Raw genomic sequence first — 57,671 nt, 5'->3', positions numbered from 1 at the left:
CCCCGCTTCCTACTTCCACCGCTATGCATCGCTGAGCGACGAGGAAGCCAGGGAAACCGCGCACGGAATCTGGAAACGGATTAACGAGCCGAACCTGAGGGAAAACGTCATTCCCACGCGTGGCCGCGCACAGCTGGTGTTGAGCAAATCGGCGGACCATTCGATCCGCAGGATGCTGCTTCGCAAGATCTGATACCCGAATTTTTTGGGTGAACGTATCGATAATTTCCCATAAAATTTCCGCGCCGTGCCTTTTGACCACTGCGATTGTGTGTAAAGCTGGGCACATGCTCAAGGGATTCAAAGAATTTATCATGAAGGGCAATGTCGTTGACCTTGCCGTAGCCGTTGTCATCGGTGCTGCTTTTGGCGCCGTAGTCACAGCATTGGTTGAGTTCATTCTCATGCCATTGATCGCAGCATTGGTCGGTTCGCCGAACTTCGATAACTTCCTGGTTATCACGCTCGGTGCCGGTGTGGCCATCAAGATCGGTGCGTTCCTGACCGTTCTGGTGAACTTCATCCTCATTGCTGCAGCCATTTACTTCTTTGTCGTGGTGCCGATGAAGCACCTCGAGGAACGGCGCCAGGCCCGCCTTGGCGTTGAAGAACCCGCCGAAGAGCTCGATCCGCAGCTTGCGCTGCTGGCCGAGATCCGCGACGAGCTCCGCACCAACCGAACCCTGTAAATCCACTGCGGACCCTTTCGGGTCCGTCCATTACGAAGCACCGGTGACCCGATCCCATGATCAGGTCACCGGTGCTTCGTCTTTTCCGGCACAGTACTGCAGGAGCGGTGGCGTGGGTGGCGTGGCCTTGAGCGGGCGCCAAGGGGAAAGTGGGATGATGGATGGGTGAGTGCACAATCAACCGAACAGACCGAAAAGCCGACCCACACCCAGGATGAGACAACGACGTCCACCTGGGAACGGCGGGCCATCATCGATCTGGCCAATATTCGTGAAAACGTAAAGCGCGTCGCCGAGCTCGTGGCCCCTGCCGAGGTCATGGCAGTCGTCAAGGCAGACGGCTACGGACATGGAGCGGTGGCCGTGGGACGTGCGGCCGTGCAGGCCGGGGCGACATGGCTGGGTTGTGCCCATGTCACCGAGGCCCTGAAATTGCGCGAGGCGGGGCTGGACTCCCAGTTGATGGCTTGGCTGCACACCGAGGGAACCCCGTTCGAAGCGGCCATTGCGGCAAATCTCGACTTGGCCGTATCCGGCTGGGAACTGGAGCATGTGGCCCGCGCGGCACAGGCCGCCGCGCAGCCCGCACGCGTGCACCTAAAGATCGATACCGGGCTTGGCCGCAACGGCTGCACGCCCGACCAATGGGAGCAGCTGTTGGGGCGGGCCGCCAGCTTCCAGGATGAAGGCCTGATGCGCGTGGTGGGTGTCTTCTCCCACCTGGCGGTGGCCGACGAACCCGAACGCCCGGAAACCGACGAACAATTGGAAGCATTCAACCAGGCGGTGGCCCTGGCCGAGGATGCCGGGTTTGACCTTGAGGTGCGGCACATTGCCAACACACCGGCAATCCTGACGCGTCCCGACGCGCATTACGACATGGTCAGGCTTGGACTGGGCCTGTACGGGCTAAGCCCCTTCGCCGGCGAAGAACCGGCACGGTACGGGCTGCGCCCGGCAATGACGTTGGTCAGCCGGATCGCGAACGTGAAGAAGGTGCCGGCCGGGCAGGGCGTGGGCTATGGATTGCGGTACCACACGGACAGGGAAACCTACCTGGGCCTGGTCCCGATGGGCTACGCGGACGGCATTCCGCGTTCTGCCTCCAACGCACCGGTGAGCATCAACGGCAAGACCTACCTGGTGCGCGGCACCATTGCCATGGACCAATTCGTGGTGGACCTGGGCCCGGATATAGACGTGGCCGAAATCCTGGGTTCCGAGGTCATCCTCTTTGGCGAGGGCGGCCCCAGCGCGACCGATTGGGCAGATGCTGCGGGGACCATCAACTATGAAATCGTCACCCGTATCTCACCCCGCGTTCCGCGCCGACTGGTGGAGGGCACTTGGGGAGAGTCCGGTGAATGATGCATCGATTGCCGCCGAGCTTGAGGTAGGCGATATTGCCGAGACCCGCGACTTCGCTCACCGGCTCGGAGAGATCATGCGCGCCGGGGATCTGGTGATCCTCACCGGCGAGCTCGGTGCAGGAAAGACCACTTTCACCCAGGGACTAGGTCTGGGAATGGGGGTACGTGAGGGAATCATCTCGCCAACCTTCGTGATTTCCCGCATCCACCCCGCCCTGGGTCACGGCCCGGATCTGGTGCATGTTGATGCCTATCGGTTGGACAGTGCCGCTGAACTCGATGACTTGGATCTGGAAGCGAGCATGGGCCAATCCGTCACAGTGGTGGAGTGGGGTGCGGGCAAGGTGGAGCAGCTCAGCGATTCCAGGCTTGAAATCGTCCTGCTGCGTCCTGGATCTGCCGAAGTCCACGAAGACCTGGTCTTCGACTTCAATGAGGGCGAGGATGACGAGCCGCGCACCATCCGGATCGCAGCATATGGCCCGCGCTGGGAGAACGATCCCGGGCTTGCCACGTTACTGACCGACTTCGACCGCTAGAACAACAGGGGAACCGCACACATGCTTCTATTGGCCATTGACACTTCGGCGAACGCCTCCGCAGCCTTGCTGGAATCCGAGGGCGACACCGTAGAGGTGTTGGGCTCCTTCACCTCAAACGTGGGCAACGACCACTCCGAGGTATTGGCCCCCGCCATCGAGTCCCTGCTCGATCAGGCCGGCGGCCGAACACCGGAAGCTATTGCCGTAGGTGTTGGACCCGGACCCTTCACCGGGCTGCGCGTGGGGCTGGCCACCGCCCGGACGCTGGGCTTTGTATGGGGGATCCCTGTCCACGGAGTGATGAGTCTGGACGCCATTGCCCTGGATGCCGTGGCGCAGGAGCCGTCAGACAACTTCACCGTTGCCATTGATGCTCGGCGCAAGGAACTGTACTGGGCGCGCTATGACAAGACCGGGGTCCTGCTTGAGGGACCGCACGTGAGCGTCGCCGAGGAACTTCCTGCTAGTCCGGTGTACGGGGCCGGCGCAGGACTTTATGCCGAGCGCCTGGCAACCGTGGGAGCGGATGTCGTCCCCGGATTCGAGCACGCCCACCCCGGTGCAGTGCCACTGGGCACCCGTGCCCTTCGCATCCTGTCCGCCGGAGAAACGCTTCTGGGGACCGAACCGCTTTACCTGCGCGAGTCCGATGCAAAGGTCCCCGCGGTCATGAAGGGGAAACTGCTGTGAACCCGAAAGAAGCATTCCCCACTCCGGCGGGCTTGGAGACCCGGGCCATGGTCATGGCTGATGTGGCCGAGGTCTGGGAAATGGAGAAGGCACTTTTCCCGATAGACGCCTGGCCGCAGGACATGTTTGTCGGCGAGCTGGAGCAGACAGCAACCCGGAATTATTGGGTGGTGCAGGATGCAGGGAAGATCGTTGCCTATTGCGGACTGATGTGCGTCCTGCCACTGGCCGATGTGCAGACCATTGCCGTGGCCCCGGATTACGAGGGCCGGGGGATCGGCACGTACCTTTTGCGTCTGATGATCGATACGGCGATCGAGCGCAGCGCCACAGACCTCTTGTTGGAGGTCCGCGCGGACAACCCCCGAGCCCGTGGTCTCTACGAGCGACACGGCTTCGACGCCATCCACCGCAGGCCCCGTTACTACCGCGACGGCGTCGATGCGGTGATCATGCGCAAGGTGCTGATCCTGGCTAATTGAGCGAATCTTAAGGGGGAACTGCGGGTAAGCCCGCCGGTCTTCCAGCCATCCAATTGACCCGCTTCGCCCAAACCGGGGTGAGACACCTAAAATTGGTCTTATGTCCCTTTCTGCACCGCTTGTTATTGGCATTGAATCCTCCTGTGATGAAACCGGGGTGGGTATCGTGCGTGGAACCGACCTCTTGGTCAATGCAGTGGCCTCCTCCATGGAGGAACACGTGCGCTTCGGTGGTGTCATTCCGGAAATTGCTTCCCGGGCGCACCTTGATGCCTTTGTCCCGACGCTCGATTCCGCGCTGAAGGAAGCCGGTGTGACCCTGGACGAGATCGACGCGATAGCGGTGACCAGCGGCCCGGGATTATCCGGAGCATTGATGGTAGGAGTCTCGGCGGCCAAGGCACTGGCCCTGGCCACGGGCAAACCCCTCTATGGAATCAACCACCTGGTCGCGCATGTGGGAGTCGGCATTCTTGATGGGGGGAAGCTGCCCGAAAACCTCGGTGCGCTGCTGGTGTCCGGCGGCCACACCGAAATCCTGCAGGTCAATTCACTGACTTCTGACGTGCGCCTGCTGGGTGCAACCATCGACGACGCAGCAGGGGAGGCCTACGACAAGGTCGCCCGACTGCTGGGACTGGGATACCCGGGCGGACCGGTCATTGAGCGGATTGCCAAGGAAGGCGACCCGAAGGCCATCCGCTTTCCGCGCGGTCTGACGTTGCCCAAGTTCATTGGAACGGAAGAAGAGCCGGGAAAGCACCGCCATGACTTTTCCTTCTCCGGACTGAAGACAGCCGTTGCACGCTGCGTCGAGCAGTACCAAAAGCGCGGCGAGGAGGTTCCGGTCGCCGACATTGCCGCGAGCTTCCAGGAAGCCGTGGTGGACGTGATCACGTCCAAGGCGGTTCGTGCCTGTCAGGAACACGGATTGACGAACCTTTTACTGGGCGGCGGGGTGGCTGCCAATTCGCGATTGCGCGAGCTGCTGGCTGTGCGCTGTGCCTCGGCTGGGATCGCCCTGCGTGTGCCACCGCGTAACCTGTGCACCGACAACGGCGCCATGGTCGCGGCCCTAGGCGCCCAGCTGGTTGCGGACCAGGTCCTGCCGACCGGGCTGGGATTCTCCACGGACTCCGGGCAACCGGTGAGTTTGATTTCATTGGCCAACTAGAAACGGCCGGGAATGCGAAAGGGTGGATGGGAATGGTCCCATCCACCCTTTCGCTTAGGTGCCCTATTGCTTTGCCTTAGGCCAGGTGCATACGGCGTACGTTGTCCTTGACGACTTCACGCAGGTTGCCGTTGTGGGCGGAGGCGATCTTGTGCTGCCACTGGTAGCCGGCTCCGCCCTTGATGATGCGTTCAACATCCGCCAGCTCGGCACTGCAGCCAAGCTTTTCCGCTACGGGCGCCAGCCGGACGAGCTCCAGGAGCAAATGCTCGGTGACGAGCATTTCATCCCCGGCGGCGTTGAGGATGATGATGGCCTCCATGCCGTAGCGGGCGGCGCGCCACTTGTTTTCAACCCGGTACCAAGGAGGCATGACGGGGATGGTGCCACCGTTGTCCAGCGTGGTGGACATGTCATCCACGAGGCATTGCGTGAGCGCGGCTATGGCACCGATGTCCTGCAGCGAGGAGAGCCCGTCGGAGATGCGCATTTCGACAGTCCCGAAGCGCGGGACCGGGCGCACATCCCAGCGGATTTCCGAGATGTCGTCAATGACGCCGGTGTGCAACATGTCGGCGACGTATGACTCGTATTGGTCCCAGCTCGGGAAGTGGTACGGGATGCCGGCGGTGGGAAGCTGCTGGAACATCAAGGCGCGGTGCGAGGCATAGCCGGTGTCTTCCCCACCCCAGAAGGGGCTGGAAGCAGACAATGCCTGGAAGTGCGCCTGGTAGTTGATGAGCCCGTCAACGATCGGCAGGGCCTTGGCCCGGGAGTCAAGGCCGACATGCACGTGAACCCCGTAGATCACCATCTGCTGGCCCCACCACTGGGTGCGGTCGATCATCTTGGCGTAGCGGTCCTTGTCGGTGACCGGCTGCAGCTTCGGAGGTGCGAACGGGTGGGAACCTGCGCAGTACAGGTCGACATCCATCGGATCGGTGACCTCGCGGACCGCCACCAGGTTCTCGTGTAGTTGGGCCTTGGCCTGTGCCACGGTTTCGCAAACACCGGTAACGATCTCCACGGTGTTCAGGAGCAGCTCCTGCTTCACATGGGGATGTTCCTCGTCGATGGCAAGCGAACCGTGGCGGAGGTTCAATTCGGCCAGCACTTCCTCGGCTACCGACCGCAGATCGGAGGTATGCCGATCCACCAATGCAACTTCCCATTCCACACCAAGGGTGGACTGGCGTGATGATGCGAAATCTATCTGCATCGGGCCTCCATGTCTTATGCGGCGAATCACGCCAATATGTTGTTACTGCACAGTCTATCGAGCGTAATGGCGCGTTTGATGCGACCGTCGGGGCTCGCCGGTAGTTTTGTGGATCAAGGGGTGCTCGTGCGCACACACCTCCTACACGGGCTCGACCTCAATGGCGTAACGCTGATCGCCGACCCGGGTGAGGATCAGGGTCGCCTTGTTCTTGGCATCGCGCCCTGTCCCTGCCAGCAGGATCTTGCGCAGTTCCTCCGGCGTGACATCCATGCCGCGTTTCTTGATGTCCAGCACGCCGATCTTTTCGGCCTTGACCCAAGCTCGGAGGTTCTTCACGTGGTAGGGCCGGACGGCAAGAACCTTGTAGGCCTTGGCCAGCGGGGTTTCAACGGGCTCCGCGGTGCTGAAATAAGCGATGCGCGGATCGATCAGGTGCCCACCGCTGGTCTTGAGTAATTCGTCAATGAGTCCGGCGCGGATCACGGCGCCGTCAGGTTCATAAATGTAAGAATCGATTTCGCCCACGGGCACGTCGCCGCGCAGGGCCGCATCCGGATCGAAGTCCACCGGACTGGTCAGCTCGGTGGCACCGTGCGCGGCGATGATCAGGGCAGCGCGGCGGATCCCGGGGCGGGCGAGCGGGCCGAACCAGAGTGCGGCCTCCGTGACGTCCCCGTTTATCGAAACCCATTGGACCTCGCAATTGGCCGGCACCGCGTCGTGTGGCAGTCCTGGGCCCATCTTCACGCCTACGGCCAGACCGCGGTCGGCCAGCGATTCGACGAACGACAGGGGCGGGCTGAAGGCCTCCGGATCGAAGATCCGCGAGGTGCCGGATGTATCGGTGGTGCGCCGCGCCGGGTCGAGCCACACCCCGTCAAAACCCGTCAGATCGAAGGTGGTCGCGTCGGCATTGACGACGGTGGCGGTAGGCCACGGCATGAGATTCAGGGTGGCAGCGGCCGCGGTGGTTTCGTCCATCTCCACGGCGGTCACCTCGAGTTCGGCGCTGGCAAGCGCGAGCGAATCGGCGCCGATGCCGCAACCCAGGTCGGCTACCTTCTTGATCCCGGCGCGGGTGAAGCGCTGGGCATGGAGTCCTGCGAGCTTGAGCCGCGTTGCCTGTTCCAGGCCGGCCGGGGTGAAGACCATGCGGTCGGCGAAGGGGCCGAACTTGGTTCGGGCCTTGGAACGAAGCTGGGCCTGCTGGACCACCGCCGTCACCAATTCCACTGGATGTCCGTCCTTGCGCAGAGACAGATTGAGATTCAGTGCCGCTTCCTTCGTTCCGGCGGCGGACGGGTCAACTGAGTTCAGAAGGTCCCACCCCTGGGGTGTCAATAGGATTGCCAGTTGGGATGCTGCGGCTTCAGAGCTTTGATTTGCCATGGGATCAAGCCTAGCGGGAGGAATCTGAGGTGCTCTGTATATGTTGGCCCATGCGGAGAATCGGCCTCCCCACATTACGTCCAAGAGCTCTGTCCTGCCATATATCGATTCGTAATATTGGTGATGTCTGTCACGCGCACGCAAAGGAGAATGCCTATACTTACTCTGGCAGAGTTTCGCGAAATGACAGGCAAATTCGTTGTCCACTCTGGTGAGTGGTCTTAAGGCGGCCGGTAGATGCAACGACAATCGGGTGGTCGTGGGAATGATTAAAACTAGTTTCAGGGAGGCAATATTTATGGGTCGGCGTTCGAGGTTGATATTGTCAGCATGTTCACGGGATTAATTCTCTCGACGAATAAGCCTGCCTTTCTGGGCCATACAACTTTTTTCTGGGGGAAATAGATGGATTCTTATGCAGCGCGCGCGAAAGAGACTGAAGCTTCGGACGCGCCGCGTTGGAACCCACCGAAGCCCAACGGTCATTGGATTCGTGATCGACACGTGGCCATGGACATAGCGGCATGGATCGTTGCCCTATGTCTAGCAACGATTTTCCGTTTTGAATTCAGAATGACTGAATTCAATTTCGTTCCGGTCCTGTTGGCCGGACTCGGTGCAGCCGCTCTACACCTCTTCCTGGGTTGGTTGCTTGCTCTGTACACCAGGCGATTCACTTACGGAACTTTTGAAGAAATCCGAGTGCTCGTATATGCAGTGGCGTTAGTTGGATCCGCCGCGAGCATGGTGCTGCTCGCATTTGGAACAGACTGGGATATACCACGCAGCATCGGGCTCATTGGTGCTCCGATAGCACTCTTGTTAATGTGTGGTGTCAGATACATGGAGCGCGTAGCGAGTGAACGGCACCTGCGTCCAGGCGATGCTGCGTTGCCGACCATTATCTACGGTGCCGGCTACTTGGGGGAAACCTTGGTGCGACGCATGCTCACGGACCCAAACACCACCTATCGCCCCGTCGCCTTAATTGACGACGACCCTGCGAAATCAAATCTTCAGATTCGCGGTGTTCAGGTAATGGGAAGTCTTGAGTCCATGGCTGAAGTGGCCGCTAGGACAGGTGCAGTTGAACTCGTCATAGCAATCAACTATGTGGATGCTCCACAAGTTCGATTGATCTCAGACACAGCCGCTGAAGCTGGCCTGAATGTCATGGTATTGCCGCCACTGAATGATGTTCTGGCTGGGAAGACCAGGCTCTCGGACTTGAGAGACTTATCCATTGAGGATCTTATTGGCCGGCACCCGGTCGATACCGAAATTGAATCCATTGCGGGCTACCTTGCCGGAAAACGAGTTCTCGTCACCGGCGCAGGAGGGTCCATCGGATCGGAACTATGTCTGCAGATCAGCAAATTCGCGCCTTCAGAGCTGATCATGCTTGATCGCGATGAGACTGGCCTTCAAGGGGCTCAAATTAGAATCGCTGGACACGGGCTACTACATACAAGAGACGTCGTCCTAGCGGATATTCGAGATACAGAAGCACTACAGAAAATATTTGAGGAACGGCGCCCAGACGTCGTCTTCCATGCTGCCGCATTGAAGCATCTGCCAATGCTGGAGCAGTACCCGGATGAGGCTTGGAAGACCAATGTTCTGGGCACACTAAATGTCTTGCGTGCCGCGCAATCCACGAATGTGGCGACCTTTGTAAACATCTCTACAGACAAGGCGGCCAACCCGAGCAGTGTTCTCGGTCATTCCAAGAGAGTGGCCGAAAAACTTACTGCATGGATGGCGATTGAAACGGGCAAACCCTATCTTTCGGTCAGATTCGGGAACGTGATCGGGAGCCGCGGTTCAATGTTGCCCACGTTCCGTTCACTCATAGAAGCAGGCGGACCACTGACTGTTACGCATCCCGATATCACTCGGTATTTCATGACGATCCCGGAGGCTTGCCAGTTGGTAGTACAAGCTGGCGGTATCGGAGGGGCAGGCGAGGTGCTCATCCTGGACATGGGTGAACCAGTGAAGATCCTCGACGTTGCCCAACGCATGATTGAGATGTCCGGAAAAGACATTGAAATTGTGTTCACAGGGATGCGTGAAGGTGAGAAGCTCCATGAGGAGCTTGTCGGACATGGAGAATCTGACAGTCGCCCTTTCCACCCACAGATCTCGCATGCCGACGTCAATCCGATCTCGCCGGAGCGAGTCACCAAGTCCTCTTGGGAAGCACGTCTCCAAACGGACTATTCCTCGGCTAGAGTGCCATCCGCCCCGAATCATCATGCCGAAATAGATGCCAGTGATTAGTATTCGTCGGAGTCACAATTACTCCGGATCATCCTCGGTTGATCACGGAATATTAAACGAACAATTTGACTCCGGGTTGCGCCGCGCTGCGACACGTGGCTTCCCTTGAAGTCAACTCGCTCACCACTCTGTTTGTCGTCAATAGGCTCCGTGACGGCCAGACGATGCACTCGAATTTCGTTGATGACGACACGAGTGGCTCTTCCACCGTTCAAATAAATCGAATTAAGTTTCTCGCGAAGAGATCAAAGCAGTCGCGGGCGCAGGCAAGCCCTGAGAGGGACAGTTGATGCAGGAAAGAATTTACATGTCATCGCCGGATGTTGGCGAGCTTGAGGAAGAATATATCCTCAATGCAGTTCGCTCGGGATGGATCGCTCCACTTGGACCGGACGTCGATGCATTCGAGTCGGAGCTTAAAGACAGGGTAGGAGTGAATCACGCTGTTGCCTTGAGTTCTGGAACAGCCGCGCTGCACCTGGCTCTATTGACTCTCGGTGCCAAGACAGGCGAGGTAGTCGTTACCTCGACGATGACATTTGCCGCGACTACAAACGCGATTATGTATACAGGTGCCGAACCATACTTCATCGACTGCTTGCCAGAGACTGGCAACATGGATCCGGAATTGTTGCGTCGGGCTTTGATTAGTTTGCGTGACGCGGGCACTCACGTGGCAGCAATTGTGCCCGTTGATCTTCTGGGTAAGGCGATCGACTACACGAGTATCCTCGGCATTGCTGCTGAATTCGAAGTACCAGTCCTTGCCGATGCAGCGGAATCACTCGGCGCAACACACGCTGGCAAGGCCGCAGGCAGTTTCGGCGCGGCTTCCGTGTTCTCGTTCAACGGAAACAAAATCATGACGACTTCCGGTGGCGGCATGCTGATGACCAACGACGAAGACCTCGCGAGCAACGTGCGCTACCTTGCAACACAGGCCCGGCAGCCGGTGGTCCACTACGAACATCACGACGTTGGCTATAACTACCGCTTGAGCAACCTGCTTGCTGCGCTGGGTCGCGCGCAACTTTCGCGTCTAGACCAGATGATAGCGAAGCGTCGCAGGATGCGCGACCAGTATAAGGATCTGTTCTCAGGAATAAACGGGGTCGAGATATTCGGTGCCAAGGGCGATGAGGAAGACAACGTGTGGTTGACCTCGATCTCGATAGACGAATCGGTGACGGGATGGAGTCCGGATGATCTTGCGGCGACCCTGGCACAGCATAATATCGAAAGTCGGCCGATTTGGAAGCCGATGCACCTGCAACCGGTGTTCTCAAGGTATCGAGGTGAGATTAGCGGAGTTGCCGAGAATCTGTTCAAGACGCATCTCACACTCCCGAGCGGTTCCTCGTTGAAGAAGTCTCAGCGCCAATTCGTGCTCGATATAATTTCGGAGTTTGCGCAGGCACGGGCATGAGCACTAAACGAAAGTACGACGCGGTCAAACGTGTTATCGACATTGTCGGAGCGGGAACCGGGCTCGTTCTACTTTCGCCGGTGATCGGTGCAACAGCACTAATCGTGCGGGCGAAGCTCGGCTTACCCGTCATATTCGAACAGGACCGGCCTGGTCGCGACGGCAAGATATTCAAGCTCTACAAGTTCCGCAGCATGCTGAACGCGGATGAGACGACGGGTCTGGTGAGCGACGCAGACAGGCTCACTAGTTTCGGAAAGGCGCTGCGCTCGACTAGTCTCGATGAGTTGCCATCCCTGCTGAACGTGCTGCGCGGCGACATGAGCTTGGTTGGCCCAAGACCCTTATTAGTAGCATATCTCGACCGTTACACGCCGGAGCAGACCCGTCGTCACGAGGTGCGCCCTGGTGTGACCGGTCTCGCCCAGGTCAGCGGACGCAACTTGATCAGCTGGGATGAAAAGTTCGCTATGGATATCGAATACGTCGATCGGCGCAGCTTCTTACTTGATGTCAAGGTTTTATGGCGAACGATTCGTGCTGTGTTTGTCCGTGAAGGCGTTAGCCACGACGGGCACGCGACGATGGAAGAATTCGTGGGGAGTTCTCGTGCCAATTGAGGCCGTACTCATTGGAGCTGGTGGCTTCGGACGCGAGGTTCTTGATGTGGTGGAAGCGTGTAATGCCTCCCAACGTCACGGTACGGATAAGTACATTCGCCTTTTGGGGGTCGTAGATGATTCACCCTCTGACGTGAATCTGAACCGACTTAAAGATCGGGGATACGATCACCTCGGTGGCGTGGAAGATATCCTGGCGCAGAAAACTGCTGGCAATTTTGTTCTCGGTATCGGTGATCCAAAGGTCAAACGAGGGGTCGCTGAACGACTTGAAAACGCCGGGTGGCATCCTATGACGGTTGTACATCCGAGCGCGGTTGTCGGTTCAGTACGTGCAATCGGCGCAGGAGCAATTATCTGTGGCGGGGTGCAACTCTCCACGAACACGCGTCTGGGTCGACACGTTCACCTGAATCCGAACTCGACGATCGGGCACGACACTGTGCTCGAAGATTTTGTTTCGGTGAACCCAGGGGCAATCGTGTCTGGGGATGTACTTGTCCAAAGCCGGACACTCATAGGTGCTGGAGCAATTATTCTGCAGCAGTTGTCGATCGGAGAAGACGCGTTGGTCGGTGCCGGTGCGTGTGTGACTCGATCGGTAGCTGCCGACACGGTTGTAATAGGTGTCCCCGCACGCCCCGTCGATCACAGTATCCTAACAGCGGCGAACACTAGTCGAGAGGTTCAAGAGATTGATGAGTGAAGGGCCGGGCCACGAAAGCGGCGATGCATACCTCGCAAGAACGGACAATCAAGATGTTTCGCGGCGTGTCGTGTACGGAGTCACCGTAGGTGTAAGCGCGCTCAAACTTTTGCGAGGCCAACTTCAATGGCTCGGCGCGCAAGGGTGGGACGTCAAGCTCGTGACTACACCCGATGAGGACGCTCATGCTGCTGCTCTGAGAGAGGGCACGGAGCTGTACCCCCTTCCGATGTCGCGCAGAATTTCCCCGGTGGCCGATTGCGTTGCGCTGTGGCGTTGGGTGCGGCTCCTTTCCTGTCTCAAACCTGCAGTGGTAAATGTAAGCACACCGAAGGCTGGCTTACTTGGGGGGATCGCAGCGTGGCTCACGCGAATTCCACGGCGCGTCTATGTGGTGCGAGGACTCCGCTTGGAAGGAGCTAAAGGCCCGTTGAGCTCTATCCTTTGGCTCACGGAATGGCTCTCCATGAAGGTGGCTACTGACGTATTGTTTGTGAGCCAGTCTCTTGCACGGGAAGCAGACAGTCGACGATTGCTGAGCCGTCGCAAGTCCTGGGTGATTGGCGCCGGCAGCAGCAATGGAGTGGACGCCCGGGCAGTGGAGGTGCGAGTTGAGTCAGTGAATCGTGACGAAATCAGGGTCAGCCTAGATCTTAATCGGGATGACTTTGTTGTTGGTTTTATTGGCCGGATTGCAAGAGACAAGGGCCTGGAGACGCTCGTCCATGCCTTCTCTGAAGAACTCTTGGACAGTAGAGTACGGCTGCTATGTATAGGTGCCGCGGAAGACGAGAACCTTACTAATATGGTGCGGGCACTTGGCGACAAGGTTAGATTCGTTCCGTGGACGAATGACGTGTGGGGATATTTACCGGCTCTGGACGTACTTTGTCTGCCGACGCTGCGAGAAGGATTCCCCAACGTAGTGCTCGAGGCCGCGGCTGCCGGAATCCCTGCGATCACAACCCGCGCTACAGGTGCCATCGACTCAGTCGTCGATGATCAAACAGGTTTTCTTATAGACGTCGGTGACGCTGATGCCCTTGTCGAGAAGATCAACCTACTCGCAGGTTCGCAGGAGACTGCGAAACGACTGGGATCGGCCGCGAAACAACGGGTTCTAAGCGAATTCCAACAAGAGAGAATCTGGCAAGGTATCGCCGAGATTTTGTCAGGAACTACGAATACATGCAGTGCAAATCGAATTATTGGCCTGACAACTGATGGAGAAAACAAGTGAAGGTACTCATTACCGGTGGGGCAGGTTTCATTGGATCGAATCTGAGCCGAATACTCCTGGACTTTGGAACAGCGGATGAAGTGCGGGTGTTTGATGATTTGAGCACTGGTTCCTTGGATAATCTTGAGGGCATTGATGTTCAATTTATCAAGGGAACCCTCCTTGACTTCGAGGCTCTTTCTGCGGCGGCCGAAGGCATGGACTCCATCGTTCATCTGGGGGCAATCCCTAGTGTTCCCAGATCTGTCGCGAATCCGCGCGCGTCGCATGACGCCAACACGACGGGAACGCTAAACGTTTTGGAGGCGGCCCGCGCTAGAGGTGTCGATCACGTAGTGGTTGCTTCATCCAGTTCCGTGTACGGGTCGAATCCTAAACTGCCCAAGAACGAGGACGACTACACCAGGCCGATGAGCCCGTATGCAGTGTCCAAGCTCGCTACCGAAAGTTATGCGCTTGCGTACCAGTCGTCCTATGGTCTCAAGACCCTAGCATTCCGGTTCTTCAACGTTTACGGTCCGGGGCAAGCCGCGGGCCATGCTTATGCTGCCGTTGTTCCGAAATTCATTGACGCAGCTCTCGCGGGTCGTCCGCTCGAGGTGCACGGCGACGGAACCCAGTCCCGCGACTTCACCTATGTTGACACAGTTTGCGAAGTGATTAGGAAAGCAATAACCAACAAGGTGTCTAGCCCGAGACCAATAAACCTCGCCTTCAACACCAACACCAGCCTGCTAGAGCTAATGGAAAAACTCGAGGGCTTACTCGAGCATGACCTCGAACGAGTCCACACAGATCCCCGGATTGGTGATGTGAAGGCGTCTCAGGCTGATTCTTCAAGGGTGCTCGAACTCTTCCCTGACATTGAACCAGTAGAACTAACGGTGGGCCTGAAAGCAACTCTAGCGTGGTATCGAAAGAATGGAATTGAAGCGTGAGCGATCTGACTAACGCACGTATCGCAGTGATTGGCCTAGGCTATGTCGGGTTGCCCCTGGCCATCGAATTCGCCAAGAAATTCGATGTAGTCGGTTTCGACATCAACTCTGAGCGCGTTGAGGAACTGAACCAAGGACATGACCGGACACTGGAAGTGGATGACGATGAGCTCCGCACCTCCTCCATGGTTTTCACGGATGATCCGGAAGCGCTTCGGGCCTCAACGGTTTATATCGTCACAACTCCTACTCCGATTAACGAGCATAAACAGCCCAATCTTCGTCCGGTTCTTTTGGCAGCTGAAACGATTGGAGGGGTACTCAATCCTGACGACATCGTAATCTTCGAGTCGACGGTCTACCCTGGAGCAACTGAGGAAGAATGTGTCCCAGTTCTGGAGGCTGTTTCAGGCTTGACATTCAACGTCGACTTCACCGTGGGCTATAGTCCCGAGCGTATCAATCCTGGCGATAAAGAGCATCGTGTAAGTAACATCATAAAAGTGACCTCAGGCTCCACGCCGGAAACCGCTGACTTTGTGGACGATCTCTATTCGTCAATCATTACCGTCGGAACGCATCGTGCCCCATCGATTAAAGTGGCGGAGGCTGCGAAAGTAATCGAGAACACTCAACGGGACGTCAACATTGCGCTGATCAACGAGTTGGCGATCCTCTTCAACAAACTCGATATCGATACCGAAGAAGTTCTACTTGCTGCGGGTTCGAAGTGGAACTTTTTGCCTTTCCGTCCGGGATTGGTGGGTGGCCATTGCATCGGAGTCGATCCGTACTATCTGACGCATAAGGCCCAGTCGGTTGGGTACCATCCGGAAATCATTTTGGCAGGTCGACGTCTGAACGACTCCATGGGTCAATATGTCGCGTCAGAACTCGTTAAGCGTATGGCAAAGAAGGGACTCCCTCTCCGAGGCGCCAAGGTTCTTATCCTTGGATTGACTTTCAAAGAGAATACTCCGGACTTACGGAATACTCGAGTGCTGGACATAGTCCACGAACTCCGGGATTTTGACATAGATGTCGACGTCCATGATCCTTGGGCCGATTCTGCGGAAGCGTTCGCACTTTACGGTATGAGGATCATGCCAGAGCTACTTAGGAACACCTATGATGCCGTGATTCTTGCAGTCGCACATGCTCAGTATAGGGAGCTAACTGGAGAGGAAGTTCGCGGATTCCTGCGAAATGAATCCGGCATTGTCTACGACCTCAAATCAGTACTGCGTCCTGATATCGTCGACATTCGCCTATAGATAATAAAGTATAGGAATATTGAATGGATTTTCAATATTCATTTTAAGAAATATAGTTCAAATCTTGTTCCTATGCATCGTTGAAGAAGCTTGTGGCAGATGCTTCGAGTACGGCGACCAGATCGCATGATCTGTGGGAAATATCGAGCCAGGATCGGTAGCCGACGTGCATGTGCATGAATTAGAGTACGTTTGAAGCTCTCGTCCTTCAACGGCAGCAACCTCAAGTTGCGGCGCGTCCAAAGGTCGTGAATTTGAAAGTGGCTTTGTCGTGCTGTTGTGCATTTGGTGGTTGTTCGGGGACATGAGTAGGTTGGGGTCGGGGCTGACTGATTCACATATTCCGGTTTACGGCGTTGGAGCCGGCGTATGAAGGAAGCCACTTAGAATAGATTCGGCCTTACCGCGGTTCAGGCCGTGTGATTCTGTGATTGGCAAGAGTTGTGAGAACTCAGTGCCAACGAGAGCTACGACGGTTAGCTGCGCAAAAGTTTGACCAACGACATTGGCTTCTCCACCTGTCCACTATAGGAATGTCAACGTAACGTCGTGAGGATCATCGTCCACGCATGCCGATCCATTGATTGGACTACCAGGTGGACGAGCCTCGTGACTTTGCCATTCGAGGCCCACATGGAAACTTGCAGGATGCCTAGGACTCAAGATAACTCGATCGACCAATTTGCATATGAGGGCATACGAAATTAATCAGAACGCATTCATGCGCTCATGTGTACGACTACTCATACGTCTTAAGCGATGAGTCTTGCAGGAAGGAACATATTGTCAAAGCATATAACGGCTATTGCATCGTATGGTCGGCGCGCGGGAAGTTCGAGAGTCAGGCTTTATGATTGGATTGATTTTAACAATCTTAAAGCAAGCGAAGAAGTTTACATAAACGCTTCAAGCAATTCTTTTCGTAAACTGCTTTCTAATCCTCGTAGAGTTTTGGCAGCGGAAATGAGTTTGAGGGAAATAGCAAATTCCCATAAAAATGGAAATCTGATCATTTCAAGGCGCGCTACTCCCTTCAGTAATGGCGCACTCGAGTCGAAGTTACTAAGTTCGGCCACTAGGGGTGTCTACGATTTTGACGACTCACTGTCAGCGGTGCAACAAGTTGGTGTCCAGCGACTATGGTCCCTATCGAAAACTTGGAAGCGAGCCGTGGCGACGGCGGATATTGTCATAGCGGGTAACGATTATCTCGCCGAGGAGGCGGGGAAATTTAATGATGAAGTCGTTATTATTCCAAGTTGTGTTAATCCGAATGAGTACAGAGCGAAGACGTCTTACGAATCCGTATTTCCAAGGGCTGTTTGGATAGGTTCACCCTCAACTGAATCCTATCTTTCATTGGTTGCAGAACCGCTCCTCAGACTTCATTCTAAAATTGGTCTCCGTTTAACGGTGATTAGTTCGGGCGATACGGCGTTGGGGGGGCTGGAGCCGATGGTGGATCGCATTGAATGGTCTCCAGATAACTACAAGGACGAATTGGCTAAGGCTGACATAGGAATCATGCCTCTCGTCGATAACAAATGGGCACGCGGTAAATGTGCCTATAAGTTGTTGCAGTACGGTGCTGCAGGCTTGCCGATGATTGGTAGTCCCGTTGGGTCCAATCAGACGGTCCTTGGGCGGTCAAGGAACCTTATTTCGAATAGCGCCGACGATTGGTTTGATCAGTTGGATGACTTCTTTAATCAGCCAGATTCCTATCGAGAAGCACTCGGAGGTCGTGCCCGCGAACTGGTCCAGAACGAGTATAGTTTTCAGGCTTGGCAACAGACGTGGATGAAAGCGGTGGGTCTTGAAGTGTAGAAATGGTATCTATTTCGCCTAATTTGGTTCGAGTATGCTCAGTGATAAAGAGTGCGACCTGGTTCGAGGTAACCTTCACTCTCTCCAGTAAGTGTCAACCAAGACTCTAACGAACCATTCTTCTAATAAGAATTTGAGATTTTATGACTATGAAGCGGTGCCCAATCGTGAATATAGAACAGTGTTGCTATGGCATTTCTGACACTTTTTTTATGGCCGAAGAATTCGAGCAAACCGCAAGCAGTTCGTGTGATCTCAACGGTGTTCTGAGATGAGCCCGCTAAAGGGGTCGGGCCGGCTCGCACTTGGTACAGCGACGATTGTCAATTCCATCCTGACTCTCAGCCCACAGCTGTTAGCTTTATTTGTTTTGATTCCAAGTTTATTTGGAATGTTTTCGATAGTGTATCTCGTTTATGCCTTTGCTGTATCTCTTACGCTATCTTTCGTTTCTGAACCGCTTATTAGGTCAAGAGTGGAACCTGACAAGCCCAGAGTTTGGCAAGGCTACATCTCCGCATTACTTAGTTTGGCTTTTGTGGCGGGCGTCGTTTCGGCGCTTTCAGCCCTAATGCTCGGCATGCAGCTTGGCCTGGCATTAGTAGCAAGTGTGGCGGTTGCGAGTAGTGCTGTACGAAGTGGAGTTCGATTCTGGCAGTTGCACGTTAACGACTGGCGTAAGGTCATGCTCGGTGACGCGCATGGGGTTGTTGGATTCTGGTTAGCCGCTTCTATCTGTCTGGCAACCGACGCGAGCGCCTTGTTCACCGTGATTGCTTCTTGGATGATCGCCGGTGTGGCGTCCTTGATTTCTAGTTTTCATTCCTTTGTCTGGTCACCGCGATTCACAAGCGAGTGGGTCAGGCGGCATTCGACAGATATCGGCCTCCTTCTAAGGGATTCCATACTTATGGATATCGGAGCAATATTTACCCCACTCTTGCTCGCGTCGTCATTAAGTCTGAGTTCATTTGGAACCTATCGTGCCGTCTCTAACGTGGCGTCGCCCGTTCGACTGTTGCTAAATCCGTTGCGCCCTTATATCGGTGCGTCGGCACGGTCAGGCGGCATCCGGCTAAGTAGAGTGCGTTGGCTGACGTGCACTGCCGGTATTTTGGTGGGCACATTGGCGTCGTTGGCATTGTGGTCCATTGATTTTCTGGGATTTAAGATGGGCGTAATTTCTTCTCTTGCTACATTTATTATTCCGGTTGGTATATTTGTAGGGGGGAATTTTGTTGGTCATTTTTTCTATATTCGTTCCCGCATTTCTTCCAACGGAAAGTTACTTTTCGTTGGACGAATAATTCAAACTACATTGATGACAATTGGTCCTATTCTGGGTGTGCTATTTGGGGGTCTTTCGGGAGCTATATGGTCTCTAGGATTAGTGACGATTATTTCGGCCTGCGCTTGGATGCTAATCGATGGCGCCAGTGTCAAGGCCTTTCGAACTCAGGAAGATACGATTTGACCCCTGATTGCAGTCGTGTGTTTAATGGCCAAGTGTAAAGACTTGCCACCGTCCTGGGTCATGTCGACCGCCTTGCCGCACGGGAGCGAGGCTGAATAGTCATCTGTGCCATCTTCCCACCTGCCCGGCCAAAGATAGTTTCTGTACATTGCCAAATAGCTGTGAGGGTCACGCTGCCCGTAAGGGTGGACATTCTTCTAATGAAGCTACGGTGGTGGGCCGGACGGGTACCGGCTGCCCACCGCATAAACGGACAAGACGTCTAAATGACACCGTGAGGGTCAGCTATTTGGTGAGTCACACTCCAGCGGGGAACGGCCGGCAGCTATCCTGCCAGCCAGTCCCACAGTTATTTGGCACGCCGGGATTATCGGTCCTTCACCCTATGCTAGATAGCGTCTGAAGGTACTTCTGTTCTGACGACTTGGTCCGCTCCCTCTGCCTAGATGGTGTGTAGGTGGTACTGGCATTTCCGGCGAATCGAAGAAGACCTAAGATCGGTTGTCAACGAAGTGACGAGATTCAGTGTCCACGATGTTGCGAGATTACACACCGACTCGTCGGAACAACAGTTCCAGCAAGCGCTATTTGGCACCCTACTAATTTCTCGGAAATATCACGCGGTTCCGACTCATTGAGTATTCGCCGCATCGGGGGCCACCCATTATTGTGCTTGGGTGCCAGCGATATTGCCGTTGGGGGCACCAGCTGCCCCAACGAATCCCACCATGCCCGACGGTGCCGGTCTTCTCCCGCATGTCGCAGCTTCCGGCATCGATCCAAATGGTGTCGTGGATGCCCCGGTCCATGACCGCGTCGTGGCGGACGCCGGGGCCGGGCGCCGGCTCGCCCTTAAGGCGCTGTTTGCGGAACACCGTCCGGCCACGGGGGCGTGACATGCGCCCACCCAGCGTGCGCAGGTGGCAAATATGCCCTGATGGTACGCCTATTCCGCCTACGTGGTACGTCGATTCCGCGTAGGTGGTACCGCTTGGGCGTCTTCCGTGTTTCGCTGGACGGATTCGCTGCGCACCAGGCGCGGTGAATCCGAGACAGGAGAAACGCAATGGTGGACCACAGGGCGATCATGTCGCTGCTGCTCAAGCACCGCAGCTACACGGAGATCACCGCATCGGCGAAATGCTTGAGTATTCGACGGTTTGGGGACCACCCATTATTGCCGTTGGGGGCCAGTGATATTGCCGTTGGGGGCCAGTACCTCCCTGGGCGGGAGCCACCGGTCCCCAACGGGCCTGGCTATGCCTGGACGGCGCCGGTCTTCTCTCTCATGTTGTAGCTACCGGTCTCGATCCAAATGGTGTTGTGGATGATCCGGTCCATGATCGCGTCGGCGTGGACGCCGGAGCCGAGGCGCTGGTGCCAGTCCTTCTGCTGGTACTGGGTGCAGAACACCGTCGACGTCGACCCGTAGCGCCGTTCCATGAGTTCCAGGAGCATGCGGAGGAAGTCGCCGCTGGGGCGGTCCAACAACCACTCGTCTACGACCAGCAGCGTGAAGGCCCCGTACTTTTTCAGGAACTTCGCGGCGCCCAGCGGCTTGTCCTGGGCCTGGACCCATTCCTCCTCGAGGTCCGGCATGCGCACGTAGTGGGTGCGGATCCGGTTGCGGCAGGCCTGCTTGGCCAGGGCGCAGCCCAGGTACGACTTTCCGGAACCGGTGAATCCCTGGAAGACCACGTTCTGGTTCTGCTCGATGAAGGCGCAACTGCCCAAGGCGGTGAGCATACTGCGGTTCAGCCCGCGTTCCTCGACCAGGTCCACCTGCCGCAAATCGGCGTTGGGGTAGCGCAGCTTGGCGCGGCTGATCAGGCCGCCGACCTTGGAAGTGGTGAACGTCGAATGCGCCTCGTCGACGATGAGCCGCACCCGCTCATCGAAGCTCAACGCCATGCTCAGGATTTCGTCCTGTGCCTCGAAGGCCTGGAGCATCTCGATGGCGTTCATCTCGCGCAGCTTCCGCTTGGTCTCGATATCCAGTGAGCTCATCGGGTGCCTCCCGCGTAGTAGTCGCCGCCGCGGACATAGCCGCCGTCGTTGTGGAAGAGCTCGGGCTGTGTGGCCAGGTTCTGGTCCTGGCCTGTTTCCAGCAGCGGGCGCAGGTGGGCGTAGCGTGGGGAGCGGACCTGACTCTGCAGCGCGATCCGGCAGACCGCCTCCAGCCGTGCCGGGCCATAGCGCCGGCTCAGGCGCAGCACCGCCAGCGCGGCGTTGAGGCCCTGCTCTTGGACCTGTACGGCTTCAAAGATCCGTTCCACCACGTTCAGCGTGCACGGCCCGGTGCGCGAGGCCCACTCCTTGACCCGGGCGGTGTCCCAGTGCTGCCACTGGCGCTCGGGCGGGATGTCGGCGTCGTTGGTGCGGTACTGGTTCAGGGCCTCGGCCGGCAGCAGCCGGTGGCTGGTGAGCCGCTCGTGGTTCCGATAGACCTCCAGTACGGACTCGGTCAGCCGCAGGTCCACGGTGGCGCCGATGCTGGACATCGGCACCGAGTAGAAGTTCTTCCGCCACGAGACGTAGCTGTTCCGGGCGACCTTCCGCCCGTAGACCCAGGTGCTGATCTCGTAGGCGGCCGCCGGCAACGGGTTCATCAGGGGCTGCTCCTCGGCCAGGAACACCGATTTGCGGGACCCTGCACGTTTCTGGAAGGGCTCCTGGTTGTAGGCCTCGACGCGCTCACGGATGGCGGCCCGCAACTGCCCCAGCGACCCGAACGTGGTCTTCCGCAGCCCGGCGATCACCCACGTGGCCACGTGGCTCACGGTGTTTTCCACGCTGGCCTTGTCCTTCGGGGCCCGGACACGGCCCGGCAGCACCGCCGCCCCGTAGTGGGCGGCCAGGTGGCGGTAGGAATCGTTGAGCACGATCTCGCCCTCGGCGGGGTGCTTGATCACCCCGGTCTTCAGGTTGTCCGGCACAATGCGTGGCACAGAACCGCCGAAGGCCTCGAACATCGCCACGTGCGCACGCAGCCAGCTGTCCTGCTTCATGTCCAAGGTCGCCTCCACGAAGGCGTACCGGCTGAACGGCAGGCACGCGACGAACAGGTAGACCCTGCTCCGCGTCCCGGTGACCGGATCGACCAATTCCATGGTGGGGCCCGACCAGTCCACCTCGATGCTCATCCCGGCCTTGTGCTGCACCCGGGATGTTGCGTGGGACTCCAGGACGAACCGCTGATATGTCTTGCAGAAGCGGTCGTAGCCCATGACCGCCTGCCCGGAGCCGGCCTGGGAATCGAGGTATTCGCCATGCAGGAGCTTCAGCGTCACCCCGACCTTGGCCAGTTCACGGTGGATGGCGCCCCAGTCCGGCTGGGCGAACACGCTCTGGTGGTCGCCGCGGCCCGGGAACAGCAGGGCGTACACCTCGCCCTCGGACTTTTCCCGCACCTCGTCCCAGCCGACGCATTGTTGCTCGGCCGCCTCGAGAACGGTCGTGATGCTTTTCCTCGAGGCCCCGACCGAGGTCGAGATCGCCCGGCCCGAAAGCCCGTCTGCGCGGAGCTTGAGAATAAGCTTCGCCTTGATCCTACGTACCATTGAAACTGTTCCTTCCACCATGTGGCCGTCACATGGTGGAAGGAGCCTATTTGGTGGCTCCCAAGAACACTACGGGTGGCCCCCAAGGACAATAATCCCGTTTTCCCGCGGTGGCCCCCAAGCGCAATATTGCTGGCCCCCAAAGAGTCAAATATTCAATGCTCGCGCCGCGACGTGTCGGCGGTGAAGAAGGCGATCGAATCCGCCGGCATCACCGCCGAGCGGTTCGCGACCATGAGCGCGGCGGATATTGCCGCGTTGTTCCCCGACGGGCGCAGCAGCGTGTCCGCGGAGTACGTCCAACCCGACTTCGGACGGGTTGTCGCCGCGATCAAGTCGAACCGGCACTTCACCATCCAGCAGGCCTGGACCCGGTACATGGACGCCCCGGCCGGCACCGGGAAGAAATACCGGTACTCGCAGTTCGCCGAGCTGTTCGGCCGTTTCGCCGAGGCGAACGACGTCGTGGCGACGCTGCGCCACGAGCCGGGAAAGTCTATGTTCGTCGACTGGGTCGGGGACACCCTGGAGGTGCGCGACGCGGTCACCGGCCAGGTGCACAAGGCCTACCTGTTCGTGGCCTCGCTGCCGTATTCGGGGCTGGTCTTCTGCGAGGCGTTTGCGAACATGAAGCAGGACGCCTGGAACCAGGCCCACGTGGACGCCCTGGCCTTCATCAACGGCGTCACCCAGATCATCGTGCCCGACAACGCCGCGACCGCGGTGCACCGGCGCCAGCGCGGGGACGCCGAGCGGGTGGTGACCGCCAGGTACCGGGAACTGGCCGAGCACTACGGCACCGCGATCGTCCCGGCCGCTCCCTACCGCCCGCGCCACAAGGCCCACGTCGAGTCGATGGTGAACACCGTCGAGAAGCGCGTCATCGGCTACCTCGCCGAGGAAACCTGGACCACGTTCGACGAGCTGAACGAGGCCATCGCCGAACGCCTGGTGGACATCAACGAAAGAATCCACCGCCCCGACGGAACCACGCGGCAGGAACGCTTCGACGCTGAGGAAGCCCCCTTCCTGATGCCGCTGCCGGAGCTGGCGTACGAGTCGGTGCAATGGAAGGAACTCAAGGTCGGCAGGAACTACCATGTCGGCGCGGACTACCAGCAATATTCCGTTCCCCACCAGTTGGCGGGCAGGACGCTGCGGGTGCGGCTCACCGGCAGCACCGTCACGATCTTCGACGGGCAGCAGGTCGTTTGCGAGCATGCCCGCAAGCACGGCCGCAAGGGCCAGTACTCCACGGTTCCGGAACATGCCCCGAAAGAACACCGGAACATCGACGGGCTCTGGTCGCGGCAGTGGTTCTTGGATGTTGCCCGCGGCTTCGGCCCGGCCACCGTGCAGGTGATCACCCAGGTCCTGGACCGGTTCCCGATCGAGGCGCAGGGCTACCTGCCCTGCCAGAACATCCTCGCCGGGCTGGGCAAGAAGAACAAGGCACGGCTGGAGGCGGCGTGCCAGCAGTCGCTGAACCTGGGCGGGCATCCCACCTACAGCATGCTCAAGAGGATCATGGCCGCCATTGCCAGTGATGCACAGGCCGGCGGCCCGCCGGTGCCGGCGGCCAGCAACGAGAAGAACACCACCCCGGACCCGGGCCAGCCCGGTGTCATGGTGCGCGGCGCGGACCACTACAAGATCGGGGGCCAGCGCAATGTTTAGCCCCGAGGCCCACGAAAAGTTCAAGGCCCTGCGCATCACCCGCCTGGCCTCGAAGTTCGAGGCACTGGCCAACGACGAGGCCAACCACCAGCTCACCGCCGAGGAGCTGTTCCACGAGGCGGCCGACGACATGCTCACCGAGCGGAGGTCCGAAAGCATCGCCAAGCGCTCGCGCCAAGCGGGGTTCCCCATCCCCGGCGCCTCGCTGGCCGAGATCGACTACCTCGAGGGCCGGTCCATCAACGAGCGGAGCATGAACAAATACGCCACCCACCAGTGGAGCGCCGACCCAATGAACCTGATCGTCATCTCGCCCTCCGGCGGCGGAAAGACCTACCTGGTTTGCGCGATCGGGAACGCGGCCTGCCAATCGGGGCACACCGTGTCCTATTCCAGGATGGACGACCTGGCCCGCCAGCTCGTGGCCACCCGCAGCGATGCCATCGCGCACCAGGACCTGCTCAACAAGCTCACCGAGGTTGACCTGCTGGTCATCGACGACTTTCTCACCGTCGGCATCGACCAGAACGCGGCCAGCGACCTGTTCGCGATCCTCGCCGACCGCGAGCACCGATTGCCGACCATCATCGCGGCCCAAACCGACCCGAGCTATTGGGTCCAGGCCCTGCCCGACCGGGTGGCGGCCGACTCCATCGTCAACCGGCTGGCGAACAACACCCGCTGGATCCTGATGGGCGAACGCGACATGCGCCGGACCAAACACGACCAGGCACGCGCCAGCGAGGATTTCTGGGAGTAGGCACCATTCCTCACCCACGGTGGTGCCGGGCAGACGGTCAAGGTCTACTGCCCGGTACCGCCTTGTCGGAAGATCCGTACCAACTGCGCGGAACATCCGTACCGTCTAGACATATTTGCCACGCAGGCACTTTCCGGTGGAGGGTTCCGGCACAGCGGCCGCTGCACAGCGGCAGGATTGAACCGGCCATGCTCGTCCAGAGCCTTGCAGCACCCATCGGATTGTCCCGGGCAATTGTTCCATCTCCGGTCCGGCCGGCTCACGGCACGGGAACGGCCACCTGTCGACGGCCAAGTGGCTCTCAACAATGTCACTAGTGGCTCCCAGGGAGAATATTCTCGATTTCCCGGGATGGTCCCCACTCGCAATATTGCTGCCCCCCACAGGAGCAAATATTCATCATCCCTCTGCATTCCCACGTCGAGACCCCTGGAGCTTCTGGTGTTCTGCAGGACCAGGCTCACTTACGCCCGCCGCGAGGCCGCGAACCTGCACGGCGAAGAACATGAAAAGAACGGGCCGCGTGTACAAGTATGGAAACTAACGGCTAAGGATATTGATGTCCACGGCGGGCCTACGGCCGCGCTGAACACCCGCACCGCGCCAAAAGTCGAAGGGCCAGCAAACCATTAGATGTCCAAACACCCCAGACGCCTGCTGGAGCGAATCGGATTCATAGCCCCTTCAGCTACTTTAGATTAGCCTAGAGTTCTCCGCTGGTAAGGACGGCGGCAGCTGTCCCGATCTGTGCTTCAAGAATGGGCTAAGTCAAGACTTAGGCAATTGAGATTCCCCGAGTTATTCAAATTCACTATTCATTTTGAGCTTGGGCCGCGAACTGCAGCCTGCACCTTGTTGCTGTTATGCGAATGGAGCGTTACGAAAACTATAGTCATAATCATTACTATAAATAGAGTGTTATTTATTTTTGCAACAAACGGTGAAAGAAAAACCGTAGAAAGCATCACTGCTTGAATCCAGAAGGCGCGTGTACTTAAGTATCGCCTTCTAAATAGATAGGCAATGGTGAAGCCATACGCCATCATGCCAAACGACACCCCTGCAACGCGGAAATCCCGATAGAACGGTTCTAGCCATGTGAAAACGTTCGTTAGCACGCCTACATCAATAAAGGGTGCAATGTTCTCCCACGCACTGGCAACCGGGAAGACCTCTAGAATTGGCGCAAATAGCGCGGCACCCCAAGTCTGGGGATTGTTGTCACCGATGTTTATTTCGCCCCTGACATTCGGCTCAGGCCACGAGGCATTCTTCGAGTCTACTAATGCCAGAAAGGCTACAGTTCCAGATGTGTAGTAGTGAAATGGCGACGTCAGACCGGACGCTTTCAAAGCTGGCGAAACAACTGTGGAATCATACTGCTCCCCGGTTTTACCCAATGCGCTACCCAAATATTGAAATGAACCAATTAGCACCACACCTAGCAAGCAAATGGCAAGAGCCGGGTGCACGCGGCGTGATCGACCACTTCGTCGTCGAGTCAATTGGGATTGATTCGCCAATTTAGGTTTGGTTAGAAGCACGGCAAGTAACAGCAATACACCCATGAACAAATTTGTTCGCTGGAGAAGCGCCAACATGGATAACCCAAGAACAGCCATGCCTATCAATCTAACGAGCAAGGGCAGTGGATTCTTCAGCGCATCACGCACGCCGAGGACGGCAAAAATAAAGGGTCCTAAAAAAAGCGCAAGCCGTATGGGAAGCGGAACCGACGCTAGATACGAAACTCCATCGGCACTTCTTATGCTCTCAGGATCTTCAAGTATGGTTTCGTACCCAAATCTTTCACCAACTACGTATAAGTAGAATCCAAAAGCAAGCATATATACAAGTAGAAGCAATAAAAGTAATCGTCGACTAATTAGCGACGAGTCGCCGGTGGTGGTTTGGCTAGGCACATTTACATATTTGTTTGATCGAAGACCTGCCGTCATTACTCCAAGGTTGAAAAAAACCAATCCTGTAATTAGCGTCATCCATGCGGTGGTTGATGCTGGCGTGTAATGAATTAGATCGGTTGCAATTAGGGCTAGAGCCCCTGCCCAGACGCCGTTGTGGCACAGTGCGACGAAAAAGGTCCTGGGTGCGATGAATCTAACCATTGCAGAAAGCGCTAAGAGGATGATCACGATGGATACTGACCACAATGTATTCGAAAGCATGCATTGTCAATTCACTAGAAGTATGACTATTGGTAATTGATCGCCCGATATGGTGGAAACAATTATTGTGAAGCTAGGGAAGCGAAATTGTTATGAAGTAGATATGTAGCGAAATGTCGATCGTGGGACATCGAGACGTCTCAATTCATCACCGGGTACGGTCAACAGTCTACCGGTCCGGAGCAATGTATATGAAGTTCGGGCCACACGGAACGTGTCATTACAGGAGGGCCCGGGGTCCTGAAACGGTGTCGCGATGAAGTCGGACGAATTCCTGAATTTCCGGCAGATTTGATGGGTGAAGGCTGTGAGTAGTGCACGACCTCGAGATCAATCAATTCAGACAAACTATCACTGTTCGAGGGGATGGGAGATGGCGCCGATGACTATCCAACCGCCACGCCCATCCGCTCCCGGGGTCAATACTCGACCCATCGAAAAAACGACCGACGTGATAGTGGAGGAGGACGGTGGCCAGGATACGGTCGTGATCGGCACTTTGCCGGCCCTAGAAACCGCCATGCTCCTGAAATCGAGGACCGAAAGCCTTCACTGAACTGCCCAACAGGTTCTACATTCTGGGCTGGACACGACGCTGCTCGAAGCCTACTGCGAACTCTGGTCGTGGAACCCCGCTCCGAGGTGCAGCACCCGCCTGAACTCGGCGGCGTTCGGGAGGTTCTTCGTTCTCCCCGAATCAAGAACACCCGGGCACTGATGATCGATACCGAGGTTGAGTCGCTTCTGAACGCCAAGGTCGACGAGACGGTGGGATGCGTCAGGATTCTCAAATCGTCCCGCTGACTAAGGCGAGGGAACCCGTCGGATCCACGTCCTCACGACGCTAGACCCCCAGAAGGTCATGGGCACCGCTGAGGTCATTCACCGTATTGCGGCACGCTGGAGGCAGGAAAACTACTTCTAGTTCGGAAGGTGTCGCTTCGGCCTAGTGCCCACGAATCCCACCCCAGCGCCAATGTCGATCAGCTGCGGATGGTGCCCAATCTCATGAAGGTGTGCGTGAGCGATAAACATAGGACCGTTCCAGCTGAGCGTCTAGGTTTTCTCGCTGAATGTGGTGCTCTGAATCGGGCAAACAACTGTTGGTTTTGTGGCGTGCTGCGGGGTCACTGGTAAGAATCGCATCGCATCGTTCGCATTGGCCTCATGTGACCTAGCGAACTTTATGGAACAAGAGTATTTAGATATAAGCCGTAACCGCTTTTGGCCACTAACTCAGCTTGGACACGAAGCAGTGTGTCGCTTATGTATCCGTTTCGCCAAGCGATTTCTTCGGGTGAACCTATCTTTTGACCTTGGCGGGCTTCAATCGTGCGAATGTAATTGGAAGCGTCATTAAGCGAATCGAAGGTTCCCGTATCGAGCCAGGCCGTGCCTCGGGGTAGAACAGAAACTCGCAGCTGGCCAAGCTCCAGGTAGATGCGGTTAACGTCGGTTATTTCCAGTTCACCGCGAGGGGATGGTTTGAGGTTGCGGGCTATATCGAGGACTTGGTTGTCATAAAAATAGAGACCGGGGATAGCATAATTGCTCTTCGGTAGACGAGGCTTCTCCTCCAGGGATATTGCATTGCCAGCTTCGTCGAACTCGACAACGCCGTATGCGGTCGGGTCAGCGACATGATAGCCAAAAACAGAGGCGCCGTCGACGTCCGTGAGTTGTTGGAGCTGGTTGCCCATGCCCGGACCGTGAAAGATGTTGTCTCCCAGAATCAACGCAACCTTGCCATCACCAATATGGTCCTCACCAATGAGAAAAGCCTGGGCCAGCCCGTCGGGCGAGGGCTGGGTCTTGTAGCTGAGGTTGATGCCCCACTGCGAGCCGTCGCCGAGCAGCCGCTGGAACTGGTCGACGTCTTGCGGTGTCGTAATGATCAGAATGTCCCGGATGCCGGCGAGCATCAGTGTCGACAGTGGGTAGTAGATCATCGGTTTGTCGTAAACGGGCACCAGCTGCTTGCTGATGCCGAGGGTGATTGGGTGGAGACGTGAGCCGGTACCGCCGGCGAGAATGATGCCCTTCATAGGATGAATCTTCCCAGTTTAGGAAGCCCATAGTCCAACCAGTAGTCTTTTGGGTGTGAAACATGTTCTTGTGACCGGCGGCGCCGGCTTTATCGGTTCGAATTTTGTGCATTTCCTGATGGAAAAAACAGACGTCTCCGTGACGGTGCTGGACAAGCTGACCTACGCGGGCAACCGGGTCTCGTTGGCGGGATTGGACCCGACCCGGATACAACTGGTGGTCGGGGACATCTGTGACACGGCATTAGTGGATTCACTGGTGCCGACGGTGGATGCCGTGGTGCACTACGCGGCCGAGTCGCACAACGACAATTCGTTGCAGGATCCCCGTCCGTTCCTGGACACCAACATCATCGGCACCTATGTCTTGATCGAGGCGGCCCGCAAGCACGGCGTGCGCTACCACCACATCTCCACCGACGAGGTCTACGGGGACCTGGAACTCGATGACCCGGAACGGTTCACCGAGTCCACCCCCTACAACCCCTCCAGCCCGTACTCGTCAACCAAGGCCGGATCGGATCTCCTGGTGCGAGCGTGGGTCCGGTCGTTCGGTCTGGCCGCGACGATCAGCAATTGTTCCAACAACTATGGTCCGTACCAGCACGTGGAGAAGTTCATTCCGCGGCAGATCACCAACGTGATCGACGGGGTGCGCCCCAAGCTGTATGGGGCAGGGGAGAACGTGCGGGACTGGATCCACGCCAACGATCACTCCTCCGCCGTGTGGGCGATCCTGAACCGCGGCCGCATCGGGGAAAACGTACCTCATCGGTGCCGACGGGGAGAAGAATAACAAAGACGTGATTGAGTCAATCCTGGCCGCCATGGGCGAGCCCGAGGAAGCGTATGAGCACGTGGTGGATCGCCCCGGGCACGACCTGCGTTACGCCATCGACTCGACCAAGCTCCGCACCGAGCTTGACTGGAGTCCGGACTATGCCGACTTCACCGCCGGACTTGACGCCACGGTTGCTTGGTACCGGGAAAACGAGGCCTGGTGGCGTCCGCAGAAGGCAGCCACCGAGGCCAAGTACGTGGCGCAGGGCCAGTAGGGCTTCCCGCCGGCACCAGCCACGCGAATTAGACACACGCAATCAAGAGAACCGACGAAGGACGGCAGTGACACACATGGGTGTTGAATTTTCCAAGTATCTGCAGGTAGTGCCGGTAGAAGCCATCCCCGGGATGGTGGTTGTCCATCTACCCGTGCACGGCGACAACCGGGGATGGTTCAAGGAAAACTGGCAGCGGGAGAAAATGCTCGCCGCCGGACTGCCGGACTTTGCTCCGGTACAGAACAACATTTCTTTCAATGCAATAGCTGGGACAACCCGCGGCATCCACGCCGAGCCCTGGGACAAGTATGTTTCGGTGGCCACCGGGCGCATTTTCGGCGCTTGGGTCGACCTGCGCGAAGGGCCGAGCTTCGGGAACACCTTCACCATCGAGCTAGATGCGTCCATGGCGGTGTTTGTGCCGCGTGGAGTCGGCAATGCCTTCCAGACATTGGAGGATGGCACCGCCTACGTCTACCTGGTCAACGACCATTGGTCGGCCGAGGCGCAATCCCACTACACCTTCCTGAACCTGGCCGACGAGACCGCCGCCATCGAATGGCCCATCCCGCTCGCTAACGCCGAACTCTCGGACAAGGACCGCCAACACCCCCGACTGAAGGACGTCGTGCCCATGGCACCGCGCAGGACTTTGGTCCTGGGTGCGGCCGGCCAATTGGGCCTGGCCCTGCGTGAGGCATACGCGGGCGTTGGGCACGTGGACTTCGCCGCGCGTGCCGAATTCGACCTGGCAAACCCGGAACACCATGCGGCAACGAACTGGCGTGACTACGACACCGTTATCAACGCCGGCGCCTACACCAAGGTCGACGAGGCGGAAACCGCGGACGGGCGGCGGGATGCCTGGGCAGCTAACGTCACCGGTGTCGCGCTCTTGGCAAAGACATGCACCCAACACGGACTCACGCTGGTGCACGTCTCCAGCGATTACGTCTTCGACGGAACCCAGCCCCTGCACACCGAAGCGGAACCGGTCTCTCCACTGGGCGTGTACGGCCAAACCAAGGCCGCCGGCGAAGCCGTGGTCTCCACCGTGCCCCGCCACTACATCGTGCGCACCAGCTGGGTGATCGGTGAGGGGAACAACTTCGTTTCCACCATGCAAAATTTGGCCTGCCGGGGCATCAAGCCCACCGTGGTCAACGACCAGATCGGTCGGCTCACCTTCACGAAAGATCTCGCGGCCGGCATCCAGCACCTCCTGGATGCCGGCGCCGAATATGGCATCTACAATCTCTCCAATGGCGGAGAACCTACAAATTGGGCCGACATTGCCCAAGACGTATACCGAAACGTGGGGCGTCCCGCGGAGGACGTTGTCGGGGTTACCACCGCCGCCTACTTCCATGGCAAAGAGGCCGCCCAGCGGCCGCTAAACAGTGCTTTGGACCTGACGAAGATTGTTGACTCTGGCTACACCCCTGCTCCTCAGCGAGAAGCCCTGCGTCTCTACTTGGGCGACCATTTGGCAGGACCAATGCATAAGGTATCGCCTGGAATTGAACTCGGGAGTTGACGCCAGCTGGGTGCAGCGGCCTTATGTCATTCGATGCAATTCTGGACAGCATATGGTGTTGAGAAGGCGTCGGCCTGGTAAGACGGTAATGAACAGAGCTGCAACGACTGGAGCGATCATTTCTCGGTTGCGTGACGGGATTCAAAATGAACGATTGACCTGAGAGCGGGCAGTAGTTCATCGACCATTTGGTCGTACACGGGATCGCTTTGACGATACGGATCAATGACATCTAGATCGCCTTCAAACTTGATGCGCGCCGCGTGTCGGGCTAGTTGCGCTGCCTTAAGTAAAGCAGCCCAACGTGTCTCCACAATCGTCGTATCGTTTCCCCTAGGTAACGTACCGTCTGGCAATGCAGACAATTCGGCCAACACAGCAGCGAATTCTCGAACGGTGTATGTACGCTTGAGGAGCCTTGGGCTCATTGCTACGATGCTCTTTCGATGCTCGTCGGTCAAGGCAAGTATGAGGTCGTTGCCTCTAATCGTGCTCTCGTTAAGCTGCCGAGCCACGAATCCATCGCTGCCGACCCCAACGTCATGCAACTTCATCGAGGAACGCTCATCCATTTGATGTCCAACCAAAGCATGGGATCCAGCGCTTCGAATCGTGAATGACTCAGGTGAGACACGATTTAGCTCGTTTTGTAGAAATAACTCGGCATAAGGCGACCGGCAAATATTACCAGTGCAGACTGTGAGGATATTGATCATGTCTCGATCATAGTCAAACTGCTTGGCCTTTCATCGAATGCAACTAGTGATCGGCTACAACCAAACCACGTGGGCATCCCGGTAGAGGACCTAGACCATACGAAGCCACGGCCGCTCCGCGCGAGGGGCGTCTTGCCCCGTCAGAAGCCGAATGTCCAAACCATTCATCAATTCCAGCTAAGATTGAGGTGAACCCTCATAGTCAATTCGACTGCGCGCAAATTTACCGGGAGCACTATCAGTGGAACAACTTGAAGAAAATGTAGCGGACGGCCCGGATCTGAGGCAATTTCTGCGTACGCTGCGCACGTTTTGGCGGAGCATCACCAGTGTCGTCCTGATTGCAGTTATCTGCGCCTTCGGTTGGACCTTTACTCAACAGCCTCTATATGCCGCGTCAGCTTCCGGTCTTGTAATTGCCAGTGGAGCGGACACCGCAGCATTGGCTCTGTCAGGCGACAGCCTGGCAAAGTCGAGAGCAATTAGTTACAAGAGCATTGCTGCGACTCGCACGGTCGCCGAACGCGTCCGAGAAGACCTGAAACTCGATGCAAGTGCCGAGCAGATTCTAGGACAGCTCGAAGTCGGATTACCTACCGGCACTGCCGAGGTGCGTCTAAGCATTACGAATTCCGACCCCGTCTTGGCGCAGAAAACCGCGAATGCCTGGGTCGATGCCCTTGCCGAACAAGTTACGGAAATTGAGTCCGGCTTTGCCGGAGGATCATCGAACGATGATTCAATAGTTCGCCTGGTTCCGCTTGTGGATGCCGAAGTTCCGACCGCCCCGGTTTCGCCCAACACGAAGCTCGCCATTGCTCTCGGTGCTGTGCTCGGGTTGGCATTCGGTGTCGGATATGCATTGCTTCGGCAGCATTTGGACCGTCGCGTTCGCTCCGTGGAGGACCTTGAGAAACTGGGCACCACGGTCATCGGCACCATCCCGTTGGACCCGCGATTGGTGAACAACCGCACGGTCGTCGACACAGGTGCCTTGGACCATGATGACCGAGCCTCCCATCCGTTTGCCGAAGCGCTACGTGAGCTGCGTACCAACCTCACGTACGTTGATGTCGACAAGCCAGCAAGAGTCATCCTCGTTACTTCCTCGGTTCCAGGCGAAGGCAAGTCTTCCGTCGCGGCGAACCTGGCGATCGCCATTGCATCCACCGGACGTCCAACGATTCTTATCGATGCAGACTTGCGCCGCCCAGTAGTGACCGACGTTTTCGGACTACCCGGGGGGGCAGGGCTCACCGACGTATTGAGTCACCACGCAACACTCGATGACGTCCTGCAGCCCTATGGACCTATTCCTTCGCTGTCGATTCTCGCGGCAGGCCGGATCCCACCAAATCCTTCGGAACTCTTGGGTTCCCAGGCAATGCTCACGTTGCTTGAGGACATGAGCCGGGATGCGTTGGTTCTTATCGATGCACCACCGCTTCTCCCCGTCACCGATGCGGCAGTATTGAGCAACTTCGTCGACGGGGTTCTGGTTGCTGTCAAGGCGGACTCGACCTCCACCGATGAAGTTGCAAAGTCGTTGAGCAACTTGCACAAGGTAGGGGCACGGGTTCTGGGATTCGTCCTGAACCAGGTGCCGACCAAGGGAGCGCGCGCAGCCAACTACGGCTACTACGGGCAGTACTACTACGCTTCTGAGGAACCGCAGGCAGACGCGACGAAGAAGGCCAAGCCGAGCCGTCGCCTAAAAAATGCGGTTCCTGTGCAGGCACCCATGCGCACGGTGGAGCCACAGACTGCGACCTTTGGTCACGTGGACGGCAACGCTTCAGAGGCTACGTATATACCCGCGGACGCGGAATTCGATGACGTGCTCACTTCGCGAGCCGGGATGCGCCATCTGAGACGCTAGACCTTCCAAACTAAACCGCTCGTATCCAGCCACCATGGCCGGATACGAGCGGTTTCCTGTTTCATCAGAAGAACGTCGCGTATCTCAGAGGTGGCGTTTCACCGCGGGGTAGTACCCCTTGAGGTAACCGGTAGCGGTGGGGTGAAGATTGAATGGATCATTCAGACCAGCCGGTAGCACCTGGTTGAAGTAGATCCATGGTTTGTTTGCGCCGAGACCATGGTTGTTGAATGCCCCGGTGACCGAAACGAACTTGGCACTGGTACGCTTCGTGGCCTTCTTGATGGCCAGGTTGAGCGCATCTCCCAATCGATTCAGTTGCGTTGCGCGCTTGGCGGTGATGAACTGCTGGTCCCCGTTCGAGGTGGTGAAGAGTCGCGGGTAGCCAAGAACCAGGATCTTGCCGCGGGTGGCGGCGTCAAGCGTGCGCAGGGTCTGGTGCGCGGATGCCCCGATCGTTGGAATGGCCAGATTTCCCAGGCGCAAGGCACCATCGCAGGCAGCATCGCTTCCCAGCGTGCTGCAGGCCGTGACGAGCCCTCTGATATCGAGGTCGTTGGCGCCCAGGGTGAGGGTTACCAATTCGGCACCGGCCAGGTAGGGCGTCAGCAGCGGCACAGTACCGGCGATTTGGACCGTGGTGAGGCCGGCACAGGCGGCATTGGCGGTGAGGTTGACCCTGGGTCGCGCGTCCAACGCCGTGACGTGAGTTGGTCCGCTTCCCTGGAGGCAGCCGGGCGGCATCATCGGGTTTTGGGTCAGGGTTCCTGAACCGAAGCCGGCGGAATACGAGTCCCCAAGATTGACGTAATCAGTGACCTTGGACTGGGTCTTTGTTTGGGAGGCCGTGGCGGTGGCCGGCGCGATGCCGGTGAACGTGAGGGCAAGCGCCGCGGCGCCGATGCCCAACGTGGTGAGGAAACGAAATTGTCTTCTGCGAGCCATGAAGATTGAACCTGTCTCAAGATGGCGGTGCACGGTGGGGCACACCGGATCAAGCCCGAATGCACGGGCGGCAAGTGACGCACACGTGTGTCCCCGTGCACGTGGGTGGTCCAACCCCAAGGTCTCGCCACAATCCGACCCCCCCAAAGTGAGGATTGGTTCAGCTGCCGGCGGGCCAGAAAGAACTGGTCCGCACGTATTGCCAATCGTAAGCGCCGTGGTTCACGGAGAACAGGCTTGCGGGGGAGTCAGGTACGCCGGCATTGAGCAACGCCAGCCACTGTGGACCCTGGGTGAGCTCGCACCAGAGTGAACGGCGTGTGGCTGCCAGACCTGCTCCGAAACCGAAATCTTAGAGAGGCAGTGCCGAGCGGATCGGCCAGTCCTGGCCCTCGAGGATGACCTGCGCACAGCTGCCGGTGTCGGCGTTGAACACCAGGGGAGCGAAGAGGTTGACGGTGGCTTGGTGGTCGGAGGTATTCACGATCACCAGGACGCCTCTAGAGCCCTGCTCCGGGTCTCCCACCAGTGCCATTTGTTCATTGGTGAAGACGGGTTTGTAGTCGGTCAGGTGCAGGGCCGCATCCAACACGAAGAGGCGAAGCCCGGCAGCCTGGGGAGAGGACAACGCGTACAGCCCCAGGGCACCCTCCACGGGCTCGAGTGACAAAGTGGTGGCTTCGGGGAATCCGGGCAGGGCCGCTGCCGGAACCAATACGCGGCTCATCGCAGGAAGTCCATCAGTGAGGGCTGCAAGGTGCGCGAAGCCGCGGACAAGGCCGCCTGGTAGGCAACCTCCTGGGTCTTGAGTTCCAGGATGACCGAACCCAGATCGATGTCCTCGATCCCGCTGCGCCGCGCCTCCAGTGCGACGGAGTCCGAGAGCAACGCATCATCGGCGGCCAGCACTGAAGCGTGGCTTGCGCCGATGGTTGCCTGGGAACCAAGGACCTTTTGCAAGCCCGAATCGACTTCGCCGATTCGGGAGGAAATATTGGTGCCCGCGCGCAGATCAGCGGCGATGTTCTTGATCAGTTGAAACACGCTTGCGCTTCCCTCTCCAAATACCTGGGCGCCGTCGGCATCGACACGGACGCTTGAGTTCGTTCCGATGCGGCGTTCCACGCCGTTGGTGCCGGAGAATCCATAGGAACTGTCCACTGCACTGGCTTTGTCGGATGTTCCGGCAAAGACGTGACGACCCATGAACTGGGTGTTTGCCGTATTGAGCAGGGCATCGTGCAGTTGGTCGAGTTCCAGCGCGATGGCTTCCTTGGCATCCGGGTTCAGAGCGCCGTCGTTGGCCCCCTTGACCGTGAGGTCGCGAACCTGCTGGAGGATGTCGGTGGCGGATGTCAGCGCCTGGTCCGTGGTGGAGAGCCAGCCATTGGCATCCTGAACGTTGCGGGAGAACTGCTCGTTCTGGCGTTGCTGCGTACGCAGTGCCATGACGTTGGCGGTGCCGGCGGGATCATCGCTGGGCCGGCCGATTTCCTTGTGGGTGCCGGCCTTGTTCTGGACGGTGGCGAGCCGGTTCATGGCGGCCTGCAGGTTGCGCTCGGTGTTGGTGGTCAGCGATGCGGTGGTGATTCGAGTCATGGGCCTTCTCCTTTATCGTCCAACGAGCCCGGTGCGATTGATGAGTGTGTCAAGCATTTCATCAATGGCGGTCATGACCCGTGCGGCGCCCTGGAAGGCGTGCTGGTTGGCAATCAGGGCAACATTTTCCTCATCGATGGAAACAGCGGAGACCGATTGCTGCGCGTTGACGGCGCCGGCAGCGGCAACGGCGGACGAGACTGCCTGTTGCGCCTCGGACTTGGTAGCGGTTCCGATCTTGATGACCATATTGGCCCAGAGCGCGTCGGGACCGTCGGGGGAGCCGCCCAGCTTGGACATTTCCGTTGCGTTGGAGCCGTCGAGCGCGCCACCGTTGGTGCCGACGGTGGCAAGGTCCTTGGCCCCTGTGGCCAACACCGTCAGCGAGCGTGCCGGATTGTTGGAATCGGTGATTCCAAAGAACGGGGGACCGGGATTGCCGTCCACCGTTTTGCCGTTGGCCTGCGCCGCGTTGACGGTGGTGGCCAGCTTCTCTGCAATGACGTCCAGCGACTTGGCTGCCTCGGCCAGCGGTCCGCCGGTTCCAGCATCATCGGCCGGTGCGAGAAGGGAAACAGTGCCGGCGATGCGGCCTGCCTGCAGGGCCACGGGCTGTCCCGGGCGGTGGGCCCACTGCAGCGCCGGGGCCGTGCCGCCAGCGAACGTAGCCGACCCGGTGACCTCCAACGGGCGCACCGTGGAGCCGGTGACCAAGGCGTTGCCATCGATCAAGACGTCCACGGTGCCATCGGGCAGTTCGCGAACCGTCGCGCCGGAAAGTTCCGAGATGGTTTGCGTGAGTACGGCACGCTGGTCCAGCAAGGCGTTGGGCGCCCCGCCTGCCGCGACCGCGGAACGAATTTGGGCATTGAGTCCGGCGATGGTGCTTGCCGCGCTGTTGACGTCATTGACCATGGTGTCCAGGGACTGGCGTTGGGCTGACCATTGGTCGGTTACTTCGGTGTGGGACTGGCCGATGCGGTTAACCACCGCCTTGGCCCGCTCCAGCAGGACGGCTGCGGGGGAGGACTCGCCTGGCTGGTTGGCCACGTCTTCCCAGCCGGCCCAGAAGTCATTGAGCAGTGATGACAGGCCGTTCTCGCCTGGTTCCCGCAGGATTCCCTCGAGGTTTGTCAGGCCCTCGGCACGGGTGTCGGACTGCGCGGCCAGGGCCACGGTCCCGCGCACGCGGGCATCCAGGTGCGCGTCGGCGAGCCGGGCGATGCCGGTGAGCACCACTCCCTGGCCAACGCCGGGGCGCGAAGCGAGCAAGCCGGTGGAAGCGACGGAACCTGCAGAGACGAAGTCGGCCCGCTGCCGTGTGTAACCCGCGGTGCCCACATTGGCCAGGTTGTTTCCGGCAGTCTCCATGGCGAGGCGCGCCGCGTTGAGGCCGGACATGGCCGTATTCAGTCCGCTGAACGTACTCATGTCAGTTCCCTATAGATTCGTGTCGATGATATGTGCACCGGAATTGTGTCCCGCCGATGTTCCGGAAGGACCATATAGCGAAGTGTCCTCACCAAGGTTCGCCAGCGTTTCCTGTGTGGAGCGGTAGGCCGCCCGCAGATACTGTTCGTTGGCGTCCCGTAGTCGGGTGATTTCAGCCGTGGTGTTCCGCAGCGCAGTCAGGTGGGCGGTGAGGATCTCATTCCATGGACCAGGAGGCGCAGCCTCAATGATCCGGCTCAAGGGTGAAGCCGCGTCAATTCCCCAAGTGGATGCCAGCTGTGACGCTTCCAAGGCGCGCGCAAGACCGGCGGCGTGGACCTTCTCGAGAATGTTCTCGATCTCCCGCGTCGCCAGCGGTATCCATTGCGACTTCCCGGAGACCAACAACAAGTGCTCTTCCTCCAACTTGAAGTGAAGCAACTCGAGTAGTTCCCGTTCTTTCCACAACAGGGCCGAAAGCTCATTGGTTCCCATGTATCCATCTCTCCAGACTGTTGTGCCCCCAAATATCCCCAGTTATTCCAGTCTATCGGCCGGTCCAAAGTGAACGTTAGTTGTACAACTTCAAATTGGGGTGCTTTCAAGTCCGCTTTTTGGGGATATTCGGGCTATTATCTTCGTTGGGGAAATTGTTTTTTTGGGGAAAACACACGTGGCCAGTAGCAATAGCTCTTGGCTTGATCATCACTCAAATTGACAAGGACGATCCGGGTGGAGCGACAGGCACGCAACCAGTTGGTTTTAGAGAACCTTCCCCTAGTCGGATATCTGGCAGCGGAATTGTGCGCCAAAGCGACCCATCTTTCCCGTGAAGACCTCGCATCGGTGGGTGCCATCGCACTCATTACCGCGGCTGACGCCTTCGACGATTCCCTAGGAGTTCCCTTCGGTGCCTACGCGCGCCGGCGCATTCTCGGGGCATTCGCGGATGACATGCGCTCCAATGACTGGGCCACCCGCGGGGCGCGGAAGAAAATCACGGAAACGCGTACGGTCCAGGAATCCCTGACCGCAGCATTGGGCCGAACCCCCACCGTTTCCGAGCTTTCCGAAGCCCTCGGCATGGACCAGGCATCAACCCTTGCGACCTTGAGCGATTCGGCCCGCACGGTCGTATCGATCGATGACACCATGAATGACTACCTGGCATCAGGCTCCGAGACGCCCGAAGAGGCTTTGCTGGAGACCGAGCACACCAAGGTAATCCGGGATGCCGTTGCCGCGTTGCCGGAGAGCCTGCGTGTCATCATCGAGCGCATCTATTTTGCCGGCTCAACGGTGAAGGAGCTTGCTGCCGAAATGGGTGTTACCCATTCGGCGATCTCCCAGCGCCGCACCACCGCCATGAAGCTGCTTCATGAAGGTCTGCAAACGCGCTATGTCCCGGAACAGGCACCCGCACCGGAAACCGCCATGACCCGGGCCGCGACCCAACGACGCGAGCTTTACCTGAAGGAATTTGGCCAGCGGGTGTCCGGCGGGATCGTGCGCATGGCTGGCAGCGCGGTGTCGCCAACGGCTTAGCCGGGTCCGAGCGAAATTTTTCTCCGGTTTGCTAACAAACCCAGGTGGGTTGCCGATAGTCGGTGATTGAGGTCCACGGACGGACCTCGTTACAGACACCCGTCTCACGGAGGAATTCACCATGGGTATGCAGATCAACACCAACATCGCGGCGCTCAACGCTCACCGCAACCTGACCAGCACGCAGAACGACCTTTCCAAGTCGCTGGAGAAGCTCTCCTCCGGCCTGCGCATCAACCGCGCAGCCGACGATGCAGCAGGTCTGGCAATCTCCGAGGGCCTGCGCTCGCAGGTCAACGGCCTCACCGTTGCAGCCCGCAACGCCCAGGACGGCATCTCGGTCATCCAGACCGCTGAAGGCGCCCTGACCGAGGTCCACTCCATCCTGCAGCGCATGCGTGACCTTGCTGTCCAGGGTGGTAACGACTCGAACAACGCCGATTCACGTGCAGCCATCAAGGGTGAAGCGGATGCGCTCGGCTCCGAGCTTTCGCGTATCTCGGAATCCACCAACTTCAATGGCATCAACCTGTTCCAGGGTGGCGCAATCGCCGGACCGGCTTCTCTCGCCTTCCAGGTAGGCGCCGAAGGTGATGCAGCATCGCAGATCTCGGTTTCACTCGACAGCCTGGCAACTTCACTCTCGGGCGTCGTGACCATGACCGGTGGCACTGTCTCGACCGCGGCCGCCGGATTCCTCGTCACCGATGCCACCGCGGCACAGACGACCATCGAAGCGATCGACGTGGCAATCAAGAACGTATCCACCTCGCGTGCCGATCTTGGTGCCAACCAGAACCGCTTCGAGTCGGCCATCAACACCCTCAATGTTTCCCGCGAGAACCTGCAGGCTGCAGAGTCCCGCATCCGCGACGTTGACATGGCTTCCGAAATGGTTAGCTTCACCCGCTCGAACATCCTGTCCCAGGCCGGAACCGCCATGCTCGCGCAGGCCAACCAGGCCAACCAGGGCGTGCTGCAGCTTCTCGGCTAAGCTTTTAGGGCGTTTTTGGCAACTGGCTTTCCCGGGCAGTGAAGATGTCCGGGAACGCGCCAAGCCGCAAACGATCTCCCGTGGCAGGCATCGGCTCTCCGAGTCACTTGCCTGCCGCGGGAGATTTGCGGTATCCACACCATAGGTAGAAGCGGAGAAAACATGGGCCTGGCACTCGACGGACTCGCCAGCGGGCTGGACACCACGGCATTGATCAAATCCCTCATGCAGGTGGAGGCGATCCCGCAGAACATCCTGAAAAACAAGGTCAGCGTGACCCAGACCATGGTGTCGGCCCTACAGGCGCTCAACACCCGCGTCGCGGACCTCGCAACTCTGACCACGAAACTGGCCAAGCCCGAATCGCTGCAGCTTTTCAGCACCTCGGGAAGCTCCGAGGGACTGACCGTAACGACCACCGCCGGCGCAAGCGCGGGATCCCTGGACCTCACGGTGACCAAGCTGGCCCAAAGTCAGCTCCAGGTCTCCGATCCGGTCACCGAATGGACCGAATCCAGCTTCTCCATCACCGCCGCCGACGGCACCGAAACGCTCATCACGGCACCATCGAATTCACTCGATGACATCGTCACGGCAGTCAATGCCTCGGATAGCGGCGTGCAGGCGGCCAAGGTTTCCGCCGGCAAGGACGCAAACGGCGTGGACCAATACCGGGTCCAATTTTCCTCCGGCGACTCAGGTGCCGCGAACTCCTTTACCATTTCCGGGACCGCAGTTCCGATGACGGAAATCCGCGCGGCACAGGACGCCGAGGTCAAGCTCTGGGCCGGAACCGCCGCCGAGCAATCCGTTAGCTCCACGACCAACACCTTCGCCTCCCTCTTGCCGGGCGTCGATGTCACCGTCTCCAAGGTTTCCACCGAACCAGTCACCGTGTCCGTGGAGCGCGACGGCGAAGCCACCTCCAAGGTTGCCTCGGACCTGGTGGATTCCCTCAATGGCCTCTTCAATTTCATTGCTACGAACTCGGCGGTCACTTCCGGAACCGGCGGTGCCACGAAGGGCATGATCTTCACCGGTGACAGCACGGCGCGGATGGTGAAGCAGCGGGTGATGGATGCGGCGATCTCGCCGATTGACGGCAGGTCGCCTTCCGAGATCGGCATCTCCATCACCAAGGACGGCAAGCTCGAGTTCGATGCGGAAAAGTTCTCCCAGGCCCTTGCCGAGGATCCTGCCCGGGTCGAAACGGTGCTGCAGACCATCTCTTCCCGGGTCTCCGCGGTGTCGACGGACATGTCCGACAAATACGACGGGGTCATCACCTCCCGGATCAAAGGCCAGGAATCGGTCGTGACCCGTCTTGATGACCAGATCTCGGACTGGGACCGGCGCCTGGACAGTCGGGAAGCCACGCTCAAGCGGATCTACTCGGCTCTCGAAGTTCAAATGAGCAATCTCAATTCACAATCGTCGTATCTTGCCTCTCAATTGGCCTCGCTCCCGACAACGCAGAAGCAGTCATGATGAACCCCGCCCAGAAACTTGCCCAACTCAATCGCGAAGCAATCCTTTCGGCCAGCCCGGCGCGCCTTCTCACCATGCTTTACGATCGCCTGTTGGTGGACCTGAACCGCGCTGAAGCTGCGCAACTCGCAGCGGACTGGTCAATGGCCTCGGAAAACCTGGTGCATGCCCAGGCCATCATTTCCGAACTGGTCTCAAGCCTGAACTCCGAGGCCTGGTCGGGGGCACCCGCGCTGCACAGCATCTATGCCTTCGCCACCCAGTTGCTCATTGATGCGAACGTCAAGCGCGACCCCGCGTTGACGCGACAGGCCATCGGCATCATGGAGCCGCTGCGACAAACCTGGCACGAGGCCGCATCCGCCCCGGCCGCCGCCAGCACCGGTGGCGTCCACATTGGCTAGTCAGCCCGAATCCGCCGGGCACTCGACCCCATGGGAACGTTTCCTCGCAGGTCTCGAGGACCAGGTGGCCCAACTGCGAGAATCTTGCGCGGATGATGCCTCCCTGCTCGAGCTGCCCGACACTTCATGGAGCCCGCCGGCCGGCATCGGCGACTTGCCACCGGAGCTTGCCCCACGGGCGCGAGCGATACTTGCGAAAATGGATTCGCTCACCCCGGTCCTGGGGGAACGGCGCGACGAAGCCGCACGGCAGCTCCGTGCCGTTTCATCGGTTCCACGAGATTCGGCAGTGACCTCCGTTTACCTGGATTCCGTCGGATAACCCAAACAGCTAACGGCAAACGACCGGTAGCCGATTGTCTATTTTGAGCACGGATAGCTCACTTCCTTTTGAGCCCACGGATGGGCCACGAAACGACCTTGGAGCGATTCGTCGTGTTCAATTCCGTCACGTCCATGGCGATCGAAAGTGCCCTGGATGGCCTGGCACTGCGCCAGCGTGCCATCGCCAACAACATCGCCAACGTCAACACCCCCGGCTACCACGCCCGCCGCGTTGAGTTTGAATCGGCCCTGGCAAAGTCGGTGGCCGAAGGCAACGGCCAGGCCACTGCGTCCACCTCCGCATCCCTGGAGCCCACACGTCTCGACGGATCCAACGTCAATCTGGACACCGAGACGCTCTCGAACATCGATACCGTGTTGCGCTACCAATTCGCCACGCAGGCCGCCTCCGGGCCGTTCAACTCCATCCGCACCGCCCTTCGGAGCAACTAATGCTTGACGCCATCGGAATCGCCGGCAGCGCACTGACCGTGCACCGCAAATGGCTTGACGCCGTCTCCGACAACCTGGCCAATGCGAACACCGCCACTGCCACCGACGGCGAAGCCTTCCGGGCCCGCTACGTCTTGGCCCAGGCCGGTGCCGAGAACACCGGCGTGTATGTCGCGGGTGCGGAGTTCGGGGACGCCGAGGGGCGCATCGTGCACGAACCGGACCACCCCTTGGCGGACGAGGAAGGCAATGTCCGCTACCCGGATATCGACATGTCCGAGCAAATGGGATCCCTGATCATGGCCCAGCGTGGCTACCAGGTCAACGCCGCGGTTGTGGACCGCGCCAAGGAAACATACCAGGCAGCACTGCAGATCGGACGCAACCAGTAATGGCCTTCGAAATCGGCCCCGTCGCGAGCGTCAGCCCCACCCTGCCCACCGGATACCTGAAGCCGGCCGGTGCATCCGCCACCGACGGCTCGGCTTTTGCCAATGCCCTGGGAGGAGCCGTGGACCAGGTCCAGTCCCTGCAGGCCACCTCCAATGATCTTTCCATCAAGGCCGTGACCGGGGACCTGACGGATATCCATGCCGCCACCCTCGCCTCGACTCGTTCTGCAGTAGCCCTGGAGATGGTTTCCACCTTCCGCAACCGTGGAGTTGAGGCCTTCAACGAGATCATGAGGATGCAAGCCTAGTGGCCAACGTTCCAGCCCCGCTGGCGAAGGCCGCGGATGCCGTGCGCGGCTTCAGCCTGGCACAACGCACCATTGCCTTGATCGGCATCGCCGTCCTGGCCTTGGGAACCATTGCCTTGGTTTCCTTCATGAGCCAGCCCAAGCTGACACCGTTGTTCACGGGCCTTGCCCCGGAAGACGCCGCCGGTGTCGTAGAACAATTGAAGGCCGATTCGGTTCCCTATGAACTTACCGGGGGAGGGGGCACCATACTGGTGCCCGAGGCCAATGTCTACGACTCGCGTCTCAAGGCCGCAGCTGCCGGGCTGCCCACAGCCGGCACCAGTGGATACTCCCTGCTCGATGACATGGGCGTGACTTCCAGCGAATTCCAGCAGTCCGTCACCTACAAGCGGGCGCTCGAAGGCGAACTGGCCAGCACCATCCAGGCCATGGACGGGGTCAACCTTGCCTCGGTCAAGCTTGCCATTCCGGAGCAAACCGTTTTCGTGGATTCCAAGACCAACCCCACCGCCTCGATCTTTGTCGAAACCAAGCCCAACGTGACCCTGGGCAACGACCAGGTCCAGGCCATCGTGCACTTGACCTCCGCGGCCGTTGACGGGCTCAAGGCCGAGGACATCTCCGTCGTGGATTCGACGGGCAAATTGCTTTCCGCCGCAGGTGTCGGGTTGACCGGCGGCGCCGAAAAGCAAGCTGCCGACTACGAAACCCGCGTAGCCGGAGTCATCCAGGCCATGCTCGACCGCGTGGTCGGCCCGGGCAACGCCACGGTCGCCGTGGCAGCCGACCTGTCCCTGGAATCGGCGGAACGCACCGAGGAATCCTTCACCAACCCCGAAGGCGAACCCGCGCTGACCGAATCCGTCAAGGAAGAGGAATACGAGGGCAGTGGCGGGGCCGGCGCAGGCGTGCTGGGTCCAGACAACATTGCGGTGCCCGGCGGCGAGAACGGCGAGGGAACCTTCACCTCCACCGACAACCAACGCACCAATGCGGTGAACAAGGTGACCGAGAACCGCTTGATCCCCTCCGGCAACCTGAACCGGCAGAGCGTCTCGGTGGCCCTGAACTCGGCAGCCACCCAGGGCCTGAGCATCCCCGACATCACCCAGATGGTCAGCACCGCGGCAGGTATCGACGAGGCACGCAACGACACCGTCAACGTCTCGGTCGTGCCCTTCAACGCCGACGGCGCCGCAGCCGCGGAGGAAGCGCTCGCCGCCGCAGCCGCCGCGGAGGAGGCAGCCCGCACCGCGGAGCTCCAGCGCACCTTGATCATTGCCGGGGTCATTGGCCTGGCACTGATCCTTGCGGTGGTTTACGCACTCTATGTGAGGCGCAACAAGCAAAACCGCGAACCGGTGGACCTGGGCGAGTTCCGCGAATTCACGTCGCTGCCACCGGCACCGGCAGCAGCCGAGGTCGCGTCCCTTAACACCATGGCCATTAGCCAGGTTCCGACCCCCGAGCCCGTGGCTCCGTTGGTAACCCCACAACACATCAAACGTGAGCAACTGGCGGCACTTGCCGCCAGCGATCCAGCCGCGATGGCTGATTACCTGCGCACCGTGATGGACGATCGGAGCACCGAATGAAGCAGCCCCCGGCAACCGGGAATCTGACAGGCATACAGAAGGTTGCAGTATTGCTGATGCAACTCGAAACGCGCCAAGCGGCGGAAGTCATGCGACAGTTCTCTGAGTTCGAGGCAGATGAGATCGCTGCGGAAATCGTGCGCCTGAGCCGTGTTGAAGCCCAACAAGTCGAACATGCCATCAACGAGCTTCACGACCTGGCTACGGCCGGGAAACCGAATGCTCGTGGGGGTCGTGACACGGCCGCTAGCCTGTTGGAAGCATCTTTCGGGGCCGAGAAGGCCATGACCGTGATGAACCGTCTTTCCTCCACGATGGCGGGGATGACTTTTGAATTCCTTGAATCCACCGAACCAGCGCACATAGCCTCACTTCTCGACGGCGAACTGCCGCAAACCATCGCCTTGGTTTTGGCCCACTTGCGCCCCGAGGTGGCTTCCTCGGTGCTGGCAGGATTCGACTCTTCCCAACGCTCTGCCGTTGTCGTGGCTCTGGCCGCCATGGGTACCGCCGTGCCCGAAGCCGTGCGCGTGGTGGCCGAGGAACTGAAGAAGCGTACCGGATCCGTTATGGCCAGTCACGAACCCCTTCAGGCCGTCGGAGGCATCCAGCCGTTGGTGGACATTTTGAACCGCTCGAACATCGCGGTGGAAAAGGAAGTGCTCTCCTCGCTAGACGAGAGCGATCCCGAATTGGCCGAGGAAGTGCGCTCACGCATGCTGTCCTTCGCTGACCTTGTCAAGTTCGATCGCATCGACGTCCAGCGCGTTCTGCGCGGAGTCGACCCCACAACGTTGGCCCTTGCGCTCAAGGGTGTGTCGACCGACGTCGAAGATACCGTCCGGGGAAATATCTCGGAACGCACCAGAAGCATCCTAGATGCCGAAATATCTTCAATGGGAAAGGTGCGCATTTCGCTGGTGGAAGAGGCCCGCGCCGATATAGTTCAGACCATCCGGGCACTGGAAGCCAGCGGGGAAATAACGATCAAGCGTGCCGACAAGGACGACTATGTCCTATGAGCCAGTCACTTTCGAAACAGTGAAGTTCGGTGTACTGAATCCCTTATCTGACACCAGTAGCGACAGACTCAACTCGCAGGCTCACGGATACGCTACTGGTTACGCTCAGGGCATCCGAGCCGCCGAGGCCGTAGCGCGTACCCAGCGCGAAGTCTTGGCTCGCGCTGCCGCTGTAGGCCAATCTGCCCGGGACGAAGAACACGCCGCGGCTATCGCAGCGTTGCATGCCGCGGCCGCCGCCTTACATGCTTGCACGGTCCCTGTGCTGGAGCAGGCTTCCACCGTGATGGTGGAATCGGCGCTGCTGCTGGCCGAAAAAATCGTGGGTGCCGAATTGTCGAATCATCGCTTCGGGGCCAAGGCGGCACTCGATCGCGCCATGGACGGCGTTGATGCCCCCACCGTGCGTCAGGTTCGCATGAACCCGAAAGACTTGGAGCTGCTGGGCTTGGAAACCTTGCCGGGCACCGACATAGCTTTGATTCCCGACCCCTCGTTAATCCGTGGCGACGCGCTGACAGCCTTCGACGAGGGCTTCCTTGATGCGCGCATTGCAACCGCGCTTGAGCGGGCCCAAATCGCCCTGCGGAGGGCTGGCACATGAGCCTAGAAACGCAAACCTGGACCGGCCTTGACGCAGCACTCCTTGCGGCCGAGCCTGTGCGAATGGGAGTGGTGAGTTCGGTGGTCGGGTTGGGGCTTGAGGTTGCGGGCCTGAATGCGCCCTTGGGCACGGTGCTGGAGATCGGCGACGACAAGGTTGCCGCCGAAGTGGTTGCCGCGCGCCGGGACACCTTGCACTGCATGCCGCTGGGGCTGATGGATGACATCAGGGTCGGCGATTTCGTGCACAGCAGCGGATCGGCCGCCTACATTCCCGTCGGCACGGGACTGCTTGGCAGGGTGCTGGATGGGCTGGGCCAGCCCATTGACGGGCTTGGCCCGTTGGGGGAGCACACCCTGGTTCCCATGGAGCATCAGGCACCAGCGGCGCTGGAACGCAGCCGGATCACCACTCCGCTGCAGCTGGGGGTCCGCGCCATGGACACCCTCACCGCGGTGGGTGCCGGCCAGCGCATCGGGCTATTCGCCGGATCCGGAGTCGGCAAGTCCTCGCTGTTGTCCATGATTGCCCGTGGCACCTCGGCCCAGATCAATGTCATTGCCCTGGTGGGGGAGCGCGGGCGCGAGGTCAGGGAATTCCTTGAGGAAGACCTTGGAGCCGAGGGCCTGGCCCGCTCGATCGTCGTGGTGTCCACCGCCGACGAACCGGCGCGCATGCGCCTGCGGGCGGCCTTTGTGGCCACCCGCATTGCCGAGTCATTCCGCGAATCCGGTGCGCAGGTCCTGTTGATGATGGATTCCCTGACCCGTGTGGCCATGGCCCAGCGCGAAATCGGGCTTTCGGCCGGGGAACCTCCGGCAACGCGCGGCTACCCGCCTTCCACCTTCTCCCTGCTGGCCCGGCTGCTTGAGCGTGCCGGCACGTCCGCGACTGGTTCCATCACCGGGATCTACACCGTGCTGGTGGACGGGGACGACCACAACGAACCCATCGCCGATGCGACCCGTTCGCTGCTGGACGGGCACATAGTCCTGGATCGGAAACTGGCCATCTCCGGCCACTTCCCGTCCATTGACGCATTGGCCTCGGTTTCGCGCGTCGCCTCCCGGGTGACCAGCCTTGAACAGGCCGCCGCGGCCGGCACTCTGCGCAAGGTCATGGCCGCGCGCCGTGCCGTGCAGGACCTCTTGGATGTTGGTGCCTACCAGCGCGGAAGCAACCCGTTGGCGGACGCGGCTGTCGATCATGAAGCTGCCATCAACCGCTTCCTGCAGCAACGGCTCGAGGAGCCGGTGCCCAGCGGCCAATCCTGGGCCGAACTTCAATCATTGCTACGAACCATGGGAGTGTCCTGATGTCCAAGGGATTTGCGCTTTCGGGACTGCTGCGCCTTCGCGGACTGCAGGAAACCAAGGCGGCCGGAGACCTCGCCGCAGCCAACCGCAGCCTGCGCCAGCGGACCATGGAACGGAACGCCATGCGCGATGCCATGGCCGCTCCCGAGCGGGCACCGGTGGACAGCGAGACGCTGATGGCCTTGGTTGCCTCGCGTGCCTCAACGCGAGGCATGCTGCTGGAGCTGGACACCCTGGTTTCCAGCTTGGACGGGAAAGCCGAAGAAGCCCGGGAAACCCATGGCCAGGCCCGCAAGGAGCTCAAGGCCCTGGAAAAGCTGGCCGACCGCCATGAGGTGAGGGTACGTACCGAAGCCCTCTCCCGTGAACAATTGCTCCTTGACGACTTGGGTGCCACCAGCGCCTATGAAGGGAAGACACCGTGAGCTTTGACGGCATGGCAACTCGAATTGGCGCTATCCAATCGACACTGGCGCGCGTCAGCGGAACCCCGACACCCGCGAAGGACGAGGCATCGCCCGCCGGTTCCGCGAGTGCTGCTGCTTTGGCCGGCACCGTCCCGGGACTCGGTGCAACTCCGGGTGCACTGCCCACGACTCCCGCTGCGTTCACCCAGGCACTGCAACAGGCCATGGCACCTCCGGCGGCGGCAAGCCCTGTCACCGCGTCACCGGCACCTGTGCACTCACCTGCACCGGTGTCCGGTTCAGCAGTCGAAAAATCCAGGTCGGTGGGCAAGGAGCCTCCGGCAACGGCGGACGGCGTGGATGGCTCCGACGTGGTGCAGAACGCGAAGAAATACTTGGGTATCCCGTACGTGTGGGGCGGAAACAACCCCAAGATCGGCCTTGACTGCTCGTCCTTCGTGCAGCACACCTTCAGGGATTTGGGCGTGGAACTTCCCCGGGTAGCCCGGCAACAGGCCAAGGAAGGAACCGAGGTTCCCTCCTTGGCCAAGGCCAAGCCCGGCGACCTGATTGTCACCCGTGGGGGTGGCCATATTGGCATCTACCTGGGAGACAACAAGATGATCCATGCCCCGCGTCCGGGGGAAAGCGTGAGCATCCGGAAACTCTTTGAAACCGATGCCACGATCATGACCATTCGCCGCATTGTGCCCTCCGCAACCGCCGGGCCGGGCGAGGCCAAGACCCCTGCCGCCGCCACGGCCTCTGCCGCGACCCAGCAGGCCGAGCTCACCGCGGCAGCGCAGCGCGCTCTGTTCGCGACCGCGGTGAGTGGCGCATGATTCCCTTCCCGTCCACCCACTCCACACTGCCGGTATCCCCTGCGTCCTCGGCTTCCGCGAAATCCGCGGACCCGGGCGCCTCTCCTTCGGGTCAGTTCGCCGAGGTCTTTGCCTCCATGATTCCCGGCTCGCCTGTACCCGGTAACCCGGGTACACCTGTGGCGATCGGTGTGGGGGCAACAGATGCAGAACCGGCGAATCCAGAAAATGGGCAACTGGCAATCGACACCCCGGAAGCATCCCTAGTTTGCTCGCAGTCCTTGGAAACCGCCGCACCTGCTGCACGGACATCGAATACCTCAGCAGCGGATGCAGAGGCCGTGATGAACCAGCGGGCGCAGCATCCGGCACTGTCGGCTCATGCGGCGCCGCCCGCGGGATCCACAACGGTCACCAAAACCGGCAACGAGCAGGCGGCCGGTTCCACCGAGCCCGTTTCCGCCGAACAGGTCGCTGGTTCACCGGCAGGCTCGCCATTGCCGGTGGCCGTCGCGCCGTGGCTGGTTGTGCCGAGTCCCAGTGCAGTTCCTCCGCCGGAAGCTACGCAACTGCCTGTCGCGGAGGCGCCCTTGTTGGTTCTTCAGTTGCCCGAAGGCGGGTCGCCCCTGCATGTGGCGCCCATTCCTGGGACCACCGTCGCCGGTTCCGGCGCTGCCCCAACACCGTCACCGCAAGCACTCGCGGTGTCCGCCAATTCCGAACCCACTGGAACCAAGGATGCATTGGCTCCAGTCATGAAAGCGGCTGCAACACCCACTGGCCAACCCGTAGCGGCGGTGCCGAACGCTGAAATCCACGGCCAGGTAACCGCACCGGATGCCAACTCGGTCCATGTGCAGCAGGAACCGGACGCAGGCCAAACTCAGGCCGGCAGTGCCGCCACGGCGCCGGCCGGAACGCAAGAGGTACAGGCTGTATCCAACTCCGGCTCCCAGCCGATTCCTGTTGTCGTCGGCCAGGGCGATGTCCGGATGGCCGCTACTGGAGCGACGGCGGCGGCCGGTGTCGTCGGCGATGCAAGCTCCTCGGCAGTGGAGCCGCTCGAGTCTTCCGCCGTGGACACGCCCTTGCAGCGGACCCAGACACCGGCCCCGTTGCACCGGCAATTGCTCGGGCCCATCGCCAGCCTTGCCGCAGGACCTAACGGGGAACGAACACTGAGTGTCAACATCGCTCCCGAGGCGTTGGGGCCCATTACCGTCAAGGCGGTCCTGGGCGGTGAAGGCATCCGCATGGAGCTGTCTGCACCCACGGACGCCGGGCGCGAGGCTTTGCGTGCCATGCTGCCGGAACTGCGCCGTGAATTGGCCGCCACGGGCTCAGGAACCATCATGCTGTCGACCGGGACGGATTCCTCCTCCACTTCTGGCGGCCACACCGGCAGCCAGAACGCGGGCGGCGGGGACGCACGTCCCTTCACCGGTGCCCCTTCTCCGGGAATGCGCACCCGCGGCGAACCGGCACCCGAAACACCGGGGCGGGAAACCACCCTTGCCCTGCACGATACTTCCCATCTCGACGTGATGGCCTAGGAAGGACACCCCCCCATGACAGTGCCACCCATCGAAGCGACGCAATTCGGGGCAACAGCCGCGCCCGTTCGTGCCCCCAAACAAAGCATGGACGGAGAAGTGTTCCTGCACCTGCTGGTCACCCAGCTGGCCAACCAGGACCCGAGCTCGCCCATGGACACCAACCAGATGATTTCCCAGACCACCCAGCTGGCCTCCATGGAACGCATGAACACCCTCAGCGCCACCCAGGAAGCCTCGTTGGACATCCAGCAGCGACTGGCGGCATCCTCGCTGATTGGTCAGGAAATCACCACCGCCGGGGAACCGCCGATCACCGGGGTGGTCACCGCGGTGTCCTTTGCACAGGGAGCGCCCGTTGTCACGGTGGGGGAGCAGCAGATCCCTTACGCGCAGATCATCGGCATCGCGGCACCCGCTGCACCGGTTCCCGATCCGGAGCAGGACACGATGCCGGATACCCCGCCCGAGGGCGGGGACGCGGAGTCCGAAACCGCCGAACCGGATGCCCTGGGCGCCTAAGCGTCCGCCCCAAGTTTTCTTGTTCCACCCAGTTTCCTTCAACGCAGAAAGACATCCACCATGCTTCGTTCACTGTATTCAGGAATTTCCGGTCTTCGCGCCCACCAGACCATGCTTGACACCACCGGCAACAACATTGCCAACGTCAACACGTCGGGCTTCAAGTCTTCCTCCGTCCAGTTCCAGGACACCCTGTCCCAAATGACCCAGGGCGCCACGACCCCGGGCGAGAACGCCGGCGGGCGCAACCCCGCCCAGGTCGGTCTCGGCGTGCAGGTCGCGGGCATCTCGACCAACTTCGGCCAGGGATCCGCCCAGAGCACCGGCCGTTCCTCGGACATGATGATCGCCGGTGAAGGATTCTTCGCCACGCGCTCGGGGAATGCCACCTCGCTCACCCGCTCCGGTGCCTTCGAATTTGACGCCAACGGCAGGCTGACCAGCGCCGACGGCGGCATCGTGCAGGGCTGGATGGCCCAGGGCGGGCAGCTGGCCACTGGCGGCGCCCTGACCGACGTCGCCCTGCCGCGGGACCTGCTCGCACCGGGTGTCGGCACCAGCACCGCCGGACTCTCCGGCAACCTGCCCAAGGAAACCGCCACCGGCGAATCCATCGTGCAGGACAAGGAGATCTTCGCTGCGGACGGCACGAGCCGCACCATGACCATGACGTTCACGCGCACCGCGAACGGCTGGAATGTCGCGGGCAATGACGGCGCCGGGGCCACCGGCACCGCAACGCTGGCCCTCGCCAACGACGGAACCCTCAACGGCGGCACCATGAACCTCGGCGGCATCGCCGTGGACCTGTCCGCGGTTACCGGCTATGCAGGGCTCAAGACCGTGTCGATCGCCGAGCAGAACGGCCGCTCCGCCGGAACCCTCGAGTCCTACACGCTGGGCTCGGACGGCACGCTGACGGGAACCTTCTCCAACGGCGCGCAGCAGGCCATCGCGCAGATCGCCCTTGGCTCCGTGGCCAACCCCGGCGGCCTGCAGAAGACCGGAGGATCGGGCTACACCGTCACCGCCAACTCGGGCGCCATCGAATACGGCGTACCGGGGGACCCGGGCATGGGCACCATCTCCGGCGGCATGCTGGAAATGTCCAACGTTGACCTCTCCCAGGAATTCACCAACCTGATCGTTGCCCAGCGCGGCTTCCAGGCCAACGCCCGCATCATCACCACCAGCGACGAGGTTCTCCAGGAACTGGCCAACCTCAAGCGCTAACCCGCGTATGGGTGGTCCCGTTAGCTAAGGGGGCCACCCACGCAATCCACCATCGGCTTCTCCGTCTGACGCCGGGGCGGGTCAGAGTTGATCGGCGCATCAGTCCACGGTTGGTTCCATGGCAACTGCGGCCCCTTAGAGTCACCTTCATCTACGACAAAGTAGGATTACGCCATGAAAAAGACCACTGCAGGACTGGCCGCACTCGCCCTCACCGCCGCCGGAATCATCGGCACCACAACCGCTCTGGCCGCTGACGGCACCTGCCAGGTCTATTCGGGTGGCGGATGGCTCGTTGGGGCTTGCCCCGAACCGGCGGTGGTTCCCGTTGAGCGAATCGGCGGGGCGAACAAGTACGAGACCGCCGTGCTCATCTCGCAGATCAACGCCGAGCCGGGCGTCCCCGCCGTATACCTGGCCAACGCCGCCAGCATGGTTGACGCCCTGTCCATCTCGCCGTACACGGATGGGCCCATCCTGCTGGTGCCGGCCACCGGCGCCCTTCCAACCACGGTGGCAGATGAGCTCGCCCGCTTGAACCCGGGAAAGCTGGTGGTGCTCGGCGGGACGACCGCTGTCAGCAACGACATGCTCGGCCAGGCACAGCTCGCCGCAGCGAACTAATCAGATCCCGGCCTGCCGTAAACGGTAAGCCGGAGGGTAGGCGGGCGGCGTCGTTGGCTAACGGCGCCGCCCTTTCTGCCGAGAGTGCTCCTCTGAAAGGACGGGGTGCTTCAATGATCGTTGTAACGAGGCTCAACGCCACACGCTTTGCGATCAACGCCGACCTCATCGAGCGGATCCAGGAAAACCCCGACACCGTTGTGTTCATGGTCAACGGCGCGAAGTACGTGGTCACGGAGACCATGGAAGAAGTCATCGCCCTGGTGGCGGGACATCGTGCCCGGGTGGTTTCACTGGCGCGGAACTACGAGCCGCCGCAACCATCCGTTCCGCCCCTGACGCATCGATAAAGAGGACGCCCCCAAGTGGATCCAGCAACAATCATTGGCCTCCTGCTGGCCTTCGGCGCCATGTTCACCATGCTTTTCATGGAGGGCGCCAACGTCTCGTCGATTCTGCTGCCGGCCCCCATGATCATCGTGTTCCTCGGAACCATCGCCGTGGGCATCGCCAGCGGCACCATCAGTGACACGATCATTGCCTTCAAGTCCCTCCCCTCGGCTTTCCGGGGCAAGATCGCCCCGGTGGGGGAGCTGATCACCCGCCTGGTCGAATTGGCGGACCTTGCACGCAAGGAGGGTCTGCTGGCGCTGGAGTCCGAGGCCAGGGAAACCAAGGACCCGTTCCTGGGCCGGGCCCTGCAGTCCATGGCCGACGGCATGGACGGGGACGAGCTGCGCGACCAGCTCGAGGATGAGATCTCCACCCGCGAGCGCACCGATGCGATTGCGCACAAGTATTTTTCCACCCTGGGCGGTTATGCCCCCACCGTGGGCATCATCGGCACCGTGGTCTCGCTGACCCACGTGCTGGAAAACCTCTCCAAGCCCGACGAGCTCGGGCACATGATTGCCGCTGCCTTCGTGGCCACGCTGTGGGGACTGGTCTCGGCCAACTTCATCTGGCTTCCCATCGGCGCGCGGCTGCGCCGGCTTTCGGAACTCGAAATCGACAGCATGACCCTGGCCATGGAGGGCGTGCTGGCGATCCAAGGCGGCAGCCAGTCGATCCTGCTGGAAGAGAAGCTGAGGGCCATGGTCCCGTCGTACGCATTGGGCACGAAGAACGACAAGAAGAATGGCAAGAAGTCCAACTTCGGGGCCGCATCCGTGCTCGATGACTTCAAGGAAGCCGCGTGAGTGGCGGCCGCAGCAGTAGCCGGCGCGGGGGCCGGAAGGGCCGCAAGCCGGCAGAGTCCGGGCACGACGGTCCGGACGAACGCTGGATGGCCTCCTACATGGACATGGTCACGGTGCTGATGTGCCTGTTCATTGTTCTTTTTGCGATGTCCACTGTCGACCAGGACAAATACACGAAACTGAAGAATTCCCTTGCCACCGGCTTCGGCACCGAACAAAGCGTCACCGCGGACACCGCGGAGGGCGTCGTGGTCCCACCAGAGCTGGTGGGCACCGAGGGACTGCTGGCCAGCAGCCAGATCGACGGGCAGACCAAGGAAGCGCTGCTGGCCCTGGCCCAGAACGAGCAGTCCGACCTGATTGAGCTGAAGGAACGCATCCAGAAGCGGCTTAAGGATTCCGGGCACGCCGGCGCTGCCGATTTTTCCATCGACAACCGGGGCCTCACCGTGCGATTGGTCAGTGCGGAAACCTTCTTTGTGCCCAACAGTGCCGAGCTCACCGACAATGCCCGCGAGATCATCGACGCCATCGCCCCGGTGCTGGCACCCACCAAGCGCTACTTCGAGGTGGAGGGATTCGCGGACGAGCGCCGCCCGGTCAAGCCGTACCCCACCAACTGGGAGCTTTCGGCATCACGAGCCACCGGGGTGCTGCGCTCGCTGGTCGAGGATGGGGGAGTGAAGGCCTCACGGATTTCCTCGGTCGGCTACGGGGACGCCCGTCCGGTCCCAGGCAACAAGGACCTGTCGCTGAACCGCCGTGTCGACATCGTGGTGCTGTCCAACCAGCCCGAGTCGGTCCGAAGCCTGCTGAAGCAGAACCCGTAGTCACGTGGCGTGCCCGCGACATTGCCGGATCGGAAGTCTTCCAAAGCGGTAAGACCTTGGAAGAACCCTGCACCGGCACGTTTCTCTCTTCTACTTCCCCTCGTGGTGTCGTAGGGTGATGCCAAGGGAGCGGAATCGCGTCGTTTGGGGAATTCGCGCGGGGCTGCTCTGAGATCACTTTTGGGGAAGTGGCTGGTGGCCAATGCTGAGACACCGTGGAAACAAAGTGTATTCCGGTCAAATGGAAGAGCGTGTCCTAGCGCCTTCCAGAAGGCCCCGGCGAACGACTCTGGCAGCCATGTTCATCGACGTCTTCCATCTGCATGTCGAGCCGTACGCCGAGCGAAAAACCGCGACACAGTCCACCGGCATCCTGAAGCTCAGCGGTGAATATGCCCGGACGCCAGGTCGCGCAGTGGTCTGCACCTGTATCCGGGCTGGCGACGTTCGCGTAATTTCCGTCCCAGATCCGGAGTGCAGGGGTCACGCCTAACTGCCGGGATATTTCATGCTGGCCAGCCCTACAGGAGCGCATTATTGGATAACGACGACCAGTTGCGTTGCGATTGGAAGGCACTCTCCCCGCAGCCCGTGCAGATGGTGCTGACGATCAGTCCGTATTACACATTGATGGTCCGCATTTACGAAGAGAAAACGTATGCGCCCAATCCGATTACGACGGCAATGAGTGCCGCAAGGCCGATGTTCTGCCTCAACACCGGAATGCGTGGCCCCTGATCGTAATAACGACGATTTCTCAAAGTTAGCTCCCAAGCTGGTGATTGAAACTCCAACAGTATGTGAGCTGCGGTACACCGGATTGCCATTCACGTGGCTTTCACCTCGCGGTTCACCCTGTGCAGGCCACGTAGCGACATATGGTCCATCAGAACCCTTGGCGTGAGCCCAGCCACGTCACCTATCTGCCGGGATTGTGCACTCGCGGCGCGGCCCTACGTGTCAGGCTGGAGCGGTACCAGGGTGACAGAGCAAGTCGGCTCGATCGCGTAGGGCGAGAACCAGGAAACCAATCTGTATGTCTAATCTAGTTTTGGCCGAAGTGCGCCAAGATGGATCCATGAGTAGTTCCGGACCGCGTGCCGGTGGACCGACCCCTCGCAGGTCGTATACCCCCGCGCAGAAGCTTGAGTTGTTGGCCCAGTACGAGGACGCCTGCACCCGGCAGGAAGGCGGTGCGTTCCTGCGGGAGCAGGGGGTGTATTCCTCGCAGATCACCGAGTGGCGCAAGCTGCGCGACGCCGGCGTGCTGCAGGGCAAGACGGCCGGGGAGAAAA

The 57,671-nt window shown here is 59.7% G+C and carries 54 protein-coding genes and 2 pseudogenes (2 of these 56 cut by a window edge); 44 read left to right on the top strand and 12 right to left on the bottom strand.

Translation table 11 applies throughout. From position 1 onward, the window contains the following. The 7 genes from coaA to tsaD all read left to right on the top strand — a co-directional run. Window positions 1–193 carry the final stretch of a type I pantothenate kinase gene (coaA, locus tag ABD687_RS06765; RefSeq protein ID WP_310293495.1) on the top strand. It extends 767 nt beyond the left edge of the window, so the window shows 193 of its 960 coding nt (coding positions 768–960); its start codon lies off the left edge, out of view; its stop codon occupies window positions 191–193. A 94-nt stretch (window positions 194–287) separates the two neighbouring features. Beyond that, entirely contained in the window at window positions 288–689 is a 402-nt protein-coding gene (gene mscL, locus ABD687_RS06760; protein WP_264271839.1) for a large conductance mechanosensitive channel protein MscL, read from the top strand. A 165-nt stretch (window positions 690–854) separates the two neighbouring features. Beyond that, window positions 855–2,057, top strand: a complete 1,203-nt coding sequence (gene alr / locus ABD687_RS06755; RefSeq protein WP_377700364.1) for an alanine racemase — start codon at window positions 855–857, stop codon at window positions 2,055–2,057. Then, the gene (gene tsaE / locus ABD687_RS06750) at window positions 2,050–2,598 is read left to right on the top strand and encodes a tRNA (adenosine(37)-N6)-threonylcarbamoyltransferase complex ATPase subunit type 1 TsaE (RefSeq protein ID WP_377700365.1); all 549 of its coding nucleotides are present in this window, start codon (window positions 2,050–2,052) and stop codon (window positions 2,596–2,598) included. The genes alr and tsaE overlap by 8 nt, the downstream gene beginning before the upstream one ends. 21 nt (window positions 2,599–2,619) lie before the next feature. After that, window positions 2,620–3,291 (top strand): tRNA (adenosine(37)-N6)-threonylcarbamoyltransferase complex dimerization subunit type 1 TsaB, encoded by a 672-nt coding sequence (gene tsaB / locus ABD687_RS06745; protein WP_310292523.1) that lies wholly within the window; start codon window positions 2,620–2,622, stop codon window positions 3,289–3,291. 47 nt (window positions 3,292–3,338) lie between these two features. Further along, on the top strand, window positions 3,339–3,773 hold the full coding sequence (gene rimI, locus ABD687_RS06740) for a ribosomal protein S18-alanine N-acetyltransferase (protein ID WP_310293502.1): 435 nt from the start codon (window positions 3,339–3,341) through the stop codon (window positions 3,771–3,773). 100 nt (window positions 3,774–3,873) lie between these two features. Next, window positions 3,874–4,947 carry a tRNA (adenosine(37)-N6)-threonylcarbamoyltransferase complex transferase subunit TsaD gene (gene tsaD, locus ABD687_RS06735; protein ID WP_310292525.1) on the top strand — a complete coding sequence of 358 codons (1,074 nt, stop codon included), beginning with the start codon at window positions 3,874–3,876 and terminating at the stop codon, window positions 4,945–4,947. Window positions 4,948–5,023: 76 nt separating this feature from the next. On the opposite strand, the gene ABD687_RS06730 is transcribed toward tsaD, so the two are convergent. Together ABD687_RS06730 and ABD687_RS06725 are read right to left on the bottom strand one after the other, a co-directional pair. Beyond that, a complete protein-coding gene (locus ABD687_RS06730; protein WP_310292527.1) occupies window positions 5,024–6,166 on the bottom strand; it encodes a glutamate--cysteine ligase in 1,143 nt (380 codons plus the stop codon). A gap of 141 nt (window positions 6,167–6,307) precedes the next feature. Beyond that, complete coding sequence (locus ABD687_RS06725) at window positions 6,308–7,558, bottom strand: class I SAM-dependent methyltransferase (protein ID WP_310292529.1); 1,251 nt, start codon at window positions 7,556–7,558, stop codon at window positions 6,308–6,310. Between the two features lie 510 nt (window positions 7,559–8,068). On the opposite strand from ABD687_RS06725, the gene ABD687_RS06720 reads away from it, so the two are divergent. From ABD687_RS06720 to ABD687_RS06675, 10 genes are all read left to right on the top strand, one after another. Further along, window positions 8,069–9,841 carry a polysaccharide biosynthesis protein gene (locus tag ABD687_RS06720; RefSeq protein ID WP_310293505.1) on the top strand — a complete coding sequence of 591 codons (1,773 nt, stop codon included), beginning with the start codon at window positions 8,069–8,071 and terminating at the stop codon, window positions 9,839–9,841. A 307-nt stretch (window positions 9,842–10,148) separates the two neighbouring features. Further along, window positions 10,149–11,267: a DegT/DnrJ/EryC1/StrS family aminotransferase gene (locus ABD687_RS06715; protein ID WP_310292531.1), complete on the top strand. Its 1,119-nt coding sequence runs from the start codon at window positions 10,149–10,151 to the stop codon at window positions 11,265–11,267. Then, window positions 11,264–11,887: a sugar transferase gene (locus ABD687_RS06710; protein ID WP_310292533.1), complete on the top strand. Its 624-nt coding sequence runs from the start codon at window positions 11,264–11,266 to the stop codon at window positions 11,885–11,887. Before ABD687_RS06715 ends, ABD687_RS06710 begins: the two co-directional genes overlap by 4 nt. After that, entirely contained in the window at window positions 11,877–12,593 is a 717-nt protein-coding gene (locus ABD687_RS06705; RefSeq protein ID WP_310292534.1) for an acetyltransferase, read from the top strand. The genes ABD687_RS06710 and ABD687_RS06705 overlap by 11 nt, the downstream gene beginning before the upstream one ends. Continuing rightward, complete coding sequence (locus ABD687_RS06700) at window positions 12,586–13,833, top strand: glycosyltransferase family 4 protein (RefSeq protein ID WP_310292536.1); 1,248 nt, start codon at window positions 12,586–12,588, stop codon at window positions 13,831–13,833. Before ABD687_RS06705 ends, ABD687_RS06700 begins: the two co-directional genes overlap by 8 nt. Further along, entirely contained in the window at window positions 13,830–14,771 is a 942-nt protein-coding gene (locus ABD687_RS06695) for an NAD-dependent epimerase/dehydratase family protein (RefSeq protein WP_310292538.1), read from the top strand. Before ABD687_RS06700 ends, ABD687_RS06695 begins: the two co-directional genes overlap by 4 nt. After that, complete coding sequence (gene tviB / locus ABD687_RS06690; RefSeq protein WP_310292540.1) at window positions 14,768–16,045, top strand: Vi polysaccharide biosynthesis UDP-N-acetylglucosamine C-6 dehydrogenase TviB; 1,278 nt, start codon at window positions 14,768–14,770, stop codon at window positions 16,043–16,045. The genes ABD687_RS06695 and tviB overlap by 4 nt, the downstream gene beginning before the upstream one ends. Window positions 16,046–16,828: 783 nt before the next feature. Continuing rightward, window positions 16,829–17,872 (top strand): glycosyltransferase, encoded by a 1,044-nt coding sequence (locus ABD687_RS06685; RefSeq protein ID WP_310292542.1) that lies wholly within the window; start codon window positions 16,829–16,831, stop codon window positions 17,870–17,872. 271 nt (window positions 17,873–18,143) lie between these two features. Then, window positions 18,144–19,346 carry an MATE family efflux transporter gene (locus ABD687_RS06680; RefSeq protein ID WP_310292543.1) on the top strand — a complete coding sequence of 401 codons (1,203 nt, stop codon included), beginning with the start codon at window positions 18,144–18,146 and terminating at the stop codon, window positions 19,344–19,346. 728 nt (window positions 19,347–20,074) lie between these two features. Beyond that, complete coding sequence (locus ABD687_RS06675; RefSeq protein ID WP_310292545.1) at window positions 20,075–20,242, top strand: hypothetical protein; 168 nt, start codon at window positions 20,075–20,077, stop codon at window positions 20,240–20,242. 361 nt (window positions 20,243–20,603) lie between these two features. On the opposite strand, the gene ABD687_RS06670 is transcribed toward ABD687_RS06675, so the two are convergent. Both ABD687_RS06670 and istA (ABD687_RS06665) read right to left on the bottom strand, forming a co-directional pair. After that, window positions 20,604–21,353 (bottom strand): ATP-binding protein, encoded by a 750-nt coding sequence (locus tag ABD687_RS06670; protein WP_310287143.1) that lies wholly within the window; start codon window positions 21,351–21,353, stop codon window positions 20,604–20,606. Then, window positions 21,350–22,906: an IS21 family transposase gene (istA, locus tag ABD687_RS06665; protein ID WP_310287146.1), complete on the bottom strand. Its 1,557-nt coding sequence runs from the start codon at window positions 22,904–22,906 to the stop codon at window positions 21,350–21,352. The genes ABD687_RS06670 and istA (ABD687_RS06665) overlap by 4 nt, the downstream gene beginning before the upstream one ends. 174 nt (window positions 22,907–23,080) lie before the next feature. On the opposite strand from istA (ABD687_RS06665), the gene istA (ABD687_RS06660) reads away from it, so the two are divergent. Continuing rightward, on the top strand, window positions 23,081–24,583 hold the full coding sequence (istA, locus tag ABD687_RS06660; protein WP_310292547.1) for an IS21 family transposase: 1,503 nt from the start codon (window positions 23,081–23,083) through the stop codon (window positions 24,581–24,583). Next, on the top strand, window positions 24,576–25,343 hold the full coding sequence (locus ABD687_RS06655; protein WP_310292549.1) for an ATP-binding protein: 768 nt from the start codon (window positions 24,576–24,578) through the stop codon (window positions 25,341–25,343). Before istA (ABD687_RS06660) ends, ABD687_RS06655 begins: the two co-directional genes overlap by 8 nt. 815 nt (window positions 25,344–26,158) lie before the next feature. On the opposite strand, the gene ABD687_RS06650 is transcribed toward ABD687_RS06655, so the two are convergent. Together ABD687_RS06650 and rfbA are read right to left on the bottom strand one after the other, a co-directional pair. Beyond that, window positions 26,159–27,496, bottom strand: coding sequence for an oligosaccharide repeat unit polymerase (locus ABD687_RS06650; protein ID WP_310292551.1), 1,338 nt, complete (start codon window positions 27,494–27,496; stop codon window positions 26,159–26,161). 1,217 nt (window positions 27,497–28,713) lie between these two features. Next, a complete protein-coding gene (gene rfbA, locus ABD687_RS06645; protein ID WP_310292553.1) occupies window positions 28,714–29,574 on the bottom strand; it encodes a glucose-1-phosphate thymidylyltransferase RfbA in 861 nt (286 codons plus the stop codon). Window positions 29,575–29,629: 55 nt separating this feature from the next. Between rfbA and rfbB the strand changes: the two are divergent. Together rfbB and ABD687_RS06635 are read left to right on the top strand one after the other, a co-directional pair. Then, window positions 29,630–30,629 (top strand): annotated as a pseudogene (gene rfbB / locus ABD687_RS06640) (dTDP-glucose 4,6-dehydratase). Between the two features lie 76 nt (window positions 30,630–30,705). After that, window positions 30,706–32,169, top strand: coding sequence for a sugar nucleotide-binding protein (locus ABD687_RS06635; protein WP_310292558.1), 1,464 nt, complete (start codon window positions 30,706–30,708; stop codon window positions 32,167–32,169). A 116-nt stretch (window positions 32,170–32,285) separates the two neighbouring features. Here ABD687_RS06635 and ABD687_RS06630 read toward each other — a convergent pair whose 3' ends face one another. Next, a complete protein-coding gene (locus tag ABD687_RS06630; protein ID WP_310292560.1) occupies window positions 32,286–32,885 on the bottom strand; it encodes an arsenate reductase/protein-tyrosine-phosphatase family protein in 600 nt (199 codons plus the stop codon). A gap of 241 nt (window positions 32,886–33,126) precedes the next feature. Here ABD687_RS06630 and ABD687_RS06625 point away from each other — a divergent pair, with 241 nt between their 5' ends. Further along, window positions 33,127–34,764 carry a tyrosine-protein kinase domain-containing protein gene (locus ABD687_RS06625; protein ID WP_310292561.1) on the top strand — a complete coding sequence of 546 codons (1,638 nt, stop codon included), beginning with the start codon at window positions 33,127–33,129 and terminating at the stop codon, window positions 34,762–34,764. 84 nt (window positions 34,765–34,848) lie between these two features. Here the strand turns inward: ABD687_RS06625 and ABD687_RS06620 are convergent, their stop codons facing one another. The 5 genes from ABD687_RS06620 to ABD687_RS06600 all read right to left on the bottom strand — a co-directional run bounded on the left by ABD687_RS06620 (window position 34,849) and on the right by ABD687_RS06600 (window position 39,234). After that, on the bottom strand, window positions 34,849–35,709 hold the full coding sequence (locus ABD687_RS06620; RefSeq protein WP_310292563.1) for a GDSL-type esterase/lipase family protein: 861 nt from the start codon (window positions 35,707–35,709) through the stop codon (window positions 34,849–34,851). A 352-nt stretch (window positions 35,710–36,061) separates the two neighbouring features. After that, the gene (locus ABD687_RS06615) at window positions 36,062–36,436 is read right to left on the bottom strand and encodes a flagellar assembly protein FliW (RefSeq protein WP_310292565.1); all 375 of its coding nucleotides are present in this window, start codon (window positions 36,434–36,436) and stop codon (window positions 36,062–36,064) included. Next, window positions 36,433–37,308 carry a flagellar hook-associated protein FlgL gene (gene flgL, locus ABD687_RS06610; RefSeq protein ID WP_310292567.1) on the bottom strand — a complete coding sequence of 292 codons (876 nt, stop codon included), beginning with the start codon at window positions 37,306–37,308 and terminating at the stop codon, window positions 36,433–36,435. The genes ABD687_RS06615 and flgL overlap by 4 nt, the downstream gene beginning before the upstream one ends. 12 nt (window positions 37,309–37,320) lie before the next feature. Then, window positions 37,321–38,739 carry a flagellar hook-associated protein FlgK gene (flgK, locus tag ABD687_RS06605; protein ID WP_310292569.1) on the bottom strand — a complete coding sequence of 473 codons (1,419 nt, stop codon included), beginning with the start codon at window positions 38,737–38,739 and terminating at the stop codon, window positions 37,321–37,323. Between the two features lie 9 nt (window positions 38,740–38,748). Further along, window positions 38,749–39,234, bottom strand: a complete 486-nt coding sequence (locus tag ABD687_RS06600; protein WP_310292571.1) for a flagellar protein FlgN — start codon at window positions 39,232–39,234, stop codon at window positions 38,749–38,751. A gap of 237 nt (window positions 39,235–39,471) precedes the next feature. On the opposite strand from ABD687_RS06600, the gene ABD687_RS06595 reads away from it, so the two are divergent. The 22 genes and pseudogenes from ABD687_RS06595 to ABD687_RS06490 all read left to right on the top strand — a co-directional run. Further along, window positions 39,472–40,284, top strand: a complete 813-nt coding sequence (locus ABD687_RS06595; RefSeq protein ID WP_310292573.1) for a sigma-70 family RNA polymerase sigma factor — start codon at window positions 39,472–39,474, stop codon at window positions 40,282–40,284. A 121-nt stretch (window positions 40,285–40,405) separates the two neighbouring features. Beyond that, window positions 40,406–41,278, top strand: a complete 873-nt coding sequence (locus ABD687_RS06590) for a flagellin N-terminal helical domain-containing protein (RefSeq protein ID WP_310292575.1) — start codon at window positions 40,406–40,408, stop codon at window positions 41,276–41,278. A 162-nt stretch (window positions 41,279–41,440) separates the two neighbouring features. Further along, entirely contained in the window at window positions 41,441–42,766 is a 1,326-nt protein-coding gene (fliD, locus tag ABD687_RS06585; protein WP_310292577.1) for a flagellar filament capping protein FliD, read from the top strand. After that, window positions 42,763–43,170, top strand: a complete 408-nt coding sequence (gene fliS / locus ABD687_RS06580) for a flagellar export chaperone FliS (protein ID WP_310292579.1) — start codon at window positions 42,763–42,765, stop codon at window positions 43,168–43,170. Before fliD ends, fliS begins: the two co-directional genes overlap by 4 nt. A gap of 435 nt (window positions 43,171–43,605) precedes the next feature. Beyond that, on the top strand, window positions 43,606–43,947 hold the full coding sequence (gene flgB / locus ABD687_RS06575; RefSeq protein ID WP_310293507.1) for a flagellar basal body rod protein FlgB: 342 nt from the start codon (window positions 43,606–43,608) through the stop codon (window positions 43,945–43,947). After that, entirely contained in the window at window positions 43,947–44,339 is a 393-nt protein-coding gene (locus ABD687_RS06570) for a flagellar basal body rod protein FlgC (protein ID WP_217389476.1), read from the top strand. The genes flgB and ABD687_RS06570 overlap by 1 nt, the downstream gene beginning before the upstream one ends. Beyond that, the gene (gene fliE, locus ABD687_RS06565) at window positions 44,339–44,647 is read left to right on the top strand and encodes a flagellar hook-basal body complex protein FliE (RefSeq protein ID WP_310292581.1); all 309 of its coding nucleotides are present in this window, start codon (window positions 44,339–44,341) and stop codon (window positions 44,645–44,647) included. Before ABD687_RS06570 ends, fliE begins: the two co-directional genes overlap by 1 nt. Further along, on the top strand, window positions 44,647–46,245 hold the full coding sequence (gene fliF / locus ABD687_RS06560) for a flagellar basal-body MS-ring/collar protein FliF (protein WP_310292582.1): 1,599 nt from the start codon (window positions 44,647–44,649) through the stop codon (window positions 46,243–46,245). The genes fliE and fliF overlap by 1 nt, the downstream gene beginning before the upstream one ends. Further along, a complete protein-coding gene (fliG, locus tag ABD687_RS06555) occupies window positions 46,242–47,267 on the top strand; it encodes a flagellar motor switch protein FliG (protein WP_217389479.1) in 1,026 nt (341 codons plus the stop codon). Before fliF ends, fliG begins: the two co-directional genes overlap by 4 nt. Further along, a complete protein-coding gene (locus tag ABD687_RS06550; protein ID WP_310292585.1) occupies window positions 47,257–47,871 on the top strand; it encodes a FliH/SctL family protein in 615 nt (204 codons plus the stop codon). Before fliG ends, ABD687_RS06550 begins: the two co-directional genes overlap by 11 nt. Beyond that, complete coding sequence (locus ABD687_RS06545) at window positions 47,868–49,187, top strand: FliI/YscN family ATPase (RefSeq protein WP_310292587.1); 1,320 nt, start codon at window positions 47,868–47,870, stop codon at window positions 49,185–49,187. The genes ABD687_RS06550 and ABD687_RS06545 overlap by 4 nt, the downstream gene beginning before the upstream one ends. After that, a complete protein-coding gene (locus tag ABD687_RS06540) occupies window positions 49,187–49,612 on the top strand; it encodes a flagellar export protein FliJ (RefSeq protein ID WP_310292589.1) in 426 nt (141 codons plus the stop codon). Before ABD687_RS06545 ends, ABD687_RS06540 begins: the two co-directional genes overlap by 1 nt. Next, entirely contained in the window at window positions 49,609–50,436 is an 828-nt protein-coding gene (locus tag ABD687_RS06535; RefSeq protein ID WP_344760974.1) for a C40 family peptidase, read from the top strand. Before ABD687_RS06540 ends, ABD687_RS06535 begins: the two co-directional genes overlap by 4 nt. 734 nt (window positions 50,437–51,170) lie before the next feature. Then, a complete protein-coding gene (locus ABD687_RS06530; protein ID WP_310292592.1) occupies window positions 51,171–51,968 on the top strand; it encodes a flagellar hook-length control protein FliK in 798 nt (265 codons plus the stop codon). Between the two features lie 15 nt (window positions 51,969–51,983). Beyond that, window positions 51,984–52,490, top strand: a complete 507-nt coding sequence (locus ABD687_RS06525) for a flagellar hook assembly protein FlgD (RefSeq protein WP_310292594.1) — start codon at window positions 51,984–51,986, stop codon at window positions 52,488–52,490. 60 nt (window positions 52,491–52,550) lie between these two features. Continuing rightward, window positions 52,551–53,723, top strand: coding sequence for a flagellar hook protein FlgE (locus tag ABD687_RS06520; RefSeq protein WP_217389485.1), 1,173 nt, complete (start codon window positions 52,551–52,553; stop codon window positions 53,721–53,723). 174 nt (window positions 53,724–53,897) lie between these two features. Continuing rightward, window positions 53,898–54,347 (top strand): cell wall-binding repeat-containing protein, encoded by a 450-nt coding sequence (locus tag ABD687_RS06515; RefSeq protein ID WP_217389486.1) that lies wholly within the window; start codon window positions 53,898–53,900, stop codon window positions 54,345–54,347. A gap of 113 nt (window positions 54,348–54,460) precedes the next feature. Next, window positions 54,461–54,697, top strand: a complete 237-nt coding sequence (locus ABD687_RS06510; protein WP_217389487.1) for a flagellar FlbD family protein — start codon at window positions 54,461–54,463, stop codon at window positions 54,695–54,697. Between the two features lie 15 nt (window positions 54,698–54,712). Continuing rightward, entirely contained in the window at window positions 54,713–55,546 is an 834-nt protein-coding gene (locus ABD687_RS06505) for a motility protein A (protein ID WP_217389488.1), read from the top strand. Beyond that, window positions 55,543–56,376, top strand: coding sequence for an OmpA/MotB family protein (locus ABD687_RS06500; RefSeq protein ID WP_310292598.1), 834 nt, complete (start codon window positions 55,543–55,545; stop codon window positions 56,374–56,376). Before ABD687_RS06505 ends, ABD687_RS06500 begins: the two co-directional genes overlap by 4 nt. Window positions 56,377–56,913: 537 nt before the next feature. Beyond that, window positions 56,914–57,114: a hypothetical protein gene (locus ABD687_RS06495; protein WP_310292600.1), complete on the top strand. Its 201-nt coding sequence runs from the start codon at window positions 56,914–56,916 to the stop codon at window positions 57,112–57,114. A gap of 340 nt (window positions 57,115–57,454) precedes the next feature. After that, window positions 57,455–57,671, top strand: a pseudogene (locus ABD687_RS06490) (IS3 family transposase); it runs 1,168 nt beyond the window's last position.

The organism is Paeniglutamicibacter sulfureus, assembly GCF_039535115.1.
Classification (GTDB): Bacteria; Actinomycetota; Actinomycetes; order Actinomycetales; family Micrococcaceae; genus Paeniglutamicibacter; species Paeniglutamicibacter sulfureus.
Note: the sequence above shows the minus strand (reverse complement) of the source record. Positions and strands in the feature narration are given on the sequence as shown.

Bases quoted from the DNA above. Each gene is read 5' to 3' on its own strand.
- ABD687_RS06530 (WP_310292592.1), top strand. From the start codon at position 51,171: ATGAAAGCGGCTGCAACACCCACTGGCCAACCCGTAGCGGCGGTGCCG.
- flgL (WP_310292567.1), bottom strand. From the start codon at position 37,308: ATGACTCGAATCACCACCGCATCGCTGACCACCAACACCGAGCGCAAC.
- tsaB (WP_310292523.1), top strand. From the start codon at position 2,620: ATGCTTCTATTGGCCATTGACACTTCGGCGAACGCCTCCGCAGCCTTG.
- flgK (WP_310292569.1), bottom strand. From the start codon at position 38,739: ATGAGTACGTTCAGCGGACTGAATACGGCCATGTCCGGCCTCAACGCG.
- ABD687_RS06540 (WP_310292589.1), top strand. From the start codon at position 49,187: ATGTCCAAGGGATTTGCGCTTTCGGGACTGCTGCGCCTTCGCGGACTG.
- ABD687_RS06590 (WP_310292575.1), top strand. From the start codon at position 40,406: ATGGGTATGCAGATCAACACCAACATCGCGGCGCTCAACGCTCACCGC.
- fliE (WP_310292581.1), top strand. From the start codon at position 44,339: ATGGCCTTCGAAATCGGCCCCGTCGCGAGCGTCAGCCCCACCCTGCCC.
- ABD687_RS06630 (WP_310292560.1), bottom strand. From the start codon at position 32,885: ATGATCAATATCCTCACAGTCTGCACTGGTAATATTTGCCGGTCGCCT.
- ABD687_RS06675 (WP_310292545.1), top strand. From the start codon at position 20,075: ATGCCCGACGGTGCCGGTCTTCTCCCGCATGTCGCAGCTTCCGGCATC.
- mscL (WP_264271839.1), top strand. From the start codon at position 288: ATGCTCAAGGGATTCAAAGAATTTATCATGAAGGGCAATGTCGTTGAC.
- ABD687_RS06680 (WP_310292543.1), top strand. From the start codon at position 18,144: ATGAGCCCGCTAAAGGGGTCGGGCCGGCTCGCACTTGGTACAGCGACG.
- ABD687_RS06620 (WP_310292563.1), bottom strand. From the start codon at position 35,709: ATGGCTCGCAGAAGACAATTTCGTTTCCTCACCACGTTGGGCATCGGC.
- ABD687_RS06615 (WP_310292565.1), bottom strand. From the start codon at position 36,436: ATGAGCCGCGTATTGGTTCCGGCAGCGGCCCTGCCCGGATTCCCCGAA.
- ABD687_RS06730 (WP_310292527.1), bottom strand. From the start codon at position 6,166: ATGCAGATAGATTTCGCATCATCACGCCAGTCCACCCTTGGTGTGGAA.
- ABD687_RS06515 (WP_217389486.1), top strand. From the start codon at position 53,898: ATGAAAAAGACCACTGCAGGACTGGCCGCACTCGCCCTCACCGCCGCC.
- ABD687_RS06715 (WP_310292531.1), top strand. From the start codon at position 10,149: ATGTCATCGCCGGATGTTGGCGAGCTTGAGGAAGAATATATCCTCAAT.
- ABD687_RS06525 (WP_310292594.1), top strand. From the start codon at position 51,984: ATGACAGTGCCACCCATCGAAGCGACGCAATTCGGGGCAACAGCCGCG.
- rimI (WP_310293502.1), top strand. From the start codon at position 3,339: ATGGTCATGGCTGATGTGGCCGAGGTCTGGGAAATGGAGAAGGCACTT.
- ABD687_RS06725 (WP_310292529.1), bottom strand. From the start codon at position 7,558: ATGGCAAATCAAAGCTCTGAAGCCGCAGCATCCCAACTGGCAATCCTA.
- ABD687_RS06570 (WP_217389476.1), top strand. From the start codon at position 43,947: ATGCTTGACGCCATCGGAATCGCCGGCAGCGCACTGACCGTGCACCGC.
- fliS (WP_310292579.1), top strand. From the start codon at position 42,763: ATGATGAACCCCGCCCAGAAACTTGCCCAACTCAATCGCGAAGCAATC.
- ABD687_RS06710 (WP_310292533.1), top strand. From the start codon at position 11,264: ATGAGCACTAAACGAAAGTACGACGCGGTCAAACGTGTTATCGACATT.
- ABD687_RS06545 (WP_310292587.1), top strand. From the start codon at position 47,868: ATGAGCCTAGAAACGCAAACCTGGACCGGCCTTGACGCAGCACTCCTT.
- tsaD (WP_310292525.1), top strand. From the start codon at position 3,874: ATGTCCCTTTCTGCACCGCTTGTTATTGGCATTGAATCCTCCTGTGAT.
- ABD687_RS06700 (WP_310292536.1), top strand. From the start codon at position 12,586: ATGAGTGAAGGGCCGGGCCACGAAAGCGGCGATGCATACCTCGCAAGA.
- ABD687_RS06720 (WP_310293505.1), top strand. From the start codon at position 8,069: ATGGACATAGCGGCATGGATCGTTGCCCTATGTCTAGCAACGATTTTC.
- rfbA (WP_310292553.1), bottom strand. From the start codon at position 29,574: ATGAAGGGCATCATTCTCGCCGGCGGTACCGGCTCACGTCTCCACCCA.
- ABD687_RS06655 (WP_310292549.1), top strand. From the start codon at position 24,576: ATGTTTAGCCCCGAGGCCCACGAAAAGTTCAAGGCCCTGCGCATCACC.
- ABD687_RS06635 (WP_310292558.1), top strand. From the start codon at position 30,706: ATGGGTGTTGAATTTTCCAAGTATCTGCAGGTAGTGCCGGTAGAAGCC.
- ABD687_RS06510 (WP_217389487.1), top strand. From the start codon at position 54,461: ATGATCGTTGTAACGAGGCTCAACGCCACACGCTTTGCGATCAACGCC.
- ABD687_RS06600 (WP_310292571.1), bottom strand. From the start codon at position 39,234: ATGGGAACCAATGAGCTTTCGGCCCTGTTGTGGAAAGAACGGGAACTA.
- ABD687_RS06520 (WP_217389485.1), top strand. From the start codon at position 52,551: ATGCTTCGTTCACTGTATTCAGGAATTTCCGGTCTTCGCGCCCACCAG.
- ABD687_RS06670 (WP_310287143.1), bottom strand. From the start codon at position 21,353: ATGAGCTCACTGGATATCGAGACCAAGCGGAAGCTGCGCGAGATGAAC.
- fliD (WP_310292577.1), top strand. From the start codon at position 41,441: ATGGGCCTGGCACTCGACGGACTCGCCAGCGGGCTGGACACCACGGCA.
- istA (WP_310287146.1), bottom strand. From the start codon at position 22,906: ATGGTACGTAGGATCAAGGCGAAGCTTATTCTCAAGCTCCGCGCAGAC.
- fliG (WP_217389479.1), top strand. From the start codon at position 46,242: ATGAAGCAGCCCCCGGCAACCGGGAATCTGACAGGCATACAGAAGGTT.
- ABD687_RS06550 (WP_310292585.1), top strand. From the start codon at position 47,257: ATGTCCTATGAGCCAGTCACTTTCGAAACAGTGAAGTTCGGTGTACTG.